The organism is Micromonospora sp. NPDC002575, assembly GCF_042889525.1.
Taxonomy (GTDB): domain Bacteria; phylum Actinomycetota; class Actinomycetes; order Mycobacteriales; family Micromonosporaceae; genus Micromonospora; species Micromonospora carbonacea.
Genome location: NZ_JBIARA010000020.1, coordinates 1 through 57,671 on the forward strand (window position 1 = coordinate 1; position 57,671 = coordinate 57,671).

The 57,671-nt window shown below is 72.7% G+C and carries 43 protein-coding genes and 4 pseudogenes (1 of these 47 running past the window's edge); 16 read left to right on the forward strand and 31 right to left on the reverse strand.

Annotated elements, in window-relative coordinates; genetic code table 11:
• Positions 1–388 precede the first annotated feature (388 nt).
• From ACFYWL_RS25095 to ACFYWL_RS25105, 3 genes and pseudogenes are all read right to left on the reverse strand, one after another.
• Positions 389–565, reverse strand: a pseudogene (locus tag ACFYWL_RS25095) (IS5/IS1182 family transposase); the annotation flags it as partial.
• Positions 566–689: 124 nt separating this feature from the next.
• A complete protein-coding gene (locus ACFYWL_RS25100) occupies positions 690–1,127 on the reverse strand; it encodes a hypothetical protein (protein ID WP_386977127.1) in 438 nt (145 codons plus the stop codon).
• A 212-nt stretch (positions 1,128–1,339) separates the two neighbouring features.
• Positions 1,340–2,377, reverse strand: coding sequence for a methyltransferase (locus ACFYWL_RS25105; RefSeq protein WP_386977129.1), 1,038 nt, complete (start codon positions 2,375–2,377; stop codon positions 1,340–1,342).
• Positions 2,378–2,570: 193 nt separating this feature from the next.
• Here ACFYWL_RS25105 and ACFYWL_RS25110 point away from each other — a divergent pair, with 193 nt between their 5' ends.
• The gene (locus tag ACFYWL_RS25110) at positions 2,571–2,876 is read left to right on the forward strand and encodes a hypothetical protein (protein ID WP_386977132.1); all 306 of its coding nucleotides are present in this window, start codon (positions 2,571–2,573) and stop codon (positions 2,874–2,876) included.
• A gap of 105 nt (positions 2,877–2,981) precedes the next feature.
• On the opposite strand, the gene ACFYWL_RS25115 is transcribed toward ACFYWL_RS25110, so the two are convergent.
• Positions 2,982–4,574, reverse strand: coding sequence for a beta-1,3-glucanase family protein (locus ACFYWL_RS25115; protein ID WP_386977135.1), 1,593 nt, complete (start codon positions 4,572–4,574; stop codon positions 2,982–2,984).
• 258 nt (positions 4,575–4,832) lie between these two features.
• On the opposite strand from ACFYWL_RS25115, the gene ACFYWL_RS25120 reads away from it, so the two are divergent.
• Entirely contained in the window at positions 4,833–7,064 is a 2,232-nt protein-coding gene (locus ACFYWL_RS25120) for a hypothetical protein (RefSeq protein ID WP_386977389.1), read from the forward strand.
• A 30-nt stretch (positions 7,065–7,094) separates the two neighbouring features.
• Here ACFYWL_RS25120 and ACFYWL_RS25125 read toward each other — a convergent pair whose 3' ends face one another.
• Complete coding sequence (locus ACFYWL_RS25125) at positions 7,095–7,886, reverse strand: SDR family NAD(P)-dependent oxidoreductase (RefSeq protein WP_386977138.1); 792 nt, start codon at positions 7,884–7,886, stop codon at positions 7,095–7,097.
• Positions 7,887–8,031: 145 nt separating this feature from the next.
• Here ACFYWL_RS25125 and ACFYWL_RS25130 point away from each other — a divergent pair, with 145 nt between their 5' ends.
• Both ACFYWL_RS25130 and ACFYWL_RS25135 read left to right on the forward strand, forming a co-directional pair.
• The gene (locus tag ACFYWL_RS25130; RefSeq protein ID WP_386977141.1) at positions 8,032–8,901 is read left to right on the forward strand and encodes a hypothetical protein; all 870 of its coding nucleotides are present in this window, start codon (positions 8,032–8,034) and stop codon (positions 8,899–8,901) included.
• Between the two features lie 198 nt (positions 8,902–9,099).
• Positions 9,100–12,423: a BTAD domain-containing putative transcriptional regulator gene (locus ACFYWL_RS25135; RefSeq protein ID WP_386977144.1), complete on the forward strand. Its 3,324-nt coding sequence runs from the start codon at positions 9,100–9,102 to the stop codon at positions 12,421–12,423.
• Positions 12,424–12,438: 15 nt separating this feature from the next.
• Here ACFYWL_RS25135 and ACFYWL_RS25140 read toward each other — a convergent pair whose 3' ends face one another.
• Complete coding sequence (locus ACFYWL_RS25140) at positions 12,439–13,125, reverse strand: hemerythrin domain-containing protein (protein WP_386977147.1); 687 nt, start codon at positions 13,123–13,125, stop codon at positions 12,439–12,441.
• 299 nt (positions 13,126–13,424) lie between these two features.
• Here ACFYWL_RS25140 and ACFYWL_RS25145 point away from each other — a divergent pair, with 299 nt between their 5' ends.
• Entirely contained in the window at positions 13,425–13,886 is a 462-nt protein-coding gene (locus ACFYWL_RS25145) for a hypothetical protein (protein WP_386977150.1), read from the forward strand.
• Between the two features lie 155 nt (positions 13,887–14,041).
• Here the strand turns inward: ACFYWL_RS25145 and ACFYWL_RS25150 are convergent, their stop codons facing one another.
• The 3 genes and pseudogenes from ACFYWL_RS25150 to ACFYWL_RS25160 form a co-directional block, all read right to left on the reverse strand.
• Entirely contained in the window at positions 14,042–14,245 is a 204-nt protein-coding gene (locus ACFYWL_RS25150) for a hypothetical protein (RefSeq protein ID WP_386977153.1), read from the reverse strand.
• A 109-nt stretch (positions 14,246–14,354) separates the two neighbouring features.
• A complete protein-coding gene (xylB, locus tag ACFYWL_RS25155) occupies positions 14,355–15,752 on the reverse strand; it encodes a xylulokinase (RefSeq protein WP_386977156.1) in 1,398 nt (465 codons plus the stop codon).
• 193 nt (positions 15,753–15,945) lie between these two features.
• A pseudogene (locus ACFYWL_RS25160) lies at positions 15,946–16,206 on the reverse strand (dihydrofolate reductase family protein); the annotation flags it as partial.
• 61 nt (positions 16,207–16,267) lie between these two features.
• Between ACFYWL_RS25160 and ACFYWL_RS25165 the strand changes: the two are divergent.
• On the forward strand, positions 16,268–16,576 hold the full coding sequence (locus ACFYWL_RS25165) for a hypothetical protein (RefSeq protein WP_386977159.1): 309 nt from the start codon (positions 16,268–16,270) through the stop codon (positions 16,574–16,576).
• Positions 16,577–16,683: 107 nt separating this feature from the next.
• Here the strand turns inward: ACFYWL_RS25165 and ACFYWL_RS25170 are convergent, their stop codons facing one another.
• Positions 16,684–17,172: a GNAT family N-acetyltransferase gene (locus ACFYWL_RS25170; protein ID WP_386977162.1), complete on the reverse strand. Its 489-nt coding sequence runs from the start codon at positions 17,170–17,172 to the stop codon at positions 16,684–16,686.
• A 60-nt stretch (positions 17,173–17,232) separates the two neighbouring features.
• On the opposite strand from ACFYWL_RS25170, the gene ACFYWL_RS25175 reads away from it, so the two are divergent.
• A complete protein-coding gene (locus tag ACFYWL_RS25175) occupies positions 17,233–17,661 on the forward strand; it encodes a MarR family winged helix-turn-helix transcriptional regulator (protein WP_386977165.1) in 429 nt (142 codons plus the stop codon).
• Between the two features lie 54 nt (positions 17,662–17,715).
• Positions 17,716–18,555 (forward strand): alpha/beta fold hydrolase, encoded by an 840-nt coding sequence (locus tag ACFYWL_RS25180; protein WP_386977168.1) that lies wholly within the window; start codon positions 17,716–17,718, stop codon positions 18,553–18,555.
• Positions 18,556–18,691: 136 nt separating this feature from the next.
• On the opposite strand, the gene ACFYWL_RS25185 is transcribed toward ACFYWL_RS25180, so the two are convergent.
• Together ACFYWL_RS25185 and ACFYWL_RS25190 are read right to left on the reverse strand one after the other, a co-directional pair.
• Positions 18,692–20,038 (reverse strand): DNRLRE domain-containing protein, encoded by a 1,347-nt coding sequence (locus ACFYWL_RS25185; protein WP_386977171.1) that lies wholly within the window; start codon positions 20,036–20,038, stop codon positions 18,692–18,694.
• A gap of 127 nt (positions 20,039–20,165) precedes the next feature.
• Positions 20,166–20,585 (reverse strand): hypothetical protein, encoded by a 420-nt coding sequence (locus ACFYWL_RS25190; protein ID WP_386977174.1) that lies wholly within the window; start codon positions 20,583–20,585, stop codon positions 20,166–20,168.
• Between the two features lie 149 nt (positions 20,586–20,734).
• Between ACFYWL_RS25190 and ACFYWL_RS25195 the strand changes: the two genes are divergently transcribed.
• Positions 20,735–21,055 carry a hypothetical protein gene (locus ACFYWL_RS25195; protein ID WP_386977177.1) on the forward strand — a complete coding sequence of 107 codons (321 nt, stop codon included), beginning with the start codon at positions 20,735–20,737 and terminating at the stop codon, positions 21,053–21,055.
• 101 nt (positions 21,056–21,156) lie between these two features.
• Positions 21,157–21,384, forward strand: a pseudogene (locus ACFYWL_RS25200) (IS5/IS1182 family transposase); the annotation flags it as partial.
• A 146-nt stretch (positions 21,385–21,530) separates the two neighbouring features.
• Here ACFYWL_RS25200 and ACFYWL_RS25205 read toward each other — a convergent pair.
• From ACFYWL_RS25205 to ACFYWL_RS25230, 6 genes and pseudogenes are all read right to left on the reverse strand, one after another.
• Positions 21,531–22,286 (reverse strand): ABC transporter permease, encoded by a 756-nt coding sequence (locus ACFYWL_RS25205; protein ID WP_386977180.1) that lies wholly within the window; start codon positions 22,284–22,286, stop codon positions 21,531–21,533.
• 38 nt (positions 22,287–22,324) lie between these two features.
• Positions 22,325–23,082 (reverse strand): annotated as a pseudogene (locus ACFYWL_RS25210) (phosphatase PAP2 family protein); the annotation flags it as partial.
• 613 nt (positions 23,083–23,695) lie between these two features.
• The gene (locus ACFYWL_RS25215) at positions 23,696–24,871 is read right to left on the reverse strand and encodes a metallophosphoesterase (RefSeq protein ID WP_386977183.1); all 1,176 of its coding nucleotides are present in this window, start codon (positions 24,869–24,871) and stop codon (positions 23,696–23,698) included.
• Positions 24,872–25,234: 363 nt separating this feature from the next.
• The gene (mptB, locus tag ACFYWL_RS25220; protein WP_386977186.1) at positions 25,235–26,326 is read right to left on the reverse strand and encodes a polyprenol phosphomannose-dependent alpha 1,6 mannosyltransferase MptB; all 1,092 of its coding nucleotides are present in this window, start codon (positions 26,324–26,326) and stop codon (positions 25,235–25,237) included.
• A gap of 493 nt (positions 26,327–26,819) precedes the next feature.
• Positions 26,820–29,420, reverse strand: a complete 2,601-nt coding sequence (gene mgtA, locus ACFYWL_RS25225; protein ID WP_386977189.1) for a magnesium-translocating P-type ATPase — start codon at positions 29,418–29,420, stop codon at positions 26,820–26,822.
• A gap of 39 nt (positions 29,421–29,459) precedes the next feature.
• Positions 29,460–30,128: a DedA family protein gene (locus ACFYWL_RS25230; RefSeq protein WP_386977192.1), complete on the reverse strand. Its 669-nt coding sequence runs from the start codon at positions 30,126–30,128 to the stop codon at positions 29,460–29,462.
• 122 nt (positions 30,129–30,250) lie between these two features.
• Between ACFYWL_RS25230 and ACFYWL_RS25235 the strand changes: the two genes are divergently transcribed.
• Positions 30,251–32,590 (forward strand): lysylphosphatidylglycerol synthase domain-containing protein, encoded by a 2,340-nt coding sequence (locus tag ACFYWL_RS25235; RefSeq protein ID WP_386977195.1) that lies wholly within the window; start codon positions 30,251–30,253, stop codon positions 32,588–32,590.
• Between the two features lie 17 nt (positions 32,591–32,607).
• Here the strand turns inward: ACFYWL_RS25235 and ACFYWL_RS25240 are convergent, their stop codons facing one another.
• Positions 32,608–33,384 (reverse strand): type II CAAX prenyl endopeptidase Rce1 family protein, encoded by a 777-nt coding sequence (locus tag ACFYWL_RS25240; RefSeq protein WP_386977198.1) that lies wholly within the window; start codon positions 33,382–33,384, stop codon positions 32,608–32,610.
• Positions 33,385–33,778: 394 nt separating this feature from the next.
• Between ACFYWL_RS25240 and ACFYWL_RS25245 the strand changes: the two genes are divergently transcribed.
• Complete coding sequence (locus tag ACFYWL_RS25245) at positions 33,779–35,728, forward strand: potassium transporter Kup (protein WP_386977201.1); 1,950 nt, start codon at positions 33,779–33,781, stop codon at positions 35,726–35,728.
• A 216-nt stretch (positions 35,729–35,944) separates the two neighbouring features.
• Here the strand turns inward: ACFYWL_RS25245 and ACFYWL_RS25250 are convergent, their stop codons facing one another.
• The 4 genes from ACFYWL_RS25250 to ACFYWL_RS25265 form a co-directional block, all read right to left on the reverse strand.
• Positions 35,945–37,840 (reverse strand): CocE/NonD family hydrolase, encoded by a 1,896-nt coding sequence (locus ACFYWL_RS25250; RefSeq protein ID WP_386977204.1) that lies wholly within the window; start codon positions 37,838–37,840, stop codon positions 35,945–35,947.
• A gap of 146 nt (positions 37,841–37,986) precedes the next feature.
• Positions 37,987–38,898: a sulfotransferase family protein gene (locus ACFYWL_RS25255; protein WP_386977207.1), complete on the reverse strand. Its 912-nt coding sequence runs from the start codon at positions 38,896–38,898 to the stop codon at positions 37,987–37,989.
• Positions 38,899–38,901: 3 nt separating this feature from the next.
• The gene (locus tag ACFYWL_RS25260) at positions 38,902–39,960 is read right to left on the reverse strand and encodes a sulfotransferase family protein (protein WP_386977210.1); all 1,059 of its coding nucleotides are present in this window, start codon (positions 39,958–39,960) and stop codon (positions 38,902–38,904) included.
• Entirely contained in the window at positions 39,957–41,201 is a 1,245-nt protein-coding gene (locus ACFYWL_RS25265; RefSeq protein WP_386977213.1) for a glycosyltransferase, read from the reverse strand. The genes ACFYWL_RS25260 and ACFYWL_RS25265 overlap by 4 nt, the downstream gene beginning before the upstream one ends.
• 240 nt (positions 41,202–41,441) lie before the next feature.
• Between ACFYWL_RS25265 and ACFYWL_RS25270 the strand changes: the two genes are divergently transcribed.
• The 4 genes from ACFYWL_RS25270 (at position 41,442) to ACFYWL_RS25285 (ending at position 45,311) form a co-directional block, all read left to right on the forward strand.
• The gene (locus ACFYWL_RS25270; protein ID WP_386977216.1) at positions 41,442–42,377 is read left to right on the forward strand and encodes a hypothetical protein; all 936 of its coding nucleotides are present in this window, start codon (positions 41,442–41,444) and stop codon (positions 42,375–42,377) included.
• Positions 42,370–43,170, forward strand: a complete 801-nt coding sequence (locus ACFYWL_RS25275) for a sulfotransferase family protein (RefSeq protein ID WP_386977219.1) — start codon at positions 42,370–42,372, stop codon at positions 43,168–43,170. The genes ACFYWL_RS25270 and ACFYWL_RS25275 overlap by 8 nt, the downstream gene beginning before the upstream one ends.
• Positions 43,167–44,651 (forward strand): hypothetical protein, encoded by a 1,485-nt coding sequence (locus ACFYWL_RS25280; RefSeq protein WP_386977222.1) that lies wholly within the window; start codon positions 43,167–43,169, stop codon positions 44,649–44,651. The genes ACFYWL_RS25275 and ACFYWL_RS25280 overlap by 4 nt, the downstream gene beginning before the upstream one ends.
• A 201-nt stretch (positions 44,652–44,852) precedes the next feature.
• Positions 44,853–45,311 carry a hypothetical protein gene (locus tag ACFYWL_RS25285; protein ID WP_386977225.1) on the forward strand — a complete coding sequence of 153 codons (459 nt, stop codon included), beginning with the start codon at positions 44,853–44,855 and terminating at the stop codon, positions 45,309–45,311.
• A gap of 41 nt (positions 45,312–45,352) precedes the next feature.
• Here ACFYWL_RS25285 and ACFYWL_RS25290 read toward each other — a convergent pair whose 3' ends face one another.
• The 8 genes from ACFYWL_RS25290 to ACFYWL_RS25325 all read right to left on the reverse strand — a co-directional run.
• Positions 45,353–46,198: a sulfotransferase family protein gene (locus tag ACFYWL_RS25290; protein WP_386977228.1), complete on the reverse strand. Its 846-nt coding sequence runs from the start codon at positions 46,196–46,198 to the stop codon at positions 45,353–45,355.
• Positions 46,195–47,760 carry an oligosaccharide flippase family protein gene (locus ACFYWL_RS25295; RefSeq protein ID WP_386977231.1) on the reverse strand — a complete coding sequence of 522 codons (1,566 nt, stop codon included), beginning with the start codon at positions 47,758–47,760 and terminating at the stop codon, positions 46,195–46,197. Before ACFYWL_RS25295 ends, ACFYWL_RS25290 begins: the two co-directional genes overlap by 4 nt.
• Positions 47,761–47,766: 6 nt before the next feature.
• Positions 47,767–48,828 carry a Wzz/FepE/Etk N-terminal domain-containing protein gene (locus ACFYWL_RS25300; protein ID WP_386977234.1) on the reverse strand — a complete coding sequence of 354 codons (1,062 nt, stop codon included), beginning with the start codon at positions 48,826–48,828 and terminating at the stop codon, positions 47,767–47,769.
• A 26-nt stretch (positions 48,829–48,854) separates the two neighbouring features.
• The gene (locus ACFYWL_RS25305; RefSeq protein WP_386977239.1) at positions 48,855–50,354 is read right to left on the reverse strand and encodes an O-antigen ligase family protein; all 1,500 of its coding nucleotides are present in this window, start codon (positions 50,352–50,354) and stop codon (positions 48,855–48,857) included.
• A gap of 64 nt (positions 50,355–50,418) precedes the next feature.
• Positions 50,419–51,711 carry a glycosyltransferase family 4 protein gene (locus ACFYWL_RS25310; protein ID WP_386977242.1) on the reverse strand — a complete coding sequence of 431 codons (1,293 nt, stop codon included), beginning with the start codon at positions 51,709–51,711 and terminating at the stop codon, positions 50,419–50,421.
• Between the two features lie 239 nt (positions 51,712–51,950).
• Positions 51,951–55,169 (reverse strand): ThuA domain-containing protein, encoded by a 3,219-nt coding sequence (locus tag ACFYWL_RS25315; protein WP_386977245.1) that lies wholly within the window; start codon positions 55,167–55,169, stop codon positions 51,951–51,953.
• Between the two features lie 395 nt (positions 55,170–55,564).
• Positions 55,565–56,677 carry a sugar phosphate isomerase/epimerase family protein gene (locus ACFYWL_RS25320; protein ID WP_386977248.1) on the reverse strand — a complete coding sequence of 371 codons (1,113 nt, stop codon included), beginning with the start codon at positions 56,675–56,677 and terminating at the stop codon, positions 55,565–55,567.
• Positions 56,678–57,101: 424 nt separating this feature from the next.
• Positions 57,102–57,671: the 3' portion of a TlpA family protein disulfide reductase gene (locus ACFYWL_RS25325; RefSeq protein WP_386977251.1), read on the reverse strand. It continues 12 nt past the right edge of the window; only the last 570 of its 582 coding nucleotides appear in the window; its start codon lies off the right edge, out of view; its stop codon occupies positions 57,102–57,104.

The window sequence follows — 57,671 nt, forward strand, 5'->3', positions numbered from 1 at the left end:
ACGACAAAGACCAACGCCACTTCGTCGTCTTCGCCAAGAAAGTGCCAGCAGGACGCGTCACCCTCGGACCAAACGCCGCGACATCCGTGTACTCCACCGGCTACATCACGCTCCTCGTCGCCAACGGATGATGATTCGAGGTTGCTGAACGCCCCGGGCTGCTGCGGGACTGCCAGGTCACGCCGGAGCCGGACGAACCGTGTGGGCGCTGGTGGGGAAAGGGCTCAGAAGCACATGCCCCGGAAAGCTCGGTCCAGTCGGAGCGCATCGACCGCTCCGTCCCCCACTGCCCGGGACAATCTGCAGCCGATCGTCGAGCCGCGGACAAGGTGATCGCAGCGGCTCCGAGGCGATTCTCATGACGCGGGAGAACCGAATGTTCATCCGACACGGCGAAGCCGGCCGCTAGGCGGGTGAGGGTGTCGCCGTTGCGCAGGTGGGCCAGGGCCATCAGCGGCTGCGGCTGCTGCTGCGGGGGCAGCCTGCGCCAGCGGCCGTCGAGCGTGCGGCGTCGGTCGCGGATCAGCTCGGTCAGGCGGGTCAGGCTGCGCGTGCACAGCGGGATGCTGGCAGGTTAGGTCAGCAACGAAGCTGCCGTGCTGGGCGGTGCGCTTTGGCCGACTGCTGTCCTACCGGGAGCTTCGTCCTGCCCGGAGCACCGACACGCCTCTGCCTACCTGCTCCCTGTTTCAGAGCTCGACCAGGGCCAGCGTCCACTGGCCGTGATCGTCTTCCCAGAGGGTGACGATCTCGCCGACCGGGACCGAGTTGTACTCGTGCCGCTCCTCTTCCTCGTAGAAGTCGCCATCCTCCTGGACCGCCGCGACGATGCGCAGGGCGTCCTCGCGGGTGCCGTCGGTGGCTGCCCGGATGCGGGAGACCCGCCACTTGACACCGCTGAGGTCGCGGCCGATGAGCGCGCTGCCGGGCACGAGATTCTTGTCGTCGCCATCGATCTCGAAGAGAGTGCCGGGACCGTCGACCAGCAGCGTGTCGGTGTCGCCGATCATCAGGCTTTCGTCGATGACCTGTTGTTCGCCGCGGAGCACCGCCGGGTCGAGCCAGGCCGGCTGCCGGTCGAGTCCGACCTCCCTGATGAAGTTTCCCCAGGCGTAGAGCGCATACATGCGCGGCATGCTACAGGGCGGCAAGATCCTTTTGTGTTCGAGAGGACCGCCGTGCCGCATCGCGGGCCTGGTGACCTTGCCCCACAGCGCCACACACGATGAAGATGGCTCAGTGCTGGGCTTCGGTCGGTGACGTCGAGGCGGCACAGGGGCGGCGGCGTTGCGCCAGGCGACCCGTTGCCGCCGCCACCCCGACTGTCGTCGCCGTCCGGTCAGTTCTTGACGCCGATGACTACTCCGTTCGCGCCGGCCGCCACGAACGGCAGGGTACGGACGTCGGAGAACTTGGCATCCCGCAGCCAGGTCATGTACTCGGTCTCGGAGTAGTTCTTGCCGGCCGTGGTCTCGATGAGCATGTTCATGCCCATCAGGGCGGCCTCGGGGGGACCGGTGCGGTCGGCATTGAGCATCAGTTCGCTGATGATGACCGCACCGCCGGGCGCCAGCGCCTCGTAGGCGCGTCGCAGCAGTTCCCGGTCGGTGTCCTCACCCCAGTCGTGCATGATCATGCTGTACAGGATCACGTCGTAGCCCGCGGGCAGCGCGGCGTCGCGCAGGAAGTCCCCGGCGACCGTGGTGATCCGTCCACCCAGTCCGGCATCGGCGATCTTCGAATCGGCGATCGGGCACACGTAGGGCAGGTCGTACACCGTCGCCGACAGGTGCGGGTAATGGCGGCACAGCTCGATCGGGAACGCTCCGGAGCCGCCCCCCACATCCAGCAGGCGGGAGTGCCGGCCGAAGTCGTAGACCTCACCGAGAGCACGGGCGGTGAATGTCGAGATGCAGTGCATCGCGTCCCAGAACAACTGCAGCATCTGCTCGTCCTCGGCCACGAACGCAGAGTCCTGGACCTCCGGGTCCCACGCGGTCGGCTTGTCCGTCCGAAGCGCGTCCAGAACACGGTCCCACGCCGGGTACTCGCGCTTGTCGTAGAATCGCACCAACCCACCGAAATAGTAGGGGCGCCCTTCGACCAGGAACTTCTCGGAGAGTGCGGTGTTTCCGTACCCGTCGCCCCGTCTCTCCAGCAGTCCCAGCGAGGCGCAGGCGGTGAGCAGCAGATCCGCCGGGCGATGCGGCAGTCCGAGCTCGGCAGCCGCCTCCGACACGCTCAGCGTCCGACCGTCGGCGAGCCGGGTGAACAGACTCAACTCCACTGCGGCGGCGAAGGTTTTGAAGCTCGAGAAGCCGCCACTGAGTTGCAGCAACGGCAGTGGCGTCAGGTGTGTTTCGTTCATTGCTGCCATTTCCAGTCCAGAGCACGGCATCTGCTGGTCCGCGCCCCTCCTCCTTTCGACTGCCGCTTTTGCGGCTCTTCGCATGTGGCGCGCCGATGGCCTTCAGGTGACCGCCGCGCCGCGCCCGGATGTCGTACAGCGCCCCGAGGCCCAACTTGTGGGACCAGGGGCGGTAGTTGCCGCAGGAGCCGCGACCCGACCCGTGGAAGGACACATTCCGTGGGGGCACAACGACAGTGCATTCAATCGCGATGAGAGGAACAATCCCGAGACAAAGGCGATTTCCAGAGCTGCGCAGAAACGCGCCTGGCCGCCGTCCATCATGGATGTTAAATTGTTTGGTCCTTTGTGTTGGCTGCCACCGTACACCGCCCTCGGAGTCGCTCACAAGACGCAACTGATCAACGAGTTGGCCGGTACGTTCGGTTTCGGCGATGGTTTGGGGCATCCTGACCGTCGTGCCCTACTCGCCGGTATGGTCGCAGTAGGACGGTTCACGGGCATTTGAGCTGCGTCCGGTCCACCGTCGCCGGCGGGGGCCTCGCGGCGGGTCGTCAAGCCTCCTGCCGGGGGCGGGGGCGACTCGCGCCCCCGCCCCCGTCGCGTTGGCCGGTCAGCCCTTGCGCCACTTCTGGTTGGCCGTTCCCACGCAGTCCCAGAGCTGGAGCCTCGCGCCTTCGTTGCCGTTCGCGTCCTTGATGTCGACGCATTTGTTGGCCTGAAGGTTGACCAGGTCTCCGGCGGCGTTCAGGGTGAACTGCTGGGCGCCGGTGCCGTTGCAGGTGTAGAGCTGCACCACCGCTCCGTTCGCCGTGGACCCGGCGTCGATGTCCATGCACTTGTTGTTCTGGCTTTTCAGCGCCGTGCCGCTGAACGTCCACTTCTGCGCGTTGGTGTTGTTGCAGTTCCACATCTGCAACGGCGCGCGATCGACGAAGTTGGAGCTCGGCACGTCGATGCACTTGTTGTTCCAGGTGCTGACCACGGGCACCCCGGTGGTCGGGTCGCCGCCGGTGCCGCCGGTGAACGGGCTGAGGATCAGTCCGGCCGAACGTGGGTCGCCGTCGTGCACCAGCGACTCGAAGCCGCCGACGTCGTCGAAGGCGAACGCGTACGCCCGGCCGTCGGTCATGTTGGCGTGGATCAGGCGGGCGTACTGGTTGGTGGGGTTGTTGCGGTAGAAGTCGGCGGCGTTGGTGCTGGGCTGGGTGTCGATGGTGCCGAGCGTGCCCCGGTTGAGGGCGGCGCAGAGCGTGCGCGAGATCGGGCCGACCACCTGGTCGTTCGGCGCGGGCAGGTCGCCGTCGCAGCCCCAGACGCTGGCCGAGGAGGGCCGGTTGAAGGAGGCGACCACCTGGCCGCTGCCGTTGGTGAAGGTCATGGTGTTGCCCGAGGTGCGGCCGTAGTACCTGATGGCCGGCTGGTCGGCGAAGGGCACCACGGTCAGGGTCTTCGTGGTGTACGCGTTCCACGCGGAGGCGATGTAGGAGTCCAGGTAGGTGGTGCTCAGCAGGCCGGCCCCGGCCGCCTTGCCCGGAGCGAGGACGCGCAGCACGGTCCCGTCGGAACGGGTGTGGACGGTGTTGGCCCAGCCCGGCTGCGCCCGGATCCCGTCGATGACCGCGCTGCGGCCGTTGGCCACCACGTCGCCGGTGCGCCTGGTGACGCCGTTGGCGCCGGTCACGGTGACCGCGTGCGGGATCGCGAACATGTCGACCTGGGAACTGTTGAGCCACAGCCCGGAGTCATTGTAGGTGAACTCGCTCCAGTCGAAGAGGATGTCGCGGTTCGCGTCACCGGCCGCCCAGGGCGCGGGCTGCACCAGCCCGTCCGGGGTGAGGAAGAACTTCAGCTTCTGCCCGAGGGCGAAGTAGACCCGGCCGGAGAAGCCACGGGGGAACTGGATCGTGGTGCTGCCGCCGTTGCCGGGGCCCGGTATGGAGACGTCCGGCGCGGGCGACGGCGGGATCTGCCCGCCGGTCCACGGCGCGAAGGCCCCGCCGGAGGTGACGTAGCCGAGCCGGCCGGAGGACAGCTGGACGCCGATGACATAGAGGTAGACCGGGTCGCTGCGGCCGGTGGTGTTGGTGACGGTGACGGGGAGCAGCGCCGGTCCGACCGCGTGGGCGGGCGTGGCGACGACGGCGCCCGCGATGCCGGCGAGCAGTGCGGACGCGGCGGCAAGCAGCCTTCTTCGGAGACGCATGGCGACACCTCGCTGGAGACGGGATGGGAGAGCGCTCTCCCAGCAGGGTCCAATTGTTAACAATGTTTGTCAATAGGTGTTCGCCTATGGAAAGGGCTCGTCACCGTCCGTCGTCCACGCGACGATCATGCGGCAGGGGCGCGCGCCCGCTCTGGTGGTTCGGTGCCTGCCAGGCAGGGTGGAAGCCGTCGCTGGCCGCGCGCTGTTCCCGTTTCGGCCGCGCGCGGGGATGGACTCTGTGACTCTGTGGTCGTGGGGATGGCACGCGGCGACGAGGCCGTCGAGCTGCGTGTGCATGGGGTGTCCGGCGCGTCGGCCGAGACCATCGTCGACCATCCGATCGTGGTGCGCGTGGCCGGCGACCGGCACGCCGGGTTCTACCGGGTCCGGGAGGGGCTCGGCTCGGCCGGCGGCGCGACTGCCGGGGTGGTGGTGGAGGCGTACCGGTGGGGCACCCTGACCGCCGGGGTGGCGGTGCGCACGGCGTCGATGCTGGTGCTGCTGCCGTTCATGCTGAGCAACCTGGCGGTGTGGATGCGTTCCACACCGGCGGACCGGGGCGGCGTGCTCGGCGGCCTGTGCCGCCTGCTGGCCGGCTCGCTGACCGCGGCGTTCACGCTGGCGCTGGTCGGGGTCACCATGAACCTGGCCGGCTGGCAGTGCGTTCCGTACGTCGAGTGCCGGGACGGGAGACCGTACCTGTCGTGGCTCACGGTGTTGCCGATCGGCCCCCGCCTGGCCGTGCTGGCATTGGTCCCGCTGCTGGCGTTGCGGGTGTTCTGGGCCGTCGGGAAGCGATCGGCCAGCGCTTTCGAGGGCTTCGGCGCGGCTCAGCCGGGCGGGCGGTTCCTGGAGTCGACGGGGAGTCTGGCCGCCGCCGGGATCTGGCACGACGAACACATGACGTCGTGGCTGCGCCAGGTCCACGTCGGTGTCGGTGCCGGCACCGTCAGCGTCAGCCTCGTCGTCGCGGTGTCGCGCGGCAGCTGGAGCGCCGTCGCCGTCGGGCTGCTCGGCCTCGCCGCCGGACTCGTGGCGGTCTGCGCCGTGCTGCTGACCGTGACCGTCCCCGCCAGGTGGGCCGGGCCGTTGCGCCGCGTCGTCTGGATCCTGGTCGCGGTGGCCACGGTGTCGAGCCTGGGGTACGCCGTGTCCCGGTGGGAGGTTCCCGTGCCGGTCGGGCAGCTGCCCGGCTACGAGGGCGGCGTCGCCGGCTTGGTCGCGGCGCAGGGGCTGATGCTGGTCCTGATCGCCGGGGTGACGCTCGCGCGCAAGCACGCCCGGCCCGCCGGTTCCCGCGCCCTGCTCGGAGGGCTCGGCACACCGCTGGTCGCGGCCATGTCGGTCACCGTCGCCTCCGCCTACACGGCCGTGCTCGTGTTCCGGACCGCGGACCAGCTCGACCGGGGTCGCATCCCCGACCCGATCCGGAACAACCCACCTGCCCTGGGACCGCTGGAACCACCCGTCGCGTACTGGTGGGCGGCGCTGGCCGGGCTCGCCGCTCTGCTCGTCGTCAGCGCGGCGATCGCCGTCACCCTGCCCCTGGCCCGGCGCCGGCGATGGGCGTACGCGCGACGCGTGGTCGAGCAGGACTATCCCGGCGCGCCCGCCGAGGCGACGCCACGACTCGACGCGGTCCGGACGACGATCGCCCGGTCCTTCGTGACCGACGAGCTCGGACCGACATTCGTGGCGTTCTTCGTGGTCTCGTCGGTCGGGCTCGCCACCGTCGCGCTCGACCTGATCGGGATCGGCCCCACCCAGCTCGTCGCCCGCCTCAGCCGCCGGCAGGACACGCTCGCCGCGCTCACCGCGTACGTGACCGACGCCGGCATATGGATCATCAGCCTGCTCGTCATCGGGCTGCTCATCCTCGGCTACCGGGCGTACCGGTCGCCGGAGACACGCCGGCTCGTCGGCGTCCTGTGGGACCTGGGCACGTTCTGGCCACGTACCGTGCACCCGTTCGCGCCGCCGTGCTACGCCGCCCGCGCCGTACCGGAGCTGGCCCGGCGGATCGCCGCGCTCGCCGCGCAGGGCCCGGTGGTGATCTCCGGACACAGCCACGGCTCCGTCCTGGCCGCCGCCACCGTCCTGCAACTGCCGCCGGAGGCCCTGCCCCACGTCGCGTTGCTGACCCACGGCAGCCCGCTGCACCGCATCTACGCCCGCCTCTACCCGGCCTACCTCGGTGAGCAGGCGCTGCGCGACATCGGCGACCGGATCGGCTGGCGCTGGCGCAACCTGTGGCGCGACACCGACCCGATCGGCGGCCCGATCTTCGCCGACCCAGGTCTCCGGCCCCACCTGCCTCCGGCCGCCGGGACGGTCGACGTCCGGCTGCGGGATCCCCGCAGCGTCGTCGTGGAGTCGCAGGACACCGTGCCGCCCCCGGTCGAACGCCACTGGCGCTACCACATGGAGCCGGAGTACCGAGAGGCCGTGCGGGAGCTCGTCGATGACATCCGGCTCGGCGCCCCCGGCTGAGGCCGCCCCGCGTGCCGCCGGCCGCCCGGCTCACCGCCGCGCGGCCGGCGGTTCCTCCGGCAGGTCGATGCCGGTGAGGTGCGCGCAGCAGTCGAGCAACTCGTCCCCCAGCGGGTCGATACGCGAGCGCGTCGGGCGCCAGTCGCGTTCGCTGACGTAACGGCCGCTGGCCAGGGCGTCGGGTCCGGTGCCCACGGCGAGGCGCACCTGGGTCCGAGCGGCCTGATCGGGGCTCGTCGGCGCGGCGTCGCCGCCCATCCTGGTGCGTACCCAGCCCGGGTCGACCGCGTTGCTCAGGGTGCCGGGCCACCGTCGGGCCACGGCGACCGCGAGCGCCAGGTCCAGCAGCTTCGAGCTGGCGTACGCCTCCACGCCGTTCCAGGGCCGGACGTCGTACCGCAGGTCCGTCAGGTCGGCCACCCCCTGTGCGGCCATTGCCGACGACACGAACACCAGCCGGCCGGGCCGGGGCAGCAGGGCCGTCAGCAGGTACGGCGCGAGCACGTTGACCTGGAAGGTCGACTCCAGCCCGTCGCCGGTCAACTCCCGCTCCGGGGCGTCCAGCCGGGCGATCCCCGCGTTGTGCACGACGGCGTCGAGACGGCCGAACGCGGCCAGCGACCGGGCGAGCGCCGTGGTCTCCTCGATCGAACGCAGGTCACCGACCGCGATCCCGGCCGCTGCCGGCAGCGCCGCCTTGGCGACCGCCGCCCGCTCCTCGTCGCGGGCGTGCAGGACGACCTGGTGCCCGCGGGCGACGAGTTGCGCCGCGGTTCGTTGGCCGATGCCGTCCACCGAGCCGGTGACGAGAATGGCGCCCATGTTGCTCCTTCCGTGGTGGTGCCGCCGCGCCCTCGCGTGCCGGCTCACCGGTCGATCGGAGCTTTCGCCGCTTGGCGGCGGCTAAACGCCGCCACCGATTCGCCACGCCAAGTCCGGACCAAGTGGTGGTTGCTCCGCTACGACCATGAAGAAACTCCTCGCCATCGGCCTGACGCTCACCGTCAGCGCCGGTCTGACCGCGGTCGCGGCCGGGACCGCGCTCGCCCGGCCCAACTGCGACGTGCCCAACCCGCCGCCGGCCTGCGATGACAGCCCCACCGAACCGCCGCCTCCGCCCGTGGGCAGCGACAAGTACCCGATGGGCGCGCTGGAGTCGTGGGAGTACATCGGCGGGGCGGTCCGGGTCAGTGGCTGGGCCAGCGACCCCAACGGGGGCCCGGTGCAGGTGACGGCGGGGACTGACGTACCGCCCGCGGTGACGCGCCCGGCTGACCTGTGGCACGCCGGACGGGGCGCCTTCGTCGGCTTCTCCTTCACGGTGCCGAGTTCGCCGGTGGCCGGGGTGCACCGGTTCTGTGTCACCGCGAACAACGTGCCCGACGGCAGCCAGCCCGTGCCCGAGGTCGCCCCGTTGTCCTGCCCGCAGTACACGGTCAAGCCGACGCCGCCCAGCGACCTGACGCTGTCCACGACGTACAACGCCGGCAAGCGCACCCTTGACGTCACGTTCACCGACAACTCGGTCCGGGAGGACAACTATCGCATCGACCTGAGCTGGCTGCAGACCACACCGGACGACACCCCGACCGATCCCGGACTGCCGACCACCCCGCCGGGCGGCCCCGCGCTGCCGACCCCGCGGCCCACGTGGGGCGCACCGATACCGACCACCGAGGTCGGCGTCGCCCGGGCGATCATCTACGGCACGCCGGACACCGGACGACGCACCTGGCACTTCACCAACATGCCCTCGGCGTTCGTCCACGTGGTGGTGGTCTCGACCGAGGCCGGCCTGAGTTCGAACGCGCTCAGCGGAGGCATCTCCACCCGCTGACCGGGCACGCCGGAGCGGGCCGGCCGAGGCCGTCGACGTCTGCGGCAGCTCAGCCGGCCCTCGCGCCCTGAGCTGCCGCGACGTCCCGAGTCCGCGCCGCGGCTCAGGACGCCCGGCCACGGTCCCGAACCCGACCGGACCGGCCGGGACCGTCGAACGCCGGATCTCGGAGCCGGCCCGCGCAACTAGAGTCACAGCGTGACGACGATCGGCGTGTTCGGCCCGGTGCGGGCCACCCGCAGCGGCGCTGCGGTCAACCTCGGCGCGCCCCGGCAGCGCGCGGTGTTGGCCCGCCTCGTCGCCGGGGGCGGCCACGCGGTGTCGGTCGACCGCCTCGTCGAGGATCTCTGGTCTTCGGACCCGCCCCCACGCGCCCAGGCGGCGCTCCAGGTGTACGTGTCGAACCTGCGCCGGGTGCTGGAACCGGACCGCCCGTCGCGTACCCCCGCCCGGATCCTCGTCACCGCGGCCCCCGGCTACGCCCTGAGACTGTCGACCTCCGACGTGGACGCCTGGCGGTTCGAGGCGGCGCTGCGGGCGGTCACGCCGGACGCCGACCAGCGACCCGCCGCAACGATCGACAGCCTGGACGAGGCGCTCGCCTGCTGGAACGAGGGCACTCCCTACGCCGAGTTCGTCGGGGAGGCATGGGCGGACCGGGAGAGCGAGCGGCTGACCCAGCTACGGCTGAGCGCCGTCGAGCAGCGCGCCGGACTCCTGCTCGACCTGAACCGGCCGGACGAGGTGGTGCCCGACCTCGACCCGCACGTGCGCGAGCATCCCCTGCGGGAACGGGCCGCCATGCTGCTCGCGGTCGCGCTCTACCGGCTCGGGCGGCAGGCCGACGCGCTCGACGTGCTACGCGCCGTCCGTACCACGCTGGCCGAGGAACTGGGCATCGACCCCAGCCGCGAACTGCGGACCCTGGAGATGGATCTGCTGCGCCAGAGCCCCCACCTGGAGGCCGCCGCTCCCGCGCCATCCGATCCCGATCCCGCAGCCACGTCCCGGCCCGCCCCCACCGCCGCGGCACGACCCGTGCGCCCGGTGGGCCGCGAGGCGGAGCTGGCCCGGCTCCGGGCCGCCGCCGCCCGCGCCACCGGGTCAGGTCTCGGCATCTGCTGGATCGGCGCGGAGGCGGGGGCGGGGAAGTCGACGCTGGCACAGCAGCTCGCCGACTCCCTCACCGCCGACGGCTGGCAGCCGGTCGTCGGGAACTGTCCGCAGGTGGAAGGCGCGCCGCCGGCCTGGGCCTGGCGTGAGGTGGTCACCGCCGCCCGGCGGCTCCTCCCCCTCGACGACGCGGAGGCGCGCGGCCTGCGCCTGCTGCTCGACATTGACATTCCCGGCGGGACCCACGGCGAGTACGGCGAGTTCCACCTCCGCCGTGCGCTGGCCGCCTACCTGGCCCGGCTGGCTGGCCAGGCACCGCTGCTCCTGGTGGTCGAGGACGTTCACCGCGCCGACGGGGAGACCCTGCGCATCCTTCGGCATCTCGCCGCCGCCCTCGCCGGGGCACCGGTGCTCGTCGTGGCGACGTACCGGCCGGACGAGGTCACCGACGACCTGGTGGGGGCGCGGGCGGCGCTGGCCGGGGTGCCGGCGGTCGACCTCGAACTCGGCGGCCTGGACACGGAGGCCGTCGCCGAGCTGCTGCGCCGCCACGGCGTGGACAGCGCCGATCCCGAACTACCTCGGACGGTCGGTGCACGTTCGGCGGGCAATCCCCTGTTCACCATCGAGCTGGCCAAACTGGTCGCGGCCGAGGGGCCGACGGCGGCGCTCGACGGCGTTCCCGCCGGGCTCGGCCACGTGCTGGCCCGCCGATTGGCGCGGCTGCCGGCCGGGGCCCGCACCGTGCTGCGCCACGCCGCGGTGTTCGGCGCGGAGGCCGACGTCGACACGCTGCTCGCGATCGAGGGCGGCCCGGAGGAGCCGATCCTCGACGGCCTGGAAGCCGGCGTGACCGCGGGCCTGCTCGTCGAGCCTGCACCGGGGCGGGTGCGCTTCGCCCACGCCCTGATGCGCGACGCGCTCTACCACAGCGTTCCCCTGCTGCGCCGCGCCCGGATCCACAGCCGCATCCTCGCCGTCCTGCGTGAGCAGCGCACCGACGACGTGGCGGCGCTGGGGCGGCACGCGCTCGCGGCCCTCACCCGGTCGACCGCCGCCGACGCCGTCGGTCACCTCGTCGACGCCGCCCGTCGCGCCGCCGGCCTCGGCGCGCCGCGAGAAGCCGCCGCGCTCTGGGCCGGCGCGCTGCGCGCCGTCGACCTGGCCCCGGCCACCGCCGACCGGACACGTCTGGACCTCCACCGTGACCTGGCCTCCGCCAGCGCGCTCGCCGGGGACGTGCTCACCGCCCGGACCGCCCGCGCGCAGGCGTTGCGGCTGGCCACCGACCTCGGTGATCCGGCGGCCGTGCACGCCGCGCTGATCTGCTTCGACGCCCCGGTCACCTGGACCATCAGGCCCGACCGCCTGGTCGACGAGCCGTTGGTGCGGCTGCTGGAGCAGGAGCTGAACCGGGTCGGCCAGGACCGTCCGACACTGCGGTCGCAGCTGTTGAGCACCCTCGCGTTCGAGATCGAGGGCGCCGACCTGCACCGCGCCGACGAGGTCACCCGGGAGGCCCTCACGCTGGCCCGCCGTCAGGACGACCCGAAGGTGCTCTGTCGCGCGCTCAACGCCCGCTACTTCGTCACCGTCGCTCCCGCGCACCGCGCCGAACTGCCCGCGGTCGGCCGGGAACTGCTCGCGACGGCCGAAGCGGCGGGGCTGACCGCGTACCGCTGCCAGGCCCACCACATCCTCTACCAGGCGGCGCTCGCCGACGCCGACTTCGACCGGGCCCACCACCACGTCGACCGCGCCGTCGAGGAGGCCACCACCGCGCAGCTCGGCCTGATCCTCGCCGTCATGGGCTGGTTCACCGGCCTGCGCGCCCTGTTCCAGGGCGACCTCGACGAGGCGTTCCGGCGCTACACGGAGGTCAGCGACCGGATGAGCCGAGTCGGCGGCCCGAACGCGGCGGCGATGGGCCTCATGGGCCGCTTCACCGTCCTCAGCGTCGCCGGGCGCGGGCACGAGGTGATCGACGAGATCCGGCAGGTGCACGCGCGGGTGCCGCACGACACTCACGACGTGCTGGCCCACGCCCTGCTCTCCGCCGGCGACCACGACGCGGCCCGGGCGGTGTGGCGGCCGGACGCGCCGATCCGCCCGGACTACCTGTGGCTGTACTGGATGACGTTGCGCGGTCAGGTCGCGGCCCGGCTCGGCGACACTCGGGCAGCCCGGCGCTGCTACCAGGAGCTGACACCGTGGGCCGGGCGCTTCGCCGGTCTGGAATGCGGTTCGATCTCGCTCGGACCGGTGGACCAGACCCTCGCCGAACTCGCCGCCACGCTCGACGACCGGCTGGTGGCCGCCGCGCATCGCGACGCCGGGCTGCGGCTGGCCCGCGCGGTCGGCGCCGTGCCGTGGTGCGACGAATCGGCGTACGTCCCGGCGACGGCGTGAGCCGGCCCTGAGCGCTCACCCGCCGAACACCCTCGCCTCCCGACGCCGGAACCCCGGCCGCAGAGCGGCGAGCGTCAGCCGCAGCACCGGCCCGGCGTCCCGCTTCAGCTCGTCCAGCTCGTCGGGCCGGGCGTAGCGCTCGATGCGGGGCAGCTCGAAACGCAGCGCGCCGCCCTTGCGCACCGCCCGCTCGACCCCGGCCCAGTCCTCGACGCTGACATAGCGCCGGATCACCGGGAGCACCAGCCGCTCCTCCTCCTCGATGTGCTCGTCGAGGAGGTCACGCAGGTGGGCCAGGATCTCGGCGAGACGACCCGCGACGACCCGCACCCGCTCACCCACCGCACCGCCCGAGGCGAACACGGCGACCATGTCGTCCACGGCCGCGCGCGCCTCGTCCAGCACCGGATCCAGCGACGCGTGGTCGTCGCTGAGCTCCCGCAGGTCGATCTCGCCCTCGGCGGAGCGCGCCAGCACCGGCCAGAGCACCTCGTCCTCCACCCGGTGGTGATGGTGGATGCCGGCGCACAGCAGCCGCACGTACGTCCGCAGGGCCCTTGCCCGGCGGCGGTCGTACGTGATCTGGCCGGCGGCCATGCGTCCCGCCAGGTCGGCCAGTCGCCGCGTGTCGGCCCGCATGGTGCGGTGGCTGATCCGGAAGCCGACGAGGTTCGGCCCGGTCTCGGATCCGTTCACGGTCATGTTGTTTCCTCCGGCCGCCCTGCTCGGCGGCGCGCTCGGCGCGATGTGGCACCCCGAGCCTCCGGCCCCAGACATGGCGCTCACTTGGCGTCGACTTGGTCGCCGCCCCTGCCCCCCTGGTGCGCTCGCCGCGTTGCTGGCCTTGGGGCGTGCCAGCGGGTGCCGGTCCGCGCGCACGGGCAGGAGCGCGAGGAACTGGTCGCGGATCTGGCGGACACTCGTACAATCGCGCGGAGGGCGAAGCGCCAGGCCGAGGTTCCGGCACCGCTGCGAGGGATGGGGTCAGGATGCTCGGCAGGATGTTCGTCAAGATGTGGGTCAGGATGATCGGTTCGCAGAAGAACCTCGACGATCTGATGGCACAGCTCAGGCCCGACCTGAGTCGGGAATCGCTCGGCGTCGGGCCCGACTTCCCGGGCGTCGCCCCGAACCCGCTCCTGAGCAGTGATGCACGGAAGCGCAATGCGGAACTGCGTACGGGGGCGCTTGCGCTCGGCGTTCTCGTCGACTGGCGGGAGGTCAACAGCAACCCGCGCGTGGTCCTGATGCTCGACGTGGAGACCGCCGACGGCATCTCGTTCCGCGGTATCGCAGACGAAACCCTCACGATCACCGAGCTCACCCGACTCGCCCCAGGACAGACGCTGCCCGTGCGCTACCGGCCGGCCGTCATGGACCACTACGTCGCCCTTGCCCGGGACGCGGACCCCGCCCACGTGCAGCGGCTCTCCGAGGAGATCGCGAGTCGCAAACGGACCTGACCCGAAGCCATCGGCCGGATCCCTGCACCGCCATCACGGCCCGCTGCCTGATCCGACGCGCCCGGACCCGCTACCGCTGGAACGCCCGCCCTCGAAACCCACGCATCCGATGACCTAGGCGGACGCCCTCAGCCACGTTCTGCTGTCCCGCCATGTCATGCTTCGGCGTCGGGCTGCCATCCGGATGGCACGCTGTCCGGTGTCTGCCCTGCACTCAGGCGGTCGATGTGGTAAATGGCCCATGACGTGACCATGCGTTCCGGTGTCGCGTGATAGATCTCCGAAAGAGCGCTCAGAGCCTGCGCTCGCTCGGGATCGAGCTCGATGGTCAGCGTCTGCGGACGGGTTCCGGCGGCCACGGCGCGAGTCTAGCGACGGGAACGCGCCCACGCTCTCCGTGAGGCGGTGATGCTGCATCGTGCTGCCGGCAGACAGGGTGGCTGGCGTGGAAGCTGCGCGCCGTCGGTGTCACGTCAGCAGCGGCAGCGCCCGTTGGCGGACGTCGACGTAGCGCTCGTACACCTCGGGGGTGCCGGCGGCGGTGACCTCCTCGGCCTCGACCGGCCACGGCGGCGGCTCGACGCCTCCGGACAGCGCCCAGGCCGCCTGCCGCGCCGCGCCGAGCGCCACGTACTCGGCGGGGCGCGGCACGCTCACCGGCGCGCCGAACAACGCCGGCGCGACCGCCCGCACCGCGCGGGACCGGGCCGCGCCGCCGATCAGCAACACCCGGTCGACCGGGACTCGCTGGGCACGAAGCGCGTGGAGGGCGTCGGCGATGCCGCCGAGCATGCCCTCCACCGCGGCCCGCGCCAGGTTCGCCGCCGACGCGTTCGCCCGCGTCAGGCCGGCGAGCAGACCGCGCGCGTCGGGCAGATCGGGGGTGCGTTCCCCATCCAGGTACGGCAGCAGGGTCAACCCGCCCGCGCCAGGTTGCGCCGAGAGCGCCAGCTCGTCCAACTCGGCCAGTGACCGGCCCAGCAGGTCGGCGACCGCGACCAGCACCCGGGCCGCGTTGAGGGTGCACACCAGCGGCAGGAACCGGCCGGTCGCGTCGGCGTACCCGGCCACCAGCCCGCTCGCGTCGGCGGTCGGCACGTCACTGAGGCCGTACACGCACCCCGAGGTGCCCAGCGAGACCACCACGTCACCCGGTCGCAGGCCGACGCCGAGCGCCCCGCCCATCGTGTCACCGGTGCCGGCCGAGAGCAGCGCGCCGGAGGCGGTCTCCCCGACCACCTCGGCCGGCCCGGCGACCCGGGGCAGCGCCACGTCCCGACCGAAGGCGAGCCGTACCAGGTCCTGCCGGTACGCGCCGGCGGCCGGTGACCAGTAGCCGGTGCCGGACGCCTCACCCCGGTCGGTCGTCGGCTCCCCGCCGTCCGCGCGCAGCCGGTGGGTGAGCCAGTCGTGCGGCAGCAGCACCGTGCGGGTGCGGGCCGCGAGCTCGGGCTCGGCGCGGGAGAACCAGCGCAGCTTGGTGACCGTGAAGCTGGCCACCGGCACCAGCCCGACCGCGTCGGCCCACGCCTTCGGGCCGCCGAACTCGCCGGTCAGGTCGACGGCGGCGCGCGCCGAGCGGGTGTCGTTCCAGAGAATGGCGGGACGCAGCACCTCGCCGGCCTCGTCGAGGCAGACCATGCCCTGCTGTTGTCCGCCGACACCGATCGCGGTCACACCGTCCAGCAGACCGGCGCTGGCCTTCTCGTAGGCGGCCCACCAGAATCGTGGATCGATCTCGGTGCCATCGGGGTGTGGGGCACGGCCCGCGCGGAGCACCTCGCCGGTCTCCGCGTCGCAGACCACGACCTTGGTCGACTGGGTCGACGAGTCGACCCCGGCGACGAGAGTCCTCGCGCCACCCATGGCGATGCCTCCGTAGCTCGGTGAGACCCGACTCTACGTCCCGCAACCGGATTAGTTCAATGGCCCTACAAAATTCGGCGGCACGGCGGCGACGCCTTGGCCGGGGAGCGCCAGCCGGCCGGAGACGTCGCGCTTCTGCGGCTGTCGACCTCCGGGCGAACAGCGATCGTGGCGAGCCTGTGGACTCCGGTGCTCAACCCGCGCGGCGGTGGTGCACGGCCACCGCGCCATTGCGGAGCGGCTCCGCCGAGAGCAACTCGAGCCGGCGCGTGCCGGGCAGCCCGCCCTCGTACAGCGTCGGGCCGTGGCCGGCGATCCGGGGATGGACGAGCATCCTGTACTCGTCGATCAGGTCCAGCCGGTCGAGTGCGGTCGCGAGCCTGCCGCCGCCGAGGAGGACCCCGGCCGGAGTCGCGTCCTTGAGCTTCTGCACGCCCTCGCGCAGATCGCCGGCGCTCCACGCGGACCAACTGGCACGCGGTCCGCCGGGCGGGTGGACCCAGGATGATGGTGGGGTGAAGGAGATCTACCCTGACGGCGGCGACGGCGAGCCGAATCCCCGGGCCGTGCCCGGTCTGCGCCCCGACACCGCAGGTTCGGCCGACGCCACGTCCCGCACGCTCGACGTCGACGGGGAAACCTTCGTCCTTCGCTCGAACGGGTTCGGCGGCACCGACTACACCTGGCTCAGCGGCCCGAACCCCGGCTACGGCTTCGGCGTGAGCCCGACTGCGAACCTGTCGCTTGACGAGCACATCAAGAACATCCGTGGCTTCCTGGACATCGTCGACCCCACCACCGGATACATCGAAGATGAGCAGTGATCGTTCGACGCTGGCAGGCACGGCCGGACCGTCCGGCGATGGGCGGCTCGGGCTGGTGCGCCAGCGGCGGCAACAACTTGTAGCGGGCAGATCGGAACAGCCCGGGTTCACCGGACGCGTTTCTCGTAACGCCGGCAGGCGACGGTGACGGGGGTGACGCCGGCTTCGGCGGGGTAGTGCAGGGGCGCCACGTCGTGCCAGCCGCTGCGGGCGTAGAACCGGCGGGCCCGGGTGTTGCCGACCGCGACCGCGAGCCAGGCGGTGTCGAATCGTTCGGCGACGCTCTGTTCGGCGGCGGCGAGCAGCGCGTCGGCCACCCCGGTCCCGCGGGCCGGCCCGGCGACGTACACCTGCTCCACCTCGTCCTCGCGGACGGTGACGAACCCGACGAGCTGCGCGTCGCGCGCGCCGACCGTGGTGGCGGGCAGGCGGGGCGGCACCCGGTCGCGGAAGTCGGCGAGCCGCCGGTGTCGGTGCAGCTCGGCAGGGACGTGCCCGGCGTGCCCGTCCCACCAGCCCGCGTGCCACAGCAGCGTGATCGCCTCGACGTCGTCGGGTTGCGCGGGGCGCAGTACGAAACCAGCGGCATGTGCCATCTCCGGCCCTCCCGTCGGCAGGGACTTGCCTTTCTAACTTAGCGTCCTAAGATATCGCCCATGAACCATCCGAACAACCTCGGGCTGGAGCTGCACACGCTGGTGTCCCGCCTGGAGCGTGCCGGTGACCGCATCCTGCGAGCCGACCACGGCATGTCCTACCGGCGGTTCATGGTCCTGGTCACGGTCGGCGAGCTAAAGGCGTGCACGCAGCGGGCGCTGGCCGACAGCCTGGCGGTGACCGAGCCCTCGATCAGCCGGATGATCGCCGCCCTCGCCGGCACCGGGCTGCTCACCGTGACACCGGACCCGGCCGGCGGCAACCGACGCCGGATCGCCCTCACCGACGCCGGCCGGGAACTGGTCGAGCGGGCGGGCACCGAGCTGGTCGGACGGCTCACCGAGCTGGTCGAGTCCAGCGGCGTGCCGTTCGACACCTACCTCGCGCACACCCGACGGCTGAACGCCGCCCTGGGCGGCGGCGGCTGAGACACCGGCGGACGCGCCACCACACCCACTCGGATCACCGTGAGGAGTTTCGCCATGTCGACCACCTCCACCGTGCGGACCGTCCGCTCCGCCGACGGCACCACCATCGCCTACCACACCACCGGGGCCGGCCCGGATCTGATGATCGTGCCCGGCGCGCTCAGCGACGCCGCCGACTTCGCCGGGCTGGCCGGGGTGCTCGCCGGCGCCTTCACCGTGCACACAATGCAGCGACGGGGCCGCCGGGGCAGCGGCCCGCTCGGACCCGGATACGGCATCGAGGCCGAGTGCGCCGACCTCGCCGCGGTCCGGGCGGCCACCGGCGCCCGGTACGTCTTCGGCCACAGCTTCGGTGGACTGGTGGCGCTCGAAGCGGCCCGCCGGGACCGGGGCTTCGACAAGCTGGCCGTCTACGAGCCCGGAGTCAGCGTCGACGGCCTGGTTCCCACCGACTGGATCCCACCGGCCCGCCGGCTGCTGGCCCAGGGCCGCCCGATCGACGCCTTCGCCACGTTCTCCATCGCCACCGGCCCCAGCGCGGCGCGCCGCAACCCCCGCTGGCTGATGGCCGCCATCCTGCGGCTGGCCTTCCGCGGCGAGAAGCGGGCGAAGGTCGTCGAGCTGCTCGAGGCGGCCCTGCACGAGCATGCGGAAATCGGCCGGCTCGACGACAGCTACCCCCAATACCGCGAGGTCTCCGCCGACGTGCTGCTGATGACCGGCGGCCGAAGCGACCTGGCGCACGTCGGCCCCTCCACGGCCCGGCTCGCCGAGGTGCTCCCCTCGTCGCGGGTGCTCACCTTCCCGAAGCTGAACCACTTCGGGCCGCACCACCGAGGCGAGACCGAGGTCGCCGCGGCACTGGCCACGTTCCTGCTCGACACCCACAACTGACGACCGCCGCCGGCCCGGCAGGGCGACGGCGACGACGCTGCGCGCCCCTGATGATCCACCCCGAGCCGATCCGCCATCGGCTGCGTCGACCGCGCCGCCCGGGCCATCGCGATCCGCCCCGACAGGCTGGCCGTCCCTAATGGCATTGGTCGGCGCCGACCTCGTTGAAGGTCTGGCCGGCGACGGGCACGAATCGCCAGCGGTACTCGCCGGGGAGCAGGGTCAGGCGGAGGACGCCGTAGACGGTGCCGTTGCGGACCTCGCTGTTGGGGGCGACGGCCGGGAAGTCTGCCTGGAGTGACCGGCCGCCGGTGCCGATGATGAACTGCCGTACGCCCTGGTGTGGGTCGGCGGCTCCGGTCGGGGTTTGTGGGGCGAAGCGTTCGTACTGGTGGTTGTGGCCGTTGAGCAGGACCTCCACGCCGGCGTCGTAGAGGGCCTGGAACAGGGGGCGGTAGGCGGCGTTGCCGCGGCCTCCGGAGGCGAACAGCGGCTGGTGCCAGTAGGCGACGGTGCACCGCGCCGGGCTGGCGGCCAGGTCCGCGCGCAGCCACTGTTCCTGCGGTGATCCGGCGTGGCAGCCGCCGACCTGGGCGCAGTTGCCGTTCAGGACGACCACGTGCCACTGGCCCCCGGCCAGGTCGTAGGAGTACCAGCCCTTGTCCGGCGGTCCGGCGGCGGCGCCGAAGTAGCCGAAGTAGCCGGCGGCGTTGGGGGTGAGGTACTCGTGGTTGCCCACGGCCGGGCGGGTCCGTGCCTTGTGCCGTCCCCAGGTGGGGGCGTAGCAGGCGGCGTACTCCTCGGGAGCGCCCTTCTCGTAGGCGGTGTCACCGAGCGCGGCGACGACGCCGACCTCGCCGTCGAGGACCTCGGCGGTCTGCTCGTCGCGGTCGGAGCGGCAGTCGGCGATGTCTCCGGCGGCGAGTATCACGGTGTCGCCGGTGCCGGGCACCCCCGTGTAGACGAGCAGCGCGGGGCCGGCCTCGTTGTCCTCGCGGCTGTGGTAGTACGCGCCGTCGGCCTGGGTGGAGGAGATGCCGAAGCTGACCACCCCGGCGCCCCGGATCGCGTCGGTGACGTCGATGTCGCGGACGGTGTCGGGTTTCACTCGCCCGATCGGCGCGAGTGAGGGGCCGATCGGCGCCGGGCGGGTGGCGTAGGTCAGCGTGGTCTCCGACCACGAGCTGCCCACCAGGAACACGTGGCCGCCGTCGGTGCTGCCCGCATTGCTGGTGTCCAGGGTCTGCATCCGGAGCACGGCGTGCAGGATCGGCTCGGCAAGACCGGTGACCGCGAAGGTCAGGTAGGAGATCCGGTCTGGGCTGCCAGCGACCGCGAGCTGCCGTTGACTGTTGTAGTTGGTGTTCGGGGAGCTGGCGTTGGCGTAGGTGTCCTGAGTGGCGGGATAGACGTGGGTGGTGACCGCCAGGGCGGGGGACGGTGCCACCAGGTTCGCCGCCAGGACGACGGCCGCGAGCGCCAAGGCGCGGAAGCATCTCATGAGTCATTGCAACGCGACCGGCGTCAATCCGTCGTCAACGGCGGGCACGTCGGAGTGCCGGGACGGAAGCAACGAACACCTCCCCCCGGTGTGTGGTCGCGGTCGACAGTCAGACCTGCGGCGTGGTGGTCGGTGAGATCGCCGCCCGCACGCATGCGGCCAGGAGCGTGCGCCGCCGGTCGTGGTCCTCATCGGGTTCGTCGGCGGTCGCGGCGTAGACGACGCTCGCCGCCGACCAGGCGAACGCCATGCTGAGGACCAGGGTGAACAGGTCGAAGGGGTCGCCCGCGCGCACCCTGCCGGCGGCCTGCGCCCGGGCGATCTCCGTCAACTTCGGCTCGTGGTCGGCGGCCCGGCCCAGGGCACCGGTGGGCTGCCGTTCCAGGCGCAGCCAGGTCAGCAGCCGGACCAGTTGAGGGTCCGACCTCGGCTGACACCACTGCCGCCGATAACCCCCACCAGTTCTTGCTCGTCCGCACCGACGCCTGCACGGCCACGGTGCGACCTGCACGGCGGTCCTCCCGAACACAAAAGGATCTTGCCGCCCTCTAGCATGCCGCGCATGTATGCGCTCTACGCCTGGGGAAGCTTCATCAGCGAGGTCGGACTCGACCGGCAGCCGGCCTGCTCGACCCGGCGGTACTCCACGGCGAACAACAGGTCATCGACGACAGCCTGATGATCGGCGACACCGACACGCTGCTGGTCGACGGTCCCGGCACTCTCTTCGAGATCGATGGCGACGACAAGAATCTCGTACCCGGCAGTGCGCTCATCGGCCGCGACCTCAGCGGTGTCAAGTGGCGGGTCTCCCGCATCCGGGCAGCCACCGACGGCACCCGCGAGGACGCCCTGCGCATCGTCGCGGCGGTCCAGGAGGATGGCGACTTCTACGAGGAAGAGGAGCGGCACGCGTACAACTCGGTCCCGGTCGGCGAGATCGTCACCCTCTGGGAAGACGATCACGGCCAGTGGACGCTGGCCCTGGTCGAGCTCTGAAACAGGGTGACCACGGACGGCACCCGGCATCCGCCGGACAGGGAGCCGTGTTCATCGTGATCAAAGGGGGCCTGAGCAGGTAGGCAGGGGCGTGTGCCGGCATCCCGCTGTCCGCGCGCAGCCTGACCCGCCTGACCGAGCTGATCCGCGACCGACGCCGCACGCCCGGGGGCCGCTGGCGCAGGCTGCCCCCGCAGCAGCAGGCGCTGATGGCCCTGGCCCACCTGCGCGAGGCCGTCGACCTGCTCGCCGCCTGCGCCGACGACCTCACCGCCGCCATGCGCCGGGCCGCCCGACTGGCCTACGCGATCCTCGACGGCACGTTTGTCGCGGAGGCGACGGCCGCAGTCGAGCGGGACCCGGTGTGCGCCATTCTGGAGGACTCGGACGCGCCTGATCCAGTCAGCTGGCGGGCGTCGAGTCCGGTGCGGGGCGACTGTGTCTCGGCGGTGGACACCCTGTTGGCGACCTTGAATCAGTTCGACGGCGTCAGCTGACCGTCTCGCGGACGGAGCCGTCCTCTGGCCATCAACTCGATGGTGAGGACTGTGGCGGTGGCTTCGACGGCGAGGAGGCCGACGAGGACGAACAGTTGGGTGATGCCTGCGGTCAGCGGGCTGGCGCCGCCGAGGAGGACGCCGACGAAGGCGCCGGGGAGGGTGACGAGGCCGACGGTGCGGGTCTGGTCGAGGGCGGGGATGAGTGCCTGGCTGGCGGCGGGCCGGCAGACGAGCAGCGCGGCGTCGCGGGGAGACAGGCCCAGCGCGAGAGCGGCTTCGACCTCGCCGCGCCGGGCGTGCAGATCGTCGTTGAAGCGCCGCCCGGCGAGGCTCGTGGCGGTCATGGCACCACCGATCAGGATGCCGGCGATCGGAATGATCGCGATGCCGCGCAGAGGCACCAGGCCCGCCAGGAGCAACGCGGCGACGACGGTCAGGCTGGCGGTGGCGATCGGGACGCCCGCCCACCAGCCGTATGGTCCACCGGTGATCCGCCGGCCCGAGGTGCCGGCGGCGACCGCGCACATGAGCAGCACGAACGCACCGGTGGCCCACAGCGAGCCAACGATCGCGGTGATCACCAGTGACACGGCGGCCAGTTGCAGCGCGGCGCGGACGGCGGCGACGGCGATCTGCCGGCTGTGCCCGAGCCGTCCGACGCTGGCGATGGCAGCCGCGGCAGCGGTCAGCAACACCAGCGCGACGGCGAGTCTCGGCCCGAGCACCAGCATCGTCGAACTCATCCGGTCAGTGTCGCCTCAGCGGTTGCTCAGTCCGCACGGGAGGCATTCCCGGACACCGTCACCTCGGTGGCCGGGGTTGCCGAGCGGCGGCGGGAGCGCAGGAACTGGATGCCGACCGGCAGGACGGAGACCAGCACGATCGCGATCAGAATGAACTCGATGTTCGATTTGACGAACCTGATCTGCCCGAGGAAGTAGCCGAGCACGGTGACGCCGGTTCCCCACAGCAGGCCGCCGAGGACGTTGTAGGTGACGAAGGTGCGGTAGTGCATCCCGCTGACCCCGGCGACGACGGGCGTGAAGGTGCGCACGACCGGTACGAACCGGGCCAGCACGATCGAGCGGGCGCCGTAGCGGGCGAAGAAGGCGTCGGCCCGGTGCACGTTCTCCTCCGAAGCGAGGGGCGGGGTGGTCCTCAGGCGGTGCTGTCGAGGCGGCGGCTGGTACGGCGGTCGTAGGCGCGGCCGGCGACGCCGATGGTGGCGACAGCTGCGGCGCCGATAAGCGCGCCGGCGAGGATGTCGCCGGGGTAGTGCACGCCGGTCCAGACGCGGGCGAAGCCGATGATGGTGGCGAGCACGCTCAGCGCTACCCCCCATCGGCGGGACAGAAACGCCCCGACGGCGAATGCCACCGCGAACGCCGCGGTCGCGTGGTCGCTGGGCAGCGACGCTCCGGCGGCGTGCGGGATCAGTTGGTGCACGGGGTGGGTCTGGAAGGGCCGCACCTCGGTGCTGAGCGCGGCGACGGCCTGCCCGACGGCGAAAGCCAGCCCGAGGGAGACGACGACGCGCACCAGGTCGGCCCGCCTATGCCGCAGGTGAGCCAGGACAGGTATGGCCGCGATGGCGGCGAGGACGTAGATCAGCCACATCGCCGACCATTCGAAGACGTCGTCGACGAGGTCGCTGCGGCCGGCTGTGTCGTTGACGATCTGGAACAGGTGATAGTTCATCGATCTCCCCGGAACTGGTGGTCCGCCCCCACGGGCCGCCTGGCGTCCAGCTTCTCGATCGCCACCTGAGAGGAGCCGGAAGCGGACCGGGCCCGACTTCAACCCTGGTCGGCGTCACCCTTTTAAGGCAGGAGCAGGAAGATTTGAACGGTCATCCCCGGACCGGGCGTCACCCGCACCCCGTCCACCGTACGCCAGGATGACCTGGCGGGTGATGGCGAGGCCCAGGCCGGTGCCGCCTTCCGGGCGGGTGCGGCTGTCGCCGAGACAGACGAATCGGTCGAAGACGCGCTTCCGGTCGGCATCGGGACGCCGGGCCCGTCGTCGGTGACCTCGAGGCACCCCCACCCGTCGCGCACCGACACGCTTCGGCCCTATCCCCACCTGTGGAGCGCTGTGCCGGCGTACCCGGCCACGTTCAGGTAGGGGCGGCGACGAGGGGCTACCCCGCCCGGAGGGTGAGCAGGGTGATCTCGCTCGGCGCGAAGATGCGGAACGGCGGGCCCCAGAAACCGGTGCCCCGGCTCGTGTAGAGCTGGGTCCGGCCGTGCCGGCTGAGGCCCTGCACGACCGGCTGGTCGAGCCGGACCAGGTAGTGGAACGGCCACATCTGACCGCCGTGGGTGTGCCCGGACAGCTGCAGGTCCACGCCGGCCGCCACCGCGTCGCCGATTTGCTTCGGCTGGTGCGCCAGCAGCAGCACGGGCAGTTTCGGATCGACGCCGGCCAGCGCCGCCGCGTGGTCGGCCCGGTGACCGGCCACGCCTGAGGACGCTGCCGTCACGTCGTCCACGCCGGCGACGACGAGCCGGGCGCCGCCCCGCTCCACCACGAGGTGCCGGTTGTGCAGCGGCTCCCAGCCGAGGTCCCGCATGTGCTCGACCCAGCCCTGCGCCTCGCCGTAGTACTCGTGGTTGCCCGTCACATAGACCCGGGCCAGCCGGGCCTGGACGGCGCCCAACGGCTCGGCCTGCGTCCGACGCTGGTCGACCGTGCCGTCGGCGATGTCGCCGGTGTGGCAGACGATGTCGGCGGCCAACCCGTTGACCACCTCGATGGTGCGGGCGGACCAGCGGGCCCGGTCGATCGGGCCGTAGTGGGTGTCCGTCAGCAACACCACCCGGACCCCGTCGAGACCCGCGCCGAGCCGGTCGACGGTGACGTCCACCCGCCGGACCCGGGGCACCCGCATCGCCTCGGCGTACCCCCAGACGGCCAGGACGACCGACACGACCGCCGCGCCGACCGCCACAGCCCGGGACCGCACCGGATCGGCGACACCCGCGGCGGCCAGCGGAAGCCGGGCCACGTTGCCGATCAGCGCCCAGACGAACAGGATCCAGACCAGGCCGAGGAGCGTGTCCCCGGCGCGGGCCGCCCAGTCCAGCCGCCGGCGGCCGTGCCCGAGATACATCAGGGCAGGGAATGCGGCCAGCGCGACGACGAACACGGCCGTGCCGGCGGCCACCACCGGCGCCGGCCACCGCGCCGCCATCGTCAACGTCCACCACGGCAGCCCGAACAGCAAGGCGAGGACCGCGACCAGCGTCGCCCCGGACGCCAGCGGTCGCAGCGACCGTCGTGCCGGCCTGACCTGTACGGCATCGCCAGCAGTCATCGTTGTCCTTCCGTCGGGTCCGTGCAGCATGACACGGTCCGGGCCGGATCGACCACGCCCGGAAAGCGGGACGGATCCGGCCCGTAGGTGATCGGCCCGCGAGGTCGGACGTGGACGGCGACATCGCCGCCACACGGTCCCTACGCCGAGGCGTTGGCTGCTACTGGGACGAGACGCGCCTGCTGGCCGTCGACAACCACGGAGGCTGGCGAACGCTCGGCGGCGGCGGATCGTCGGACGACGAAGACCCCCCTGCGGAAGGGTTCGAGCGGACCCGCGACGATCTCGCGCCGTGCCCGGTCGCGCCGAGTGGGAGCGCTGGCGTCGTGCGCGACGGCGACCCCCGGGTGGCGGGGGCCGGCACTACGGTGAGGTGGCCACGAGGCCCCTGGGAGGGCAAGCCGGCCGTCGCAGGTAGGTGAAGGCCGCCGCGACAACGACCGCCGCCGTTCCGATCAGCGCCCCGGTGACCGCGGCCAGGCCAGGTTGGACGCCACCGGGCAGGACCAGCAGCACGAGGGCCGTCGAACCGGCCGCGACCCACCGACGGATCGTTGCACCACGTGCGGCCGCCGCAAGCGGCACGAGCGCCCACAGCAGATACCACGGATGCACGACCGGACCAGCGAGGACGACCACCCCGAGGCAGATCCCGAGGGCCGCGACCGGCCCAATCTGTTCGCTGCGCCGCCACAGGAACAGACAGGTGCCGGCACCGACGACGAGACCGACCAGCCACACCACGTGCCGAGTCTTCTCGACCTCCAGGCCCCGGACATGGTGCAGCGCTGTGCCGACCGCCCAGCCCAGGTCCGTGCTGATCGACATCCAGGTACGGGCGTGCGTGGGCGTGCTCAGGGCCCGTATCCAGCCGAAGCCGGTCCCCGCCAGCGCTGTGACGGCCAGGGCGGTGGCAGCGGAGACCGAGGCCGTCCGCAGCGCTGCTCGCAGCCATGCTCGGCGGCCACCCAACTGGCTGGCCCAGATGGGCACGGCAAAGGCGATCGCCAGGGCCGCCGGCGCCTTGACGAGCGTGGCGAGCGTGATCAGCACGACCCCGTATCCGGGCCGGCGCCGCAGCACCAGGAACAGACCCAGGCACATCAGGCCCAGCATCACCGCCTCGTTGTGGGCGTCACCGACCAGGTGGAGCAGCACGAGCGGGTTGAGCACCCCCAGCCACATCGCCGTGGCCGGCCGCGCCCCGCAGTCCTGGGCCAGCCGGGGCACAGACCAGACCAGCAGGCCCACCCCCAGCAGCGCCAGGACACGCATCCCGAGGATGCCGGCCCAGACACCGTCGCCGGTCACATCGGTCACCCAGGCGGCGAGATTGAGAAAGACCGGTCCGTACGGTGCGGGGGTGTGCTGCCAGATGTCGGGCACGTTCACGGTGAGGGGCCCGCCCAACGCCGCCGGCCCTGTCCGGTAGGCGTCCAGCCCGGCGCTGGTCATCGCCCCCCTGGGCGAGGTAGCTGTGGACGTCCCCGCTGAAGATCGGCGTGGCGAGGGCGAAAGGAAGCGCCCACCACCCGGCTGTCGTCCCCAGCCCGGGCAGATGGCCGACATCTCGCAGCAGCACGCCCACCCGCCACCAGGCGAGTAGCAGCATGCTGAGCCCGACGTAGACCACGGACACGGATATCGCCGTCGACGCCCGGAGCGCGAGGATGATCGGCAGGTCGATCTCGACCTCCCCCAGCGGCCGTACGCCCGCCAGCAGTCCACCCAGCACGGTCACCAGCGAACCCGCTGCCCCGAGTATCCGACAGAAGGTCAGCCCGTACGGTGCCGGCCGTGATGTGGTCAGACGACCGATTTGATCCCTGGCGGTGCCACGCCGCATCATTCGCAGAACCGTTCGTCCGGGCAGTGACCCGCCTCGACAGGCGTTCGCGACTGCTGTCCCCCACCTGCGGCAGCCGCCGCCGGTCATCACGCCCCGCGGTCAGCGGGATCGGCTGCGCCCTGCAGTGAATGTAGCTTCTCGGAGCGCACCGGACGGAGACTTCGACTGGCGTGTTGCGGGTGGGCCGGTCGGGTCGGGTGGAACGAGGCGTTTGGCGGTCTCATTGGCGGCGACATTGACGAGCGTGAGCATGGCGAGGATCGCCAGCACCGCCGGTGGCAGCGGGGCGAGCCCGAGGGGCACGGCGAGTGGGCTGAACGGCAGCGCGACGGTGACCGCGATGAGCACCAGTCCGGTGCCGGCCAGCGCGGCGGAGGGGCGGCTGCGCAGAAAACTGCGGTTGGAGCGCAGCACCAGCAGCGCGATGATCTCGGTGGCGGTGAACTGGACGAACCAGGCGGCGCGGAAGACGTCGGTGGGCACGTGCCACCACCGGTGCAGGGCGGCCAGCGCGAGGAGGTCCACGGCGATGCTGATCGACCCGTACACCAGCATGAACCTGCGGATGGTGCGGACGTCGACGGTACGAGGGTGCTGGAGCTGCTCGGGGTCGGCGTGGTCGGTGGACAGGGTGGTGTAGGGGATGTCGGAGAGGAAGTTGAGCAGCAGTACCTGACGGGGCAGCAGCGGCAGGAAGGGCAGCAGGAGCGTGGCGATGCTCATGCTGACGACGTTGCCGAAGGACGCGCTGGTGTTGACCCGGATGTATTTCAAGGTGTTGGTGAACGTGCGGCGGCCGAGGCGTACGCCGTCGGCGATCACGTCGAGGTCCTTGTCGAGCAGCACGATCGCCGCAGCCTGTTTGGCGACGTCGACCGCGGTGTCGACGGAGATTCCGACGTCGGCGGCGTGCAGCGCGGGGGCGTCGTTGATGCCGTCGCCGAGGAACCCGACGACGTCGCCGCGGTGTCGCAGCGCGGTCAGGATGCGTTCCTTCTGCAACGGGTCCACCTCGGCGAACACGGTGACGTCGGCGATCCGCTCCGGTAGCTGGTCGTCGGGGCAGGCGGCGAGGTCGGCGCCGACGAGCGGTTCGCCGGTGAGGCCGACGCTGGCGGCGACGTGGCGGGCGGCGTGCCGGTTGTCGCCGGTGACCAGTCGGACCGTGACGCCCATGCCGGCGAGCCGGCGGATCGCGGCGGCGGCGTCGGCGCGGGGCGGGTCCTGGAAGGCGAGCAGCCCGACGAGGGTCATCTCCCGTTCGTCGATGTCAGTGACGGCGGTGACGCCGGGCATGGGCCGCACGGCGAGGCCGAGCACCCGGCTGCCCTGGTCGCTGAGCGTGGTGAACCGTTGCAGGACCCGGTCGCGTACCTCGTGCAGCGGCACCGTGCCGGCGGCGGTCCGCGCGGTGGTGCAGACGTCGAGCACCGCGCGTAGCGCACCCTTGGTGACCAGGACGGGCCCGTCGCCGTCACGCACCAGCAGGGACAAGCGTTGTCGGGTGAAGTCGTAGGGCGCCTCGGCGATACGGGCGCCCGGGTCTGCCGGTGGTTGCCCGGCCATGATCGCCGTATCGATGGGATTGGGGAATCCGTGCTGGAGGCCGGCGTTGAGCCGGGCGAGCCGGCTCACTTCGGCGTCGGGTTCGCCGTCGACCGAGAGGCAGCCGGTCAGGGTGACGGTTCCGGCGGTGAGGGTGCCGGTCTTGTCGGTCAGGAGCACCGTCATGGCCCCGAAGTCCTCGATCACGTCGAGGCGTTTGACGATGACCCGGTGCGCGGCCATCGCGCGGGCGCCGGCGGAGAGGCTGACCGCAACGATCGCCGGCAGCATCTGAGGGGTCAATCCGACGGCCAGGGCCAGCGAGAACAGCAGGGAGTCGATGACCGGTCGGTTCATCAGCAGGTTGGCGACGAAGATGCCGGCCAGCAGGACCGCCATGATCCGCACCAGCAGCAGCCCGAAGCGGGTCAGCCCGCGCTGGAAGCCGGTGCTGGCGGGGCGGGAGGCGACCCGGCGGGACACCGCTCCGAAGGTGCTGTCGCGGCCGGTGCGCATCACCACCGCGCGTGCGGTGCCGCTGGCCACGTGCGTGCCCATCCACAGCGCGTTGTCGCGGGCGGTCAACTCCGCATCCGGCGGCGACGGGTCGCTCGACTTCGCCGCCGGGAACGACTCTCCGGTGAGCACCGCCTGGTCGACCTGCAGCCGACCGGCCTGAACGATCCGGCAGTCCGCGGGGACGACGTCCCCGGCACGCAGCACCACGAGGTCGCCAACGACGACGTCCTCGACCGGCACGGACACCTCACGCCCGTCGCGGACCACCGCGGTGTCCACCCGCACCCGGGCCTGCAACGCGTCGACGGCCCGCCCGGCGGCGTGTTCCTGCCAGAAGCCGAGGCCGCCGCTTGCGGCGACGATGGCCAGGATGATCGCGCCGTCGATCAGGTCCCCGACGGCCATCGACAGCACGGTCGCGGCGATCAGGATCAGGATGATCGGGCTGGTGAACTGCGACAGCAGGAGCCGCCAGCCCCGCCTGACGCCCCCGTCGACCCGGTTGGGTCCGTGCTCGCGCAGCAGGGCGGCGGCGCGTTCGCCGGTGAGCCCGGCCGTGGACGCCCCGACGGCAGCCATGGCCCCCGGCAGCGGCCCCGCCCAGAACGCCGCGCGCCCGTCGTCTGCTCGCCCCACTGCGCACTCCGCCGTTCTCGGCCGCCCTCGCGAGTGACGCTACCGAGCCGTCCCGCGGCGCGCGGGCGATTGGCCGCGCCGTGCACCGGCCGACCGACTTTCAGCGGCACGCCGCCGCGCCCGTCGCCACACCCGCAGCGCCACGACGACGCCGACCAGGACCAGCAGGGCCCACTCGCCGATGCCCAGTTCCCGCTCCAGATAGCGGTAGGAGGCGCCGCCCAGGTAGCCCAGCGTCGCCACGGCTGCCGCCCACACGAGCCCGCCGAGCAGGTTCGCCCGCAGGAACAACGGCCAGCGCATCCCGCCCGCGCCGGCGATCAGGGGAACCACGGTCCGCAGCACCGCCACCCAGCGTCCGGTGACGACCGCCCAAGCCCCGCGACGGGCGACCAGGTGGCGGACCTGCGCAAGGTCGACGCGTCGGCGCAGCAGGCGCGGGGCGTGGGCGAGCACGTTCGGGCCGTACCGCCGGCCCACGGCATAGCCGACCTGGTCGCCGAGGCACGCCCCGGCGGCGCCGCCGGCAACCACCGCCCACAGCGGCAGCGCGCCACCGTGGGCCACCAGCCCGCCGATCAGGATCGCCGTCTCTCCGGGCACGACCAGCCCGAGCAGGGTCGACGACTCCAGGGCCGGCAGGACGATCACCAGGGTCAGGACGAGCAGCGGCGGCAACCCGACGAGCGTCGCCACCAGCCTGTCCACCGGCTGATTGTCACCCCCGAACGGGTTGGCCGGTGACGAAGAAGGCCATCCGGCGGGCGGGCGATCCGTAGGGTTCGGGTCGACGGAGGGCACTGCACCGGATGAGGGGCGGCCGAGAGCCGGTGGGAGCGCGCACGCATCGCCCGTCGCCGGCGCTGCTGGTCAGCCTGGCCGCCTCGACCGGCCTGCTGGCAGCGGTGAGCGCGGCGACCCGCAGCCGTCGGGTACCGCCCTGGGAGCGGGAGCTGTTCGCCCTGCTCAACCACCTTCCCGCCGGGCTGACCCCGGTGCTGGTCCTGATCATGCAACTCGGTTCGTACCCGGCGGTGTTCGTCGCCGCCGCGGCAGCCGTCGTCGCCCGCCGGATCGGCGCGGCGTGGAGTCTCCTGCTGGCCGGGAACCTCGCGTACTGGCTCGCGGTCGCGGTCAAGGCCGCGGTCGCCCGGCAGCGCCCGGCGGCGCTGCTCACCGACGTGGTGCTACACGATACGGTCACGGGACGCTTCGGGTACCCCTCCGGACACGTCGCCGTCGCCACCGCTCTCGCGCTCGTCGCCGCGCGCTCCGGCGGCGTCCGGTGGCGCCGTGCGGCCTGGGCGATGATCGGGCTGGTCGCCGTCGCCCGGATCCACGTCGGGGCGCACCTGCCGGTCGACGTGGTCGGCGGCTTCCTCGTCGGGTGGCTCGCGGTCTGCGTGACGCGGCTCGTGCTCGGCGAGGTCGGGCCGCAACGGTCGGTGCCCGCCCTGCGAACGGCGCTGCGGCGGCGCGGGATCGACGTGGCACGGTTGACGCCGATCCACGGCGACGCCCGCGGCTCGCAGCCGTGGCAGGCGGTCACCCTCGACGGGCGGCACCTGTTCATCAAGGTCACCGGCGGCGAGCAGCGCGACGCGGACTGGGTCTACAAGCTCTACCGGCGGGCACGCTACCGGCACGTGGCCGACGAGCCGCCGTACCTCAGCGCCCGGCAGCAGAGCGAACACGAGACGTGTCTGACCCTGCTGGCCGAGCGCGCCGGCGTCCAGGTCCCGGCGGTCGTCACGACGGCCGCCATGTCCGGTGGCGAAGCCGTGCTGGTGCAGGAGTTCATCGACGCCGCACCGCTGCACGCCGGCGTCGGGCCGGTCCCACTCGCCGCCGTGCGCGACGCCTGGCAACAGGTGGCCCGCCTGCACCACGCGGGCATCGCGCACCGCGACCTGCGCGCCGCGAACGTGCTCGTCGGCCGGGACCGCGCCTACCTGGTGGACCTGGGCTTCGGTGTCGACGACGCCTCGGCCGAGCAGCGGGCCCGCGACGTCGTCGAGCTGATGGTCGCCCTGTCCACGCGGGTCGACCCGGCCAGCGTGGTCGCCGCCGCGGTCGACCGCCTGGGCGTCGCGGCGGTCGCGGACAGCGTGCCGTTCCTGCAACCTCCGGTGCTCTCCCGCGCCGGCCGGGCCGCCCTGCGTGGCCATCCCGGCCTGCTGACCCGCCTCCGCCAGGACATCCTGCGACGCTGCCCGGGCCGTGACCGCCCGGCGGCCAAGGTGGTCCGGATCAGCCGGCGGGCGGTCCTGGAGCTGCTGGTCCTGGGGTTGATCGTGCACCTGCTGCTTCCCCAGCTCGGCGAGGTACGCACCGCCGTGCGCCTGATCGTGCACGCCAACCCGGTCGCGGTCGCGGCGACGCTGCTCGGCTCCGCCCTGACCTACCTGCTCAGCGGCCTCGTGCTCCGGTTGGCCGCGGCCAACCGGGTCCCGCTGGGCGAGGCCACCCTGGTGCAGGTCGCCGCGTCGTTCGCCAACCGGCTGGCTCCCGGCAGCCTGGGCGGCGCCGCCCTCAGCCTGCGGTATCTGCACCAGAAGGGACTCGTCGCCGCCGACGCGGGCACCGCCCTGGCCGTCTCCCGCGCCGCCGGCGTGTTCTCGGTGGCGCTGCTGCTGCCGGTGCTGCTGCCGTTCGCCCGCCAACCCGCGCGCATCCTCACCCAGGACGCGACCAGGGCGTTGCCGCTGCTGCTGGGCGCCCTGGCTGTCCTGCTCGTCCTCGCCGCGGTGCTCGCCGTACCCCGAATCCGTCTGCGCGGACGCGCGGCGGCCGGTCAGGTCGTGACCGCGCTGCGCGAACTGCGCCACCGGCACGGGCTGCGGCGGCTGGTCGTCGCGTCCACGGCGCTCACCCTCACCTACGGCCTCTGCCTCTACCTCGCGCTGCTCGCCAGCGGCCCGGTTCCCCTCGCGCACCTGCCCCCGGTGCTCCTGGTCTGCCTCGTCGGTGAGGGCGTCTCGTCCGCCGCGCCCACCCCCGGCGGGCTCGGCGCCACCGAGGCCGCGCTCGTCTCCGGCCTGCTGCTCTACGGGGTGCCGCTGGACGCCGCCGTCGCGGGCACCCTGATCTACCGCCTCGCGACGTTCTGGCTCCCGGTGCCACCGGGCTACCTGGCCTTCCGGCTCCTGACCCGCCGCCGGCGGCTCTGAACGCCGGCGTCCGCCGGTCACTGCGGCGGCGTGATCCTCTTGCGTCCGACCAGCACCACGACGGCCAGCACGATCATCGCGCCGATGGCGACGATCGGAAGGCCGCGTGGCTGTCCCCCGGCGACGCCGTCCGAGATGAGCGAGAAGTCCCAGCCGCCGTGCACGAGCGCTGCGGCGAGGATTCCGCCCGTGCGCCGGCGGATGAGGTAGAGGAAGTAGCCGGCGATGATCGTGGCGATCACCTGAACCAGGGTCCTGAGCCCCTCGCTGGGAAGGTTCGCCAGGTGCGCGACGCCGAAGATGATCGTCGACCACAGCGCGACGCTGCCCTCGCGACAGCCGCTGCTGCGGAAGGTGACTACGCCGACACCTCGGAACATGAGTTCCTCGCTGAAGCCGATCAGCATGGTGGACAGCAGCAGGAGCAGGGTGAACACCGCGCCCCTGTCCGCCAGGCCGCCGTAGTCGGTGGCCAGGACGATGCTCACGACCATCACGATCGGCACGATGATCACCCAAGACCGCACCGGCCGGTCGTCGTGCCACACGGGCCGCCACCAGCGCAGGGCGGTGATCACGGCCACCGTGAACAGCAGCGTGGCGGTCACGGGCACCGTGAGCATCCGCCACATCGCGTCGAGGTCAGGCGGGGTCGGGTGGCTCAGGCGCCGCCCGCGGGTGAGCGCGTGGCCCAGCCCCTGCCCGACAGCGAGGTAGCCGACGACGATAAGCAGGTACGTGCGCACCGGCAGCCGCTGGGCGGGAGAGGTGTCGCGCTGCTCGGGTGCGTTCATCGTCGCCTCTCTGGATGCCGGCGTTTCCTCGCGGACGAGCGGCGTCCCGATCGCCGGACGCCGGGAAGCGGCAGGGTTCAGGCCCTGTCGCCATCGTGCCCGGGCGAACGGGCGGGCGTCGGCGGATGGGAGGGAGTCGCAGGGCGCCTCGGCGATGCACGTCGGCCGGTGGTCGCCCCGGCACGGCGGCCGGGGGGACTGGGATGTGAGGAATCCGCGCTGACGCTGGCGTCGAGCCGGGCGGGACGCTCCCCTGTTGTGCGACGGACGGGCGAAAAGGCCCCTCGGGCCGCCGCCACCGCGCAGAATGGCGCAGCAGCGCCTACCCGACGGCCCGGCGCGGATGTCCGCCAGGACGTCGAACGAACTGCGGTCGAGCGCTGGGAGGGTCACCGTGGCGGAGCGAAAACGGCCCGCGACCGGCCGCGGTGCACCACGAGGCCGCGGCGATCGGGAGACGGTACGGCTGGCCGTGGTGGTCGGGGCGCTGGGAGTGGTCTTCGGCGACATCGGCACCAGCCCGATCTACACCATGCAGACGGTCTTCAACCCCGCCGACCCGCATCCGGTGCCCGTGTCCGCCGCCCACGTGTTCGGCATCGCGTCCCTGGTCTTCTGGTCGGTTACGGCCATCGTGACGGTGACCTATGTCCTGTTGGCGATGCGTGTCGACAACGACGGCGAGGGCGGCATCATGGCGCTGATCACTTTGGTGCGGCGGCGGGTGCCCCAGGGGGGCCGGCGCCCGGCGCTCGTGCTCGCCACCCTGGGCATCTTCGGCGCCGCGTTGTTCTTCGGCGACAGCATGATCACTCCCGCGATCTCGGTGCTGTCCGCGGTGGAGGGCCTGCGGGTGGTCTATCCGCCGCTGGGCGGGTCGACCGTACTGATCACCGCCGTGATCATCGTGGTGCTGTTCGCGGTGCAACAGCGCGGCACCGCGGTCGTCGGCAGGGTCTTCGGACCGGTGATGATCGCCTGGTTCCTCGCCATCGCGGCGTGCGGGATCGTCGGCATCGCCCGCAACCCGGCCATTCTCAAGGCGCTGTCGCCGTCGTACGCCCTCGGCTTCCTGGCCGGAAACTTCGACATCGCGTTCTTCTCGCTCGCCGCGATCGTGCTCGCGGTCACCGGCGCCGAAGCGCTCTACGCAGACATGGGTCACTTCGGCCGTCGCGCCATCACCCGCGCCTGGCTACTGCTGGTGTTTCCCGCCTGCGTGCTGAGCTACTTCGGGCAGGGCGCGCTGATCCTCTCCGATCCCGCAGCAGTGAGCAGCCCGTTCTTCCTCCTGGTGCCGCACTGGGGACGGTGGGCGATGGTGCTGTTGGCCACCGCGGCGACCGTGATCGCGTCGCAGGCGGTGATCACCGGCGCGTACTCCGTCGCCGCGCAGGCCGCCCGGCTGGGCTACCTGCCCCGGCTGCGCATCGCGCACACCTCGCCGACCACCATCGGTCAGATCTACGTGCCGTGGATCAACTGGTTGCTGATGGTTTCCGTGCTCACGCTGGTGTTCGCGTTCCGCAGTTCCGTGGCTCTGGCGTTCGCGTTCGGCATGGCGGTCGTGTCCACGATAACGATCACCACGCTGCTCTTCTTCTACGTGGCCCACGACCGGTGGGACACCCCCCGGTGGCTGCTCGGCGCGGGCGCTGCGGTGCTGCTCGTCATCGACGGACTGTTCGTCGCCGCCAACATCACCAAGCTGGCGCACGGCGCCTGGCTGCCGCTGCTCGTCGGCCTCACCGCGTTCACGGTCATGACCACCTGGAGACGCGGCCGGGAGATCGTCGGCGTCGAGCGGCGCAAACGCGAAGGGTCGCTGCGCGAGTTCGTCGCCCAGCTACGCGCCGGAGACCTCGCCGCGCAAACGGTTCCCGGCACCGCTGTGTTCCTCAACCGCACCGCCGAGGCCGCCCCCCTGGCGCTGCGGGCCAACGTGCGGCTCAACCATGTCCGCCACCAGAACGTGATCATCCTGTCGGTCGAGACGCGATCCCTCCCCCGGGTCCCCGCCGCCGACCGGCTCACCGTGGACGACCTCGGCTACGCCGACGACGGCATCATCCACGTCACCGCCCACTACGGCTACACCGAGACACCGGATCTTCCCGCCGCGCTCCGGGGCCTGCCGGCCCGGTACACCGAGGCTCCTCTGGACCTGTGTCACGCCTCGTACTTCCTGTCCAAGGTCGAGCTCGGCACGAGCGCGGATCCCCGGATGCGCGCATGGCGCAGGCGACTCTTCATGGCCACCGCACACGTCTCCGCCGACGCCGCCGAGCACTTCGGGCTACCCCGCGACCGCACCATCGTCCTGGGCTCCCGGATCGACATCTAGCACGACCGCGGGCGGCACGTTCGAGATCGTCACCAACGAGTCGGTGCCCCCCCTGCGCCGTGGGGTGACGGGCCGGGGGGGGGGGGGGGGGGGGGGCGGCCCGCCCCCCCCCCCCCCCCGCCCCGGCCCCCCCCCCCCCCCCCGGGGGGGGGGGGGGGGGGGGGGGGGGGCGCCGCGGCGGGGGGGCCCCCCCCCCGCCCCCCCCCCGGGGACCGGTCAGAGACCGGCCGCGTGGGCGGCGGTAGTGCCGCCGACCACCGGAAGAACGATCTTGCTGCTCTTCAGGGCGACCGTGATGTTCGCGGCGGTGGTGTCCGCCTGGCTGGAGTACTGCGGGTAGCTGGCCACGATGATCACGCCGATCCGGTGGCCCGGCTTGAAGACGTAGTCCTCCGGCAGCAGCGGGAAGGTGAAGTTGTACGACTCCCCCACCACCAGCGGCACGGCGGTACGGATCGACTGCCGGTTCTGTGCGTCCATGATGCCCTTGGTGACCAGCTCGTAGTCGGCCGTGGCGACCCGCTTGGCGGTCTGCTTGTAGCAGCCGTCGTCGGTCGGGCTGTTCAGCCCCCAGCAGTCCTCGGTGGCCAGGGTGATGATGCCCTCGCCGGAGGCCCGGTGCGCCACCCGCTCGTCGGTGCCGTAGTCGACCAGGATCGCCCCGAAGTTGGTGTCGGTCTGGTCGGCCGAGGCCCGCAGCTGCACCGTCGGCGTGCCCGAGATGTGCAGGGGCGCGGTCAGCGGCGCGGACAGGAACGCCAGCCGGTTCGGCTGCACCGTGTCCGGGTTGAGGATCATGGTGTTCTGGCTCTGGGTGCGGCTGTCCTGGAACGCGCCGGTCGCCGGCTTGGCGGTCGGCACCAGCTTCAGGCCGCCGGCCCCGGTGGTGCCGGGCTGGAGGAACACCTCGGTGTCGGCCTTGCCGGGGATCGGCCAGTCGGCGTGGGTCTCCCACACGTCGGCGGCCCGCTCCAGGTCGACCCGGGGCTCGTCCATGATCCCGTTGGCCACCCCGTGCAGCCAGAAGTCGAACCACCGGTGCAGGGTGGACACCCAGACCGCGCGCCGCGAGTCGAACGGGTCGACGTGCCCCTCCTGGGAGAGCCACAGCTTGCGCGGGATGTTGTTCTCCGCCAGGGCGTACCAGAACTTGCTGAAGTGGTCCGGGCGGACGTTGTCGTCGTTGAGACCGTGGTAGAGCAGCACGCTGGCGGTCATGTTGGGGACCTTCTTGACGTAGCTGCGCTCGTTCCAGAAGGCGGTGTAGTCGCCGTGCTCGTCGCCGTCGGCGGCGCCCATCGCGTCGCGCACCGGCTTGCAGTAGTCCCGACGCTCCGGGTTGGTGACCGTGTTGGCCAGCGACGACACGTAGCTGTTGCCCCGGGTGACCACCCCGTTGCTGCGCACGTAGTCGTAGTACTCGGTGGGACCGCTGATCGGCACCACCGTGGTCAGGCCCTTGACGCCGGTCACCGCCGTCGCCATGGCCAGCGAGCCGTCGTACGACTTGCCGATCATGCCCGACTTGCCGTTGTGCCAGTCGGCGGTGACCACCTGGCCGGCCGCGTTGCGCGCGGTGGCCCGGCCGTTGAGCCAGTTGATCGCCTGCTTGGCGCTGAGATTGTCCTGGTTGGCGTTGGTGGTGGGGCAGCCGGTGGAGTTGTTGGTGCCCACCATGTCCAGCAGGATCACCGCGTAGCCGCGCGGCACGAAGTAGTTGTCGTAGAACAGCGGCCACTTGTCGAGCAGGCCGTCGCCGTCCAGGTCGGCCTTGCACTCGGACTCGTTGCCCCGGCAGACCGTCGAGTAGTAGGGGCTGGCGTCCATGATGACCGGCACCTTGAGCCCGTTCGCGGTGGCCGCCGGCCGCATCAGGTCGAACGCGATGATGTCGCGCAGACCGTCGTTGTCGCTGTCGAAGGTGGAGTCGATGAACAGGCGTTCCCGGATGGCGTCGGCGAAGCCGAACACCGGCTGGGTGACCCCGTCCTGGACCACGATCGCCGGTTCGTCCGACGCCGCCACCGCCCGTGGCGCCGCGCCCAGGGCGGCGAGCAGCACCGCGGACAGTACGGCCGCCCCGGCGCGAAGGGGCGTTCCCATTGCAGCCATGCAGTCTCCTTGAATGTCCCGAGACCCGGCACGCTATGGGCCGACCGGCCGGCACCACCACCTGCACCTGTAGGAACTTTGCCCACGTCGCCCCGACGACGTCGACGCGGCGGCACCCGTCGGGCGGTGGCGGCGGGACGCTCCGGTCAGTCCCGGTAGCCCCACTGCCGCAGCGGCTTGTCCAGCACCCGTTCCACGGCGGCGAGCTGCGCGACGCCCAACTCCTCGTGGTAGGCGGCCTGCCGACCGGCGTGGAACCGGTACCGCCCGAAGCCCTTCTCGAACGCCGGCGACCAGTCCAGGTCGAGGAAGTCGAGCATCCGGGCCACCTCGCCGCGCGGGTCGGCGAGCAGGTCCTCGTAGCGCACGTCGAGCCACTGCGCCTCGGGGTGCGCCGCGCGGGCCTCGGCGAAGGAGTCCATCAGCATCTTCCAGCCCAGCCCGGCGAGCACCGGGAACGACCTGTCGTACTCCTCCCACTCCCGGCGCAGGTCGGTCGGCAGCGGGCCGAGGAACCAGTTGTCCGGCCCGCGCCAGCCGTCCCACCAGCCCATCTGGAGCCAGGAGTTGGTCACCGCCCGGCCGTCGCGGACCACGTTGACCACCCGCAGCTCCGGGTAGCCGGCCCGCAGGAACCCGGTCCTCGGCCACCCGGTGACGTGGTGCAGCAGCAGCCGGCAGCCCTGCCTGGCGATCCGGGCGTCGAAGAAGGCACGCAGCCGCCGCCGCAGGTACGGGGTGAGATCATCGGCGGTCAGGTCCCGGCACGGGCGGGAGAACCCGGCAAGCACGTGCCGGTCCAGCAATTGGTACGCCTCCGACGGGGCGACCCGCAGCCGGCCCTTCTCCAGCAGCCGGCGGCTGTGCCGCAACGAGGTCATCCCCGCCGGGCGGGGCGCGGAGCGCCGGTACAGCGGGCCGTTGAGCCGGCCGGCCAGGTTGAGCCGGGACAGCTTGTCGTCGACGCCGGAGACGAACCCGACCCCGGGGTGCCGGGACAACAGCTCCTGCACCAGGGTCGACCCGCACCGCCCGGTGCCCACCACCACCGCCAACATCGCTCAGCCCTCCTCGTGCCGGGCCGGCCCCGACCGCCCGACGCCCACCGACCGCCCACCGGCCGCGGCCGGCCCACCCGGCGCGGGCCGCCCGTCCCCCGCCGACGGCTCGGCCCCCGCCGGGCCCGGGCCGCCGCGCCGCCACGGATAGCCGAACCGGCGCAGCCCCGCCGCGGTCAGCGCGGTGACCAGCGCGTACGACCAGCGGGACAGGTCGCGCCGCCACTGCACGTCGGCGGTGATCGGCACCGGGCCGGTCCGGTGCCGGGACGGGTTGCCGGCCACCGAGTGCGTCGGCGTCAGCCGGACCGTCGCCGGCCCGGTGAACGGGCCGCCTTCGCCGGGGTCGACCCCGGCGAAGGCGGCGATCCGGCGCAGCGTCGCCTCCGGGTCGGCGGTCAGGTCCTCGTAGCGCACCCGCAGGTAGCCTCCCGGGGCGCGGTCACCCCACAGCCGGACGGTCACGGTGTTCCACACCAGCCAGAGCAGGGCCGCCTTCCACACCGGCGGCCGGCTCATCAGCTCCGGATCGGCGTCGCCGTCCAGCCCTCGGCGACGACGCCAGGAGAAGGCGGTGGCCCGGGGGTCGCGGACCAGGTGCAGCACCCGCAGGTCGATGCCGGGCAGCGCGCCGACCAGCGCGCCGTACGGGGGCAGCTTCGACGAGTCGACCACCACCCGGGCCCCGGTGTGCCGGGCCACGGCCGCGTACAGGTCGGCGAGCGCCGCGTCGTCGGGGTGCGCGGGCACCGGCCGGAGGCCCCGCCGGTGGCGACGCAGCAGCGCCGGCAACCCGCGCATCCGTAGCCGGCCCCGCAGTCCGGCGGCGATCGTGGCGGCCCGCTCCACCGGCAGCTCCCGGAGCACCGCACGCCACAGCGGGCAGTCCCGCAGCGGCCGGCCGCAGCCGCACGGCCGGTTCTCCACCGCGCCGCGCTGCCACAGGTAGCGCAGCTCCCCGGCGGCGAAGACCCCCGGGTACTGCCCGAGGACGGTGGTGACCAGGGTGCTGCCGCTGCGTCCGCTGCCGGCCAGGTAGAGCACCCGCACCGGCGGGTTCACGCCGGCTCCCGCACGGTCCGCGCGGCGGTCGCGTAGACCTCCCGCAACCGGGTCAGGTGCGCCTGCGGGGAGAAGTCCCGCTCCACCCGCGCCCGGCCGGCCCGCCCCATCCGGTACGCCCGCTGCGGGTCGGCCAGCACCCGGGCCAGGCCGGCGGCCAGCGCGACCGGGTCGTCGGCGGGCACCACCTCGCCGTCCACCCCGGCGGTGACCAGCTCGGGCAGCCCGCCCAGGTCGGAGGCGACCACCGGCACCCCGCAGCCGTACGCCTCCAGCACCGCCATCGGCTGGTTCTCGTTCCACCGGGACGGCACCGCCACCACCGTGGCCGAGCGGACCAGCTCGTGCAGCCGGGCCTTGTCCAGCCGGCCGTGGAACCGGACCCGGCCGGGGGCCCGCCGCCGGGCCAGCTCGGTCAGCCCGTCGCGGGCCGGGCCGTCCCCGGCCACCTCCAGCACGACGTCGTCGGGCAGGCGGGTGAGCGCCTCGACGAGCACGTCGACGCCCTTCTCCGGGGCCAGCCGGCCGGCGAAGACGATCGGCCCGCCGGGGGCCGCCTTCACCGCCGTCGCGGCGACGTCGACGAAGTGCGACACCACGTGCATCCGGTCGGGGAAGACACCGGCCCGGCGCATCACGTCGGCCAGGAACCGGCTGGGGCTGACGAACGCCTGCACCGGCCCGTACGCCCGGGTGGCGCGGTGCAGCCAGGACTCGACGGCCAGCAGCGAGCTGGCCCCGAACGACCCGTCCTTGCAGCGGCGACGGGCCGCGCGCAACGGACCGCCGGTCACGCAGGCGTCGCAGACCGCCCCCCGGTCGAGCATCTGGTAGCTGGGGCAGGCCAGCTTGTAGTCGTGCAGGGTCATCACCGCCGGCACCCGGGCGGCCCGCACCGCGGCCAGCACCGACGGGGAGAGCTGGTGGTAGATGTTGTGCAGGTGGACCACGTCGGGCCGGAACTCGTCGAGCACCCGGGCCAGGCCACGCCGGCTGGCCGGCGACCAGATCATCCGGGCCGCTGCCGCCGCCCGGGGGCCCGCGCCGCGCGGCGCCGGGTCCAGCTCCACCCGGGGCGGGAAGTGCCGGGCGTACGGGGTGGGTGCGTCGTTGTCCGGGTGGGTCATGCCGAAGAAGGCCACCTCGTCGCCGTCGCCCCGTTGCAGCTCGGCGACGTCGAGCAGGTAGCCCTCGGCGCCGCCGCGCCGGTAGAGGAACTTGTTGACATGGAGGACACGCATCGGCCTGCTCCGGGGGTGGCTGCTGCGGTTCGTCGGGGTCCAGGGGTGGGGTGGTCGCCCCGGACAGCAGCGGTGACCAGGGGCCCCACCCTATGCAGCACCCACCTCGCGAGTCCAGCTCATGATCCCCGAGCTGGCCACACGGCCCATCGCCGGCTGACCACACGGCCACGTGGCCAGCCGCGATGATCTGCCGGTACCGTGTGCCCCACCCCGCCCGACCTGCCCGAGGAGAATCCGGTGCCGCACCCCGACGAGCCCTCGGCGCTGGCGTACACCGCCCGACGGGTCCGCCGGCACCTGCGCTGGGCGCGCACCGAGGGCGTCCGGCGGCTGATCGAGGAGGACCGGCTCGACCCGGTCGACCGGGCCCGCACCGCGCTGGCGAAGTGGCGCTGGCGGCGGACCCATCCCGGGCCGCCCGGCCGGGCCGTCCCGGTCTACCTGGTGGGCCTGCAACGCTCCGGCACCAACATGCTGACCCGGGGGCTGGACGCCGACCCGTCGGTGGAGGTCCGCAACGAGAACGACCGGGCCGTGTTCCACCGCTTCCGGCTGCGCCCCGACCCGGTGCTCGGCGCCGTCATCCGGCGCAGCCGGCACCGGTACGTGCTGGTCAAGCCGCTGTGCGACACGCACCGGGTGGACGAGTTGCTCGACCTGGCCGGGGTCGCGCCGGGGCGGGCGCTGTGGGCGTACCGGGACGTCGACGACCGGGCCCGCTCCGAGGTGGCGAAGTTCGGCGACGCCAACCTGCGGGCGCTGCGGGCCATCGCCGACGGCACGATCGGGGACCGCTGGCAGGGGCAGCGCCTGGACGCGCCGATGCGGGACCTGGTCGCCGGCTTCGACTACGACCGGATGACCCCGCACACCGCCGCCGCCCTGTTCTGGTACGTGCGCAACTCGTTGTACTTCTCCCTCGGGCTGGCCGACCGCCCGGACGTCCTGCTCTGCTCGTACGACGCGCTGGTCGCCGACCCGGCGGGGTCCACCCGGCGGCTGTGCGCCTTCCTCGACCTGCCGTACGACCCGGTGCTGCACGCGCACGTCGGCCCGCGCACCCCGGCGCGGCCCCGGCTGGAGATCGACGCCCGGGTGAGGGCGCTCTGCACCACCCTGACCGAGCGGCTGGACGCGGCGGCCGGCCGGCAGGAGGCGGTGGACCATGGCTGAACCGCACACCCCGGCGGCGCCGGCGGAGGCGGCCCGGGGGCCGATCTTCCTGGTCGGCTGCCAGCGGTCCGGCACCACGATGCTGCGGCTGGTGCTGGACTCGCACTCCCGGGTCAGCTGCGGCCCGGAGACCCGCTTCCTGGCCGACATGCAACGCATCGTCGGGCGGGACTGGGAACGGCTGGCCCGCTTCGGGTTTCCCCGGGAGTACTGGCTGGGCCGCATCGCCGACTTCTTCGGCGGCATCCAGGCCGACTACGCCCGGTCCCGGGGCAAGACCCGCTGGGCCGACAAGACGCCGCTCTACGCGCTCTCCATCGACTTCCTGGCCGAGGTCTTCCCCGACGCGCAGTTCGTGCACGTCGTGCGGGACGGCCGGGACGTGGTGGTGTCGCACCGCAAGCGGTTCGGCTACTGGTCGGCGGTGAAGTGCGTGGTGAAGTGGCCGCGCTACATCCGCGTCGCCCGCGCATCCGGGGCCCGGCTGCCCGCCGGCCGCTACCACGAACTGCGCTACGAGGAGACGGTCACCGACCCGGAGAAGGCCATGCGGGGCCTGTTCGAGTTCCTCGGCGAGCCCTGGGAGCCGGGCGTGCTCGACTACGACGGCAAGCAGCACGACGTGGCGGGCAAGTACACCGCCGAGGCGGACCGGCGGCGGGCCGCGGCCGGCACCGACGCCCCGATCTACGGCTCCCGGGTCGGCACCTACCGCCGGGAGCTGGACCCCTTCCTGCGGGTGCTGGTCCGGATCTTCTCCGGTGCCACCCTGCGCGAACTGGGCTACCGGTGAGCCGCCGGACCGGGCGGCGGGCGCTGCTCGCCGGGGTGCTGCTGGCCGCCCTGGTCGCCGGGGCGGCCTGTTCGGACGATCCCGCCCCCCGCCCGGCCCCGTCGGCGACCGGCCCGTCGGCGGCCACCCCGTCGGCCGGTGCCACCGGCGCGCCACCGGCCGGCGCGACGGCCCGCAACCCGTTCGGCGCGCACTGGGACTTCTCCCGGCACGAGCAGTTCGTGCCCTACCTGGAGAAGCTCTCCGGCTCGTCGACCTACCACGAGCTGAGCTGGTGCGACATCGAGAAGACCCAGGGCAGCCCGGACTTCTCGGCGGTGGACCAGATCGCCGAGCGCAGCCGGCAGCTCGGCATCACCCTGCACCTGAAGATCCGTACCGGGGTCTGCTGGGCCACCGGCGGCACCGCGAAGTTCACCCGGGGCCAGGCCAACAAGACCGAGTCGGCGATGCCGGTGGACCTCGCCGCCTACCAGACGTTCGTCCGCGCCCTGGTGCAGCGGTACGCGCCCTACGGGGTCCGCGAGTACGCGATCGAGAACGAGGTCAACGCGCAGCAGTACTGGGCCGGCAGCCCCGAGGACTACCGCCGGCTGGTCATCGCCGCCGCCGAGGCGATCCGGTCGGCCGACCCGCAGGCCAAGGTGGTCGACTCGGGCATGAGCAGCGTCGCGTACGGGATGGGGGTCGCCGACCGGCTGCTGCGGGCCGGGCAGCCGGACCAGGCGGTCGCCGCCTACCAGGCGTACTTCCAGCGGCGGATCGGCACCCGGGGGCGGCTGATCCCGGCGGTGGCCGACCCGGCGGCGCTGCGCGCGGCGCTGGACAACGCGCAGAACTCCCGCAACCTGGCCTTCATCGCGGTCACCGAGAAGCTGCTCGACGACCGGGTGGTCGACGTCCGGCAACTGCACTTCTACGAGCACTTCTCCGGGGTGCCGGCGCTGCTGGACTACCTGCGGGCGGAGACCCCGGCCGGGGTGCCGGTGCAGGCGTGGGAGGTCGGCCAGTTCTGGAAGGACGGCGCGGACGACGCGGCGGCCCGGGGCGACGAGATGGTCAAGGTGGTCAGCATGCTGGTCGCCGGCGGCGTCCGCGAGGTGCTCTGGCTGCCGCTGGCGTACAACCCCAACAACCGGGCCGGCGCGGAGGTCCGCTACGGCCTGCTCGACCCGGACGGCACCCAGCGGCAGGCCGGCGCGATGATGGCCGCCCTGGCGGCGGCGGCCCGGGACGCGACCGTCGAACCGGTGCACGACAAGGGGCTGACCGGGGTGGCGTTCCGCCGGGGTGGAGAGAGCACCCTGGTGGTCTGGTCGACCACCGGGGGCATGGTGTCGCTGCCGGCCACCGCGGGAGTGACCGGCGGCCCGGTCGGCGCGGAGTCGGCCGCCCGCACCGGCGCCCTGCCGATCGGGCCGAGCCCGGTGCTGCTGCGCGCGAAGGGCGACCCGGCCAGCGTCCTCGCCCCGATCCGCTGACCGGTTCATCCGACGGCCGATGCGGGGGCGAGTTGGCACGGCGGCGTCCACCCCAGGCGCGGGCCGGCCGGGCAGATCGGCGCTGGGATCGGCTATCTTCTGTTGGTGTCAAGGCGCTCACGACGGGCTTCGGGCTCGTTTCCCGGCAGCGAGCGGGCCATACCCGTGACAGGCGTCGACGCGCCTGAGGCCGAAGGCCCGGTGAATCGCCCGGCGAGCCTCCTTCAGCAGCCGCTCTGGACCGCACTCGCGCTCGTGGTCCTGAGCGCCGGGCCCCTGGCCCTGGCGGCCGGCCTGAGCCGGCGCGTCCCTGACGACGACAGGCTGGGGGTCATCGTGACCGGCCTCGCGTTGACCGCTCTCACCCTGGTCGTCCTGGCCGTGGCCATCGTCGGCACCACGCGGGACCGGCGCGTGTGGCGCGACCTGGACACGGCCGGCGTGCGCGCCCTGGGCCGGGTCACGTCCGCGGAGCGCGTGTGGTGCGGCGAGGACGACCGCTGCACCAGGGTCCGGATGCTGGTCACCGTGCCGGGCCGGCCGCCGTTCACCACGAGCCACCTCCTCCCCGACGAGAGGGTCGTCGACGTCGGGACGAGCATCCCGGTCGACGTGCACCCGACACGCAACATCTTCCGCCTGGTCGACGACCCGTCCTGACGGCAATCCGATCATGGCTCGGCCGGTGGCGACAGCCTGGTTCACCAGGTGCCCGGCCAGCCGAGCAGCTCGGCGAGGCGGGCGTTGTGCGGAGCGAAGGCGGCACTCAGTTCGGCCCGTAGCGCCGGGGTGAGCTGGGACGGGCCGGTGTCCGCCCGGCGGGTGTGCCGGGCGAACTCCGCCGGGGTGTACGGGGCCAGCCCGAGGAACCGCAGCACGCCCGCGTAGGTGGCCGCCGGGTCGGCGTACAGGTCCTCGCTGCGGACCACGTGCAGCCGTTCGGGGGGCAGGTGGGCGTACCAGCGGTCGAGCTGTTCGGCGTAGCGGCCCCGGGCGGCGTAGGAGAAGTTGCGCAGCGCGTGGTGGGCCGCCGGGGTGTCCGGCCCGTCGGCCAGCGCGGCGGCCAGCCGCCCCGGCTCGGCGGCGAGCGCCTCGGCGAAGCCCAACGGCTCCACCCCGTACGAGCGGGTGTGCAGGTAGTGCGAGTAGGCCCGCTCGACCGGGTCGCGCAGCAGCGCCACGAACCGGGCCTCGGGCAGCGTCGCCGCCACCCGGGCCGGGACGCTGGGGTGGAACAGGTAGTAGGGGCTGGCCTCGAAGCTGCGCCGGCCGGGGGCGGCCGGTGGGAAGTGCGCCCGGTACCAGCGCGGCCCACGCCGGTAGTGCAGGCTGAAGAACTGGAGTTCCTTGCCGGTGGCCGGCCGCACGTCGGGGTGCGCGGCGAGGTAGTGGTGCAGCGAGGTGGTGCCGCACCGCTGCCCCCCGATGATCAGGAAGTCGGGCAGCGCGCCGACCGGACCGGGCAGCGCCGCCCGCCCCCAGGCGCGGGCGCCACGTACCGCCCGGCGCAGCCGGTCCACGGTGGCCCGCCGCGGCCCCGCGCTCACCGCGACACCGCCCGACCGACCTCGTCGACGGCCGGGGCGGGATCGTCCCCGGGGTCGGGCGGGGTGTCCCGGCGGCGTCGGCGGGCCAGGGTGCGCAGCACCATCAGATCCTCCCGGCTGAGCCCCAGCGCCAGCACGGTCGCCAGGTAGACGCCCACGATCGTGGCCAACCCGGCGGCCGGTCGCCACGGCCAGCCCGGCACCAGCCAGCGCACCAGCAGCCCGGCGAGCAGCGCGGCCACCCCGGCGGCGAGCCCCTTGGCCATCCCGACGGTGAACGGCAGCGCGCCGGTCAGGTGGCGGACCTGCACCACCCGGGCGATGTTGACCACGATCAGCGAGGCGCTCCACGCCGCCGCCGCGCCGACGATGCCGTACGCGGGGATGAGCCACAGGTTGAGCAGCACGTTGAGCACCAGGGCGGCCAGGTTGTCGGCCATGTTGAGGGCCACCCGGCCGGACATGTTCAGCACCGTGCCGCACGGGCCGGTGGCCGCGTTGACGAGCTGGCCGAGGGCGAGGATCACGGTCACCGCCGCGCCGGTGGCGACCCCGCCGCCGAAGACGCGCAGCAGGTCGCCGGGGAGGACCAGCAGCGCCACGAACGCCGGCAGCGACAGCCGGACCACCCAGCCGGTGGCCACCGCGTAGACCCGGCGGACGTCGTCGAGGTCCCCCCGGTGGTAGAGGTGCGCCAGGTACGGCCCGAACGCGGCGTTGACCGGCGCGAGCACGAAGATGGCGACGGTGACCAGCCGGGTGGCGACGTTGTAGACGCCGATGTCCGGGTTGGCGAAGAAGCCGAGCAGCAGGGTGTCGACCCAGATCAGCCCGGTCGACGACAGCGACGACACCCAGCTCACCGTGGAGAAGCGGAACAGCTCCCCCGGCCGGTGCACCGGGCGGGCCGGCGCCACCCGGCGCACCAGCCGGCCCAGCGCCAGCAGGGCGAGCAGGGCGGCCGACCAGCCGGCCACCACCAGCGCCCAGAAGGCCCCGGTCAGCCCCGCCCCGGTGACCAGGGCGAGCGCGGTGAGCAGCAGCCGGGTGCCCGGCTCGTAGAGCTGGCCGATGAAGGTGAACGGCCGCTGGGTACGCCAGCCCCGGGTCGCCGCGAGGGCCGCCTCGCAGACCGTCGAGGCGGGCAGGGTCAGCGCCACCAGCCGCAGGCCGGTGACCAGCCCCGGGTCGTGCAGCCGGTCGGCGAGCCAGGGTGCGCCCGCCGCCAGCGCCCCGGCGAGGACGACCGACGAGCCGGCCGAGACGGCCAGTCCCAACCGGATGGTGCCGCGCAGCGCCGGGGCGTCCGCGTCGGCCAGGTGCACCGCCACGAACCGGGTGAGGCCGGCCCGGAACCCGGACAGCGACAGCAGCCCGGCCAGCGACAGCACCGCGTAGCACTGGGCGTACCGGCCGACCTCCCGGATGCCCAGCACCCGCGCCAGCAGCAGCATGATCAGGAAGACCGCCGCCTGGCTGAGCAGGGCGCCGAGCAGGTTGAGCCCGCCGCCCCGGGCCATTCCCCGGACGTGCTGGTCGCCCCGCGCGGACGCTTCCGGCACTCCCGCCTACCGGTGCCGGGAGTTCTGCTCGGGCACGGTCGCCGTGACGGCCGGCAGCACCACCGTGTCGTCGCTGCCGCGCCGGCCACCGGTCGGGGCCGGGGCCGCCCGGCCGACGGCCGGCGGCTGGCCCGCCCGGCGGCTGCGCGACAACCACTCCAGCGCCGCGACCAGGAGCACGGCCAGCAGCAGGCCGGCGCCGAACACCGGGAGCACCAGGCCGACCAGTGCCTTGGCCCGGGACACCGGCTGCACCTCGCCGACGCTTGTCACCTTCTCCGGGTCGGCGGCCTGGGACTGGGCGCGGGCCTGTTGCAACCGCTGCCGGGCCGAGGCGAGCGCGCTGGTGGCGCTGTCCCGTTGCGCGAGCAGCGCCTGGTAGTCGGGCAGCTTAGGGCCGAGCCCGTCGAGCCGCTTCTGCCCGGCGCTGATCGACTCGGCGGCGGCGGTGGCCCCCCGGGTGTTGCCGACCGCCTGCATCTGCAACTGCTGCTGCCGCAGGCTGGCGATCTCCTGGAGGGTCGACTGGTAGAGCTTGTCCGGCTGGCTGACCTTGTTGGCCTTCTCCCAGTCGTTGATCGCCCGGGTGGCGGTGGTCAGCTCGTCGGTGGCCGTCTTCACCTCGTCGGTGGCGATGCCGACCTGGCTGGCGAAGAGGAAGGCCAGGGCCCGCTTGCCGGTCGCGGCGAGCACCGGGGCGACCGAGGGCCGGTCGGCGGCGGTGTAGGTCACGGTGAGCTGGCTGCTCGCGCCGACCTGCTTGACCGCCAGCCCGTCGCGCAGCGTGTCGGCCGGTACCCCGGTGTCGGCCGCCACCTGGTCGACCACCTGCGGGGACGTCACCGCCGCGGCGAAGGCCGCCGCGAACTGGTTGGCCGCCTGGGTGCCGGTGTACTGCTGGGCCGCGCTGCCGCCGACCAGGGCGGGCGCGGCGACGTACGAGGTGGCCGCGTACTGCTGCGGGCCGAGCAGGACCATCGCCGCGGCTGCCGCCCCGGCCACCAGCGGAATGCCCACCAGCAGCCAGAGTCGACGCCGCGCGACCCGCAGATAGTCGACGATCTCCACCCTGCCGCTCCCCACTGCTCGTTGCTTCATCGGTTGTGCCACCCGGTGCCCGCCGGTCGAGGCGTCGCCGCCCAGGGCGGCTCGGCCGGCAGCCCCCGGGCGACCGCGCCGGCTGCCGCGGCGAACGCCGCGAAGTACCACAGGGTGACCACGTTCGAGATCACGTTGGACGCCGCGCTGACCGCGACGAAGGCGACCGCGCAGCCCAGGAACCCGATCGCGACACCCCGGCCGAGGCTGGCCGGTGGGGCCCGGCGCAGCGCGTTCAGCCCGGTGTGCAGACACAGCGCCAGCATCGCCAGGTACGCCAGCAGCCCGGCCAGCCCGGTCTCCACGTACGCGCGCAGGAAGTCGTTGTGCGGCTTCTTCGCCTCGTCGGCCTCGAACTTGGTCATGTTGGGGCCGATCCCGGTGACCGGGTTGCGGTTGGCCAGCGACACGATCTCCGACCAGTAGCCGACCCGCCAGGCGAGGGTGTTGCCGGTCGGGCCGCCGCCCACGGCGCTGCTGTCGGCGAGCTGCCCGAAGCGGTGCGCCACGCTCGGCAGCAGGGCCGCCCCGGCCACCGCGACCAGGCAGAGCGCCACCAGCATCCGCCGGCTGCGGTGCAGCACCGCCACCACCAGCAGGCCCAGCCCCGCGCCGAGGATCGCGCTGCGGGTGTTGGTGAGCAGCAGGAACAGCAGCGACGCGGCGAGCAACGCGCCGAGGCCGAGCCGTAGCCGGCGGCTCAGGTAGCGGTGGATGCCGAAGCCGAAGATCACCATGAACATCAGGTAGCGGCCGAAGGTGGTGGACTGGCTGAACGGCCCGCTGATCCGGGTGAAGTCCCCCTTGACCTCGGCCGGTGGGTGGCCGAGCAGGGACAGCACGACGGTGTAGCCGACCGCCAGCGCCAGCGAGGCGTACGCGGCGAGCAGCACCCGGCGGACCGCCGGCAGGTCCGGCATCAGTTGCTCCAGGACCACGAACATCACCACCACGGTGCCGATCCGCAGCGCCTCCAGGGCGCTGGGCACCGGCTGGGCGGCCCCCGCCGCGCTGACCAGGGAGGTGGCCCCGACCAGCAGCATCGCCACGCCGAGCGGCGAGCCGCGCAGCCGGCCCCGCTGGCGCAGCTGGGCGGCGAGCCAGAGGCCGGCGGCGAGCAGGAACAGCACCGCGAGGATCGTCGACGGGTCCATCGCCCGGGTCGCCGCCGCGCCGTCGGCCCGCCCGGCCGTCGGGCCGCTGAGCTTGAACAGGTCGACGCAGGAGCGGACCGCCAGCATCAGCAGCACGTACGCCGCGAACCGGGTCAGCGCGAGCACGCCGACGGCCAGCCCGGCGAGGACCGCCAGGGGCAGCACCGCGCCGACCCGGCCGCCACCGGTGGCGGCCAACCCGACGGCGACCGCCACCACGGCGCAGAGCAGGGCCGCGCCGACGGTCAGCAGGCGGGCGATCGGATCACCGGCGGCCCACCGGCGCCGCCCGCCGTCGGGCAGGGCGAGGTCACCCTCCGTGCCGTGTCGCTGTCCGTCCACCGCTCGCCGACCACTCGTTTCCAGGGAAGTGTTGCCGGTCGCCGCCGACGGCCGGAAGAACGGCCTAATCTAACGGTCGCCGAGACCGGGGGACATGGGCCGTTACGCCGACCGTGGGCGACCCAACGTCCGGTTCCCTGCGGCGGGGGGCGCGCAGAGCCAGCGAGAAGTAGAGTTCCTCCAGCTCACGGGCGGCGGCGTCCCAGCTGTACTCGGCGAGCACCCGGTCCCGCAGCAGCGCGGCGCCGGCCCGTTCGGCAGGCAGGTCGGCGGTCACCGTGCGCAGCGCCCGGCGCAGGTCGTCGACGTCGCCGTCGCGGAACAGCCGCTGCCCCGGGCCGTCGCGGTCGAGCACCTCGCGGTGGGGTTCGATGTCGCTGGCCACCACCGGCAGGCCGTACGAGGCGGCCTCCAGCACGGTCAGCGGCAGCCCCTCCAGGCGGGACGGCTGCACGAAGGCCGCCGCGTGCGAGTACAGCTCGGCCAGCGCGTCGCCGTAGACGAAGTCGGTGAACACGATGCGCGGGTCGTCACCGGCGGCGGCGCGGAGCTGGGCGACGTACCCGTCGGTGAAGGCCGAACCGCCGACGATGGCCAGCCGCAGGTCGGTCGGCATCTGACGGAACGCCCGCACGAGCAGGTCGGCGGCCTTCTCCGGGACGAGCCGGCCGACCAGCAGCAGGTAGTTGCCGGGGCGCAGCCCGAAGCGGGACAGTTCCCGGGGCGGCAGGTGGGTGGGGGCGACCACGCCGTTGGGGATGTAGCGGGCGGGCCGGCCGAACCGGCTGGCGTAGTGCGCGGCCAGGCCCCGCGACACGGTCACCCGGGCGTCGGGCAGGTGCCCGCTGAGCCGGTACGCGGTGCCGAGCACGGCCCGCGCCCCCCGGCCCCACTTGTCGCGCTGGTTGTCCAGCCCGTGCACGGTGAGCACCACCCGGGCCCGGGAGGCGTACCGGGCCAGCGGCGCGGTCAGCACCGGGCCGAGGCCGTGGTAGTGCACGATGTCGGGGCGCTCGGTCAGCGCCGCCAGGGTGGAGGTGGCCGAGTGCACGATGGCGTCGAGGTGCTTGCTGGGCACGGTGCGGGCCCGCCGTAACCGGATGCCCCGGTGCCGGGTCTCCTCGACCGCGCCGTAGCTGTCCCGGCAGTAGACGGTCACCTCGTGGCCGAGACCGGCCAGCCGGCTGGCCATCTCCTCGACGTGCCGTTCGATCCCCCCGTAGGTGGCCGGCACGCCCTTCTGGCCGATCATCGCCACCCGCAGGGGACGCCAGCCCGGCGGGCAGGTCACGCCCGGCCCCGGGCCGTCGGGGCGGGGCTGCTCCCCCCGATGGGTGGCATCGTTACGGAACGGCACGGTCCCCCCTCGTTCTCGCTACGTGCCGGGGCGGTGGCGTGGCCCCGGGCGCACGGGACGCTAGATCATCGACGGCCGGCCGGCCACTGGCCGGTCAGTCAGACCTGGCCGGCCACCGACGTCACCGGCCGGGTCGGGCACCTGCGGGTGCCGCCCGACCGGGCGCCGGTGGCCGCCCCGGTGCCGGTACGACGCCGGGAGGACGGAGTCTCCGTCCTCCCGGCGTCCGGGTGGTGACGTCAGGAGGCCGGGCCGCCGAACTCCACCCAGTTGAGGTTGAACAGGCTGGTCGTGGGTCCGCCGGAGACGGGCTTGAAGACCAGGTAGAGCGCGTGCGTGCCGGCCGCCTGGCTGACCGGGAAGGTCTGGCTGGCCCAGGCGCTGGTGCCGGTGGTCGCGTTGAGCGTCGCGCTGGTCACCAGCTCACCGGTCGGCGAGTCGAGCCGCAGCTCGACGATGCCGCGCGGGGTTCCGGCGGTGGCCGTGGAGCCACCGGCGTACCGGAAGGTGATCTTGTCGATCCCGCCCAGGTTGATCGGGTCGAGCGCGATGTGGTCGCCGTTGTCGATGCCGGCCACGTGCTGGCCGCCACCGGCGTCGGTGGTGGTCGCCAGGGTGACGCCCTGCTGCACCTGGGCGAACTCGGCCTGCTGCCGGAAGGTCTGCAGGACCACCTGGTCGAGGGAGGACAGCGCCGGCTGGCCGTTGGCGCCCGTGTCGGTGTAGGTGGCGCTGATCGCGCCGTACAGGTAGCCACCGGCGTGGTCGGCGCCGTCGGCCGGGGTCTCGAAGGAGCCGGAGCAGCCGTTGGCGTCACTCATGCCGTGGCCGTGGGTGTCGTGGCCCAGCACGAACGAGACCGTGACCCGGCTGCAGTCGATCGGGCCGTCCTCGGGGTCGGTCACGGTGACCGTCCACGGCACGGTGTCACCCCAGTTGAAGAAGGTGCCGGACAGCGGCGAGGTGACCTTCACGGTGGGCGCGGTGTTGCCCACCGTGATCTCGCGGGTGAGCACCGCCGTCTTGCCGCTGGAGTCGGTGACCGTCAGCTTGGCGGTGAAGACCCCGTTGGTGGTGTAGGTGTGCGACGCGTCCCGCTCGGTCGAGTCGGTGGTGCCGTTGCCGTCGAAGTCCCAGGCGTAGGTGATGGTCTCACCCGGGTCCGCGTCGTAGGAGCCCTCGGCGGAGAACTGCACGGTCAGCGGCGCCTGGCCGGAGGTCGGGCTGGCCTTCAGCTCGGCCACCGGCGCGCGGGTGCCCTTGGCGTAGCGGATCACCGACAGCGCGGCGTCCGGGTTGGCCCGGAAGAAGCCGTCGCCGTACTCCAGCAGGTAGAGGTTGCCGTCCGGGCCGAACTCCATGTCCATCGGGTTGTCGAAGACGAAGCCCGGCAGGAACTGCTCCACCCCGACCAGCTTGCCGCTGCCGTTGGTGCGCATCATGAAGATCTTGTCCCGGGTGAACTCCCCGAAGACCACCGCGTCGTGGTAGTACTCCGGGAACTTGGTCTCGGAGTCCAGCGCGGCGTCGTACTTGTAGACCGGGCCGCCCATCGGGCCGACGCCACCGGTGCCGAGCACCGGCCACTTGAACTCACAGGTGCCGGCCGGGGTGGCCAGGTACGCCTCGGCGCAGGTGGTGGTGGCCCGGAAGGTGTAGTTGAGCTGCGGGTCCTGCACCGGCGGGAGGACCCGACGGCCGGTGTTGCGCGGCGAGTCGTTCACCGGCGCGGCGCAGTTGAACGCGCCCTTGGACTGCTTGGTCACGAAGTCGTAGTCGATGTACGGCAGCGTCGGCGAGTAGCAGTACGGCCAGCCGAAGTTGCCGGCCTTGTTGGTGGCGATCCACCGGCCGGTGCCCTCCGGCCCCCGGGCCGGGTTCGGCACCTGCGAGTCCGGCGAGTAGTCGCCGATGTAGACGAAGCCACGGGAGTCCACGTCGAAACGGAACGGGTTGCGCAGACCCATCAGGAAGATCTCCGGGCGGGTCTGGTCGTCGCGGTCCTCGGCCTCGGGGAAGAGGTTGCCGGCCGGGATGCTGTACGACCCGTCCGCCTTCACCTTGATCCGCAGCACCTTGCCCCGCAGGTCGTTGGTGTTGCCGGCGGAACGCTGGGCGTCGTAGCCCGGCCCCTGGGTCGGCGACTCGTTGATCGGGGTGAAGCCGTCCGAGCCGCCGGCGTTGGTGTCGTCACCGGTGACCAGGTAGAGCAGCCCCTTGCCGTCGAACTTGATCTCACCGGCGACGTGGCAGCAGATGCCCCGGTCGGTGTCGACCTTCATGATCTTCTGCTCGCTGGCCAGGTCCAGGTGCGGGGTCGGCTCCTCCACGAACTTGAACCGGGAGAGCTGGTTGTGGCCCTTGTAGACGTCCCACGCGGTCGGGTCGTTGCTGGTCGCCGGCGCGTCCGTGGTGGGGGTGTCGAGCTTCGGCGCGTAGTAGGCGTAGACCCACTTGTCGGTGGCGAAGTCCGGCCCGATGGTGACCGACTGGAGCCCGTCCTCGTCGTGCTGGTAGACGGGGATGGTGGTGATCACCGGGCTGGCGCCGGTCTTCGGGTCGTAGAGCCGGATCTCACCGGCCCGGGTGTTGTGCAGCACCCGACCGTCGGGCAGCACCGACAGGGTCATCGGCTCGCCCGGCTCGTCGTTGAGGATGACCTTCTCGTAGTTGGCCTTGACCGTCGCGCCGCAGTCCCCCTCGACCATGCCGGCCGACCACTGGATCGCGCCGAGCAGGTGCTTGCGGAACACGCCGTTGGCGTACGTGTCGGCGGAGTCGCCGAGCCCGGTGTAGAACGACCGGCCGCCCTGGAAGTCCTTGCACCAGGAGATCGGGTGGTCGTAGCCCATGGTGCCGCCGGTGAACGTCTTCTCGTCCACCGTGGCCAGCACGTGCGCGGTGCCCCGGACGTTGGTGGTGAAGTTGTACCACTGGTCGTTCAGGCTGATCTGCCGGGCGAGCGGCTTGCTCGCCGGGTGCGCCCGGTCGGCCACGTCGATGCTCGCCGGCCCGCTCGACGCGGTGCCGGCGGCGGTGGTGCCGACGATGTCGCGGTAGAACGTCCAGGACGGTTCGGCCTCGACCGCGGCGTGCACGCCGAGGTAGCCACCGCCGTTGCGGATGTAGCGCTCGAAGGCCGCCTCCTGGCTGCTGTTGAGCACGTCGCCGGTGGTGTTGAGGAAGACGACCGCGCCGTAGCTGGCCAGGTTGTCGTCGGAGAACGCGGTCGAGTTCTGGGTGACGTCGACGGTGAAGCCGTTGCCGTTGCCCAGGGTGCGGATCGCGTTGACGCCCTTGTCGATCGACGGGTGGCGCTCACCGTCGGTCTTGGTGAACACCAGGACGCTGGTCTTGTCCTGGGCCGGCTGGGCCAACGCCGGGGCGGTCGCGGTGAGCGGGACGACGATCCCGACCCCTGCGATCGCGGCGAGCCATCGGTGTACCGATCTTGCCATCTGGTTCCTCCGGTGGGGGGACGATGTGCTACCTGCTCCGGGCGGGACGCCGGGGCCACCCGGGTGGTGTGTTGCTGCGTCTCGCTCTCCGGCGGGGACGGGACGACGCCGTCCCGCCCCCGGGTGGTTCGCCGACCGGGGAGCTGCGTACGGCCCCGGCCCGTGCCGGGGGCGCGCGGCAGCGCGGCCCGGGGTCACGGGTCGGAAAGGTGACGGGCTACGGGGGGCGGTGCGCCCGGTCGCCGTCCGGGGCCGCCGGGCGGCGCGGACGGTCGGGGCGGGGCCCGGCAGGTGGCGGTCGCGTCGGGGGGACGCGACCCGCCACCCGGGCCGCCGGCGGTGGTGCGACCGCCGGTCGGTGCCCAGCTACGGCCGGCGGCCGGCCGTCGGGCGGGTCAGTCCTTGTTGTAGATGGTCAGGTCGGCCATGTTGGCGTAGCTGAGCCGGGCGAAGTCCAGCGACTGGCCCGGGTTGGCGGTGCCGCCGGGGGCGGTGTCCATCTCCCAGTTGGCGTGGTGGAAGTCGGACTCGCCGATGGTCTGGAAGAACTGCTGGAAGTTGATGTCGCCCTCACCGAGCGGGATCATCTCGTAGCCGTTGGCCAGCGCGGTGTTGCGGTTGCCGTCCTTGGCGTGGAACAGCGGGAACCGCTTGGTGCGCCGGGCCACGTTCAGGATCGGGTCGAACAGCGAGGTCTTCTCCTGGCCGGCCGAGTTGATGTACTTGGTGTGCTTGTGCCGGGCCACGTACGCCCAGTAGATGTCGCACTCGAAGAAGACGTACTTCGGGTCGGTCTTGGCGAAGAAGTACTCCAGCCGGCGCACGCCGGAGGAGCGGGTCGGCCGGCCGTTGGCGTCCAGCGGGCCGCTGTCGAGCAGGAACGAGTAGGCCACGTCGTGGTTGTGGGTGTAGAGGCGCATCTTGCGCTCCTTGGCCTGCCGGCCGAGCTCGTTCCACAGGTCGGCCGCGGCGTCCCAGTCGGACTGGTAGGCGCTGTTGGTCGGGTCGCTGCCGGTGCCGATGTTCTTCATGCCGAGTTCCTCGGCGATGTCCAGCTGCTGCTGGAAGGTGGCCGCGTTGATCGACGTGTGGGTGCCGTTGGCGACCAGCCCGTTGTCGTCCAGGATCTTGCGGATCTCGGTCGGGGTGATCTGCCGGCCCAGGATCGAGGTGTGCTGGTTGTAGCCGGCGAACTCGATCTCCTTGTAGCCCATCTCGGCCAGGCTGGCGAGCACCCGCTCGAAGCCGTAGGGCACGCCGCTGTCGTCCGGGGCGGCGGAGATCCGGTCCCGGACGCTGTAGAGGATGATGCCCCGGTTCTGCGCCGGGATGAGCGGGTCGACCCGCCACTTGCCGTCCGCGCGGGCGGGCCCCTTGGTCTGGAGCACCGGCAGGCCGGCCGCGCCGAGCACGGCGGCGGCGCCGGCCGACGCGGCCAGCAGCCGACGGCGGGTGACCTGGGCGCGGTACTGGGGGTCGGAGGCCATACGGCGCTGATCCTCGTTCACAAATTCCACCTTTCGAAAGCGGCCCCTGCGGGCCGTGGAGGCGTGCGAAGTCCTGCTAGGAGGGTCGAGGGACCTGCGCCGCCGAATACGCGTGGCCCGGTGAGTGACTGGTCGATCAAGGGGTGATGTCAACCGTGTTACGTCCGTGAACCGGACACTAACGGTGGCAGACGGCTAAAGATAGACCTTGAACGGAGAAACTTTTGTTCGTACGAACAGAAGTTACCGATGGTCGGCGAGGAGCGGCCGGACGGTCGCCCGCACCGGCCTCCCCCGTCGATCCACCGACCCCCACCAGCGCGAACACCGGCCGCGACGGGCCCGCAGGACCCGGGCACGCCGCAGGGCGCGGCGTCGATCTCCCGTCGATTCGACGCCGCGCCCGCACCGGCCGGCGGGGGCCGGCCGTCACCACCGGGGTCGGCTACCCGGAGCCGGCCAGCACCAGTTCCCCGAGCCGCTGCTCCAGCGCCGCCGCGTCCAGCCCGCCGGGCCACCCGCGCAGCAACGCGCCGCCCTTGGCGACCAGCACGACGGCCGGTGGCTCCCGCACCGCGTACGACCGCCAGATCGTCTGCTGCTCGTCCACGACGACGGGATACTCCACCCGGTGCGCACGCAGGTAGTCCTGCAACTCGTCGGCCTGGTCGGCGCCCGCCACCCCGACGAAGACCACCCGGTCCCGGTGGCGGCGGGCCAGCTCGCTCAGCGCGTCCTGCCGCTCGGCGCAGGTGGTGCACCAGGAGCTGAAGAAGGTGAACACCACCGGCCGGTCGGCCCAGAGCCGGGCCGCGGTGAGCGGGGTGCCGTCGGTCAGCCCACCGGTGAACGCGGGGGCGGCCGGCGCAGTGCCGGGCGGCGGGCGCAACGCCAGGTCGGCGGGCACCGGGCCGGGCAACGTCGACGCGCCACCGGCGAGCGCCGGTGCGGGCTCGGCAGCCGGCCGGGCGGTGCAGCCGGCCAGCACCAGCACCGCCAGCAGCGGCGCGAGCAG

Bases quoted from the DNA above. Each gene is read 5' to 3' on its own strand.
- ACFYWL_RS25100 (WP_386977127.1), bottom strand. From the start codon at position 1,127: ATGTATGCGCTCTACGCCTGGGGAAACTTCATCAGGGAGGTCGGACTC.
- ACFYWL_RS25105 (WP_386977129.1), bottom strand. From the start codon at position 2,377: ATGGCAGCAATGAACGAAACACACCTGACGCCACTGCCGTTGCTGCAA.
- ACFYWL_RS25115 (WP_386977135.1), bottom strand. From the start codon at position 4,574: ATGCGTCTCCGAAGAAGGCTGCTTGCCGCCGCGTCCGCACTGCTCGCC.
- ACFYWL_RS25120 (WP_386977389.1), top strand. From the start codon at position 4,833: ATGGCACGCGGCGACGAGGCCGTCGAGCTGCGTGTGCATGGGGTGTCC.
- ACFYWL_RS25125 (WP_386977138.1), bottom strand. From the start codon at position 7,886: ATGGGCGCCATTCTCGTCACCGGCTCGGTGGACGGCATCGGCCAACGA.
- ACFYWL_RS25130 (WP_386977141.1), top strand. From the start codon at position 8,032: ATGAAGAAACTCCTCGCCATCGGCCTGACGCTCACCGTCAGCGCCGGT.
- ACFYWL_RS25140 (WP_386977147.1), bottom strand. From the start codon at position 13,125: ATGACCGTGAACGGATCCGAGACCGGGCCGAACCTCGTCGGCTTCCGG.
- ACFYWL_RS25145 (WP_386977150.1), top strand. From the start codon at position 13,425: ATGTTCGTCAAGATGTGGGTCAGGATGATCGGTTCGCAGAAGAACCTC.
- xylB (WP_386977156.1), bottom strand. From the start codon at position 15,752: ATGGGTGGCGCGAGGACTCTCGTCGCCGGGGTCGACTCGTCGACCCAG.
- ACFYWL_RS25170 (WP_386977162.1), bottom strand. From the start codon at position 17,172: ATGGCACATGCCGCTGGTTTCGTACTGCGCCCCGCGCAACCCGACGAC.
- ACFYWL_RS25175 (WP_386977165.1), top strand. From the start codon at position 17,233: ATGAACCATCCGAACAACCTCGGGCTGGAGCTGCACACGCTGGTGTCC.
- ACFYWL_RS25180 (WP_386977168.1), top strand. From the start codon at position 17,716: ATGTCGACCACCTCCACCGTGCGGACCGTCCGCTCCGCCGACGGCACC.
- ACFYWL_RS25195 (WP_386977177.1), top strand. From the start codon at position 20,735: ATGATCGGCGACACCGACACGCTGCTGGTCGACGGTCCCGGCACTCTC.
- ACFYWL_RS25205 (WP_386977180.1), bottom strand. From the start codon at position 22,286: ATGCTGGTGCTCGGGCCGAGACTCGCCGTCGCGCTGGTGTTGCTGACC.
- ACFYWL_RS25215 (WP_386977183.1), bottom strand. From the start codon at position 24,871: ATGACTGCTGGCGATGCCGTACAGGTCAGGCCGGCACGACGGTCGCTG.
- mptB (WP_386977186.1), bottom strand. From the start codon at position 26,326: ATGACCAGCGCCGGGCTGGACGCCTACCGGACAGGGCCGGCGGCGTTG.
- ACFYWL_RS25240 (WP_386977198.1), bottom strand. From the start codon at position 33,384: ATGAACGCACCCGAGCAGCGCGACACCTCTCCCGCCCAGCGGCTGCCG.
- ACFYWL_RS25250 (WP_386977204.1), bottom strand. From the start codon at position 37,840: ATGGCTGCAATGGGAACGCCCCTTCGCGCCGGGGCGGCCGTACTGTCC.
- ACFYWL_RS25255 (WP_386977207.1), bottom strand. From the start codon at position 38,898: ATGTTGGCGGTGGTGGTGGGCACCGGGCGGTGCGGGTCGACCCTGGTG.
- ACFYWL_RS25265 (WP_386977213.1), bottom strand. From the start codon at position 41,201: ATGCGTGTCCTCCATGTCAACAAGTTCCTCTACCGGCGCGGCGGCGCC.
- ACFYWL_RS25275 (WP_386977219.1), top strand. From the start codon at position 42,370: ATGGCTGAACCGCACACCCCGGCGGCGCCGGCGGAGGCGGCCCGGGGG.
- ACFYWL_RS25315 (WP_386977245.1), bottom strand. From the start codon at position 55,169: ATGGCAAGATCGGTACACCGATGGCTCGCCGCGATCGCAGGGGTCGGG.